The 55,543-nt window shown below is 68.2% G+C and carries 53 protein-coding genes (1 of these 53 cut by a window edge); 30 read left to right on the top strand and 23 right to left on the bottom strand.

The genetic code is table 11. From position 1 onward, the window contains the following. The 4 genes from ACI8U3_RS09270 to ACI8U3_RS09255 all read left to right on the top strand — a co-directional run. Positions 1–286 carry the final stretch of a UdgX family uracil-DNA binding protein gene (locus ACI8U3_RS09270; RefSeq protein WP_415014590.1) on the top strand. 1,103 nt of this gene lie to the left of the window's left edge, so only the last 286 of its 1,389 coding nucleotides appear in the window; its start codon lies off the left edge, out of view; it ends in the stop codon at positions 284–286. Between the two features lie 51 nt (positions 287–337). After that, a complete protein-coding gene (locus tag ACI8U3_RS09265; protein WP_415014589.1) occupies positions 338–556 on the top strand; it encodes a DUF2945 domain-containing protein in 219 nt (72 codons plus the stop codon). Between the two features lie 72 nt (positions 557–628). Further along, positions 629–934 (top strand): SCP2 sterol-binding domain-containing protein, encoded by a 306-nt coding sequence (locus ACI8U3_RS09260; RefSeq protein WP_415014588.1) that lies wholly within the window; start codon positions 629–631, stop codon positions 932–934. A 183-nt stretch (positions 935–1,117) separates the two neighbouring features. Further along, positions 1,118–2,320 (top strand): acyl-CoA dehydrogenase family protein, encoded by a 1,203-nt coding sequence (locus tag ACI8U3_RS09255; protein WP_415014587.1) that lies wholly within the window; start codon positions 1,118–1,120, stop codon positions 2,318–2,320. A 244-nt stretch (positions 2,321–2,564) separates the two neighbouring features. On the opposite strand, the gene ACI8U3_RS09250 is transcribed toward ACI8U3_RS09255, so the two are convergent. Continuing rightward, entirely contained in the window at positions 2,565–3,137 is a 573-nt protein-coding gene (locus ACI8U3_RS09250; RefSeq protein WP_415014586.1) for a sigma-70 family RNA polymerase sigma factor, read from the bottom strand. 170 nt (positions 3,138–3,307) lie between these two features. Here ACI8U3_RS09250 and egtB point away from each other — a divergent pair, with 170 nt between their 5' ends. Then, complete coding sequence (egtB, locus tag ACI8U3_RS09245; RefSeq protein WP_415014585.1) at positions 3,308–5,455, top strand: ergothioneine biosynthesis protein EgtB; 2,148 nt, start codon at positions 3,308–3,310, stop codon at positions 5,453–5,455. Between the two features lie 21 nt (positions 5,456–5,476). Here the strand turns inward: egtB and ACI8U3_RS09240 are convergent, their stop codons facing one another. After that, positions 5,477–5,698: a general stress protein gene (locus ACI8U3_RS09240; RefSeq protein WP_415014584.1), complete on the bottom strand. Its 222-nt coding sequence runs from the start codon at positions 5,696–5,698 to the stop codon at positions 5,477–5,479. Between the two features lie 103 nt (positions 5,699–5,801). Then, positions 5,802–5,960 carry a hypothetical protein gene (locus tag ACI8U3_RS09235; protein ID WP_415014583.1) on the bottom strand — a complete coding sequence of 53 codons (159 nt, stop codon included), beginning with the start codon at positions 5,958–5,960 and terminating at the stop codon, positions 5,802–5,804. A gap of 122 nt (positions 5,961–6,082) precedes the next feature. On the opposite strand from ACI8U3_RS09235, the gene ACI8U3_RS09230 reads away from it, so the two are divergent. Then, complete coding sequence (locus ACI8U3_RS09230; protein ID WP_415014582.1) at positions 6,083–6,349, top strand: hypothetical protein; 267 nt, start codon at positions 6,083–6,085, stop codon at positions 6,347–6,349. Positions 6,350–6,394: 45 nt separating this feature from the next. Here ACI8U3_RS09230 and tgt read toward each other — a convergent pair whose 3' ends face one another. Both tgt and queA read right to left on the bottom strand, forming a co-directional pair. Beyond that, positions 6,395–7,501, bottom strand: coding sequence for a tRNA guanosine(34) transglycosylase Tgt (tgt, locus tag ACI8U3_RS09225; RefSeq protein ID WP_415014581.1), 1,107 nt, complete (start codon positions 7,499–7,501; stop codon positions 6,395–6,397). 147 nt (positions 7,502–7,648) lie between these two features. After that, positions 7,649–8,725 (bottom strand): tRNA preQ1(34) S-adenosylmethionine ribosyltransferase-isomerase QueA, encoded by a 1,077-nt coding sequence (gene queA / locus ACI8U3_RS09220; protein ID WP_415014580.1) that lies wholly within the window; start codon positions 8,723–8,725, stop codon positions 7,649–7,651. 86 nt (positions 8,726–8,811) lie between these two features. Between queA and ACI8U3_RS09215 the strand changes: the two genes are divergently transcribed. Beyond that, positions 8,812–9,861, top strand: a complete 1,050-nt coding sequence (locus ACI8U3_RS09215; protein ID WP_415014579.1) for a mechanosensitive ion channel family protein — start codon at positions 8,812–8,814, stop codon at positions 9,859–9,861. A 48-nt stretch (positions 9,862–9,909) separates the two neighbouring features. Then, positions 9,910–11,160 (top strand): Nramp family divalent metal transporter, encoded by a 1,251-nt coding sequence (locus ACI8U3_RS09210; RefSeq protein WP_415014578.1) that lies wholly within the window; start codon positions 9,910–9,912, stop codon positions 11,158–11,160. Positions 11,161–11,311: 151 nt separating this feature from the next. Here the strand turns inward: ACI8U3_RS09210 and astB are convergent, their stop codons facing one another. From astB to ACI8U3_RS09195, 3 genes are all read right to left on the bottom strand, one after another. Continuing rightward, entirely contained in the window at positions 11,312–12,649 is a 1,338-nt protein-coding gene (gene astB, locus ACI8U3_RS09205) for an N-succinylarginine dihydrolase (RefSeq protein ID WP_415014577.1), read from the bottom strand. After that, complete coding sequence (astD, locus tag ACI8U3_RS09200; protein WP_415014576.1) at positions 12,646–14,106, bottom strand: succinylglutamate-semialdehyde dehydrogenase; 1,461 nt, start codon at positions 14,104–14,106, stop codon at positions 12,646–12,648. Before astD ends, astB begins: the two co-directional genes overlap by 4 nt. A 90-nt stretch (positions 14,107–14,196) precedes the next feature. Further along, positions 14,197–14,868 carry an MBL fold metallo-hydrolase gene (locus ACI8U3_RS09195; protein ID WP_415014676.1) on the bottom strand — a complete coding sequence of 224 codons (672 nt, stop codon included), beginning with the start codon at positions 14,866–14,868 and terminating at the stop codon, positions 14,197–14,199. A 173-nt stretch (positions 14,869–15,041) separates the two neighbouring features. On the opposite strand from ACI8U3_RS09195, the gene tig reads away from it, so the two are divergent. The 3 genes from tig (at position 15,042) to ACI8U3_RS09180 (ending at position 19,919) form a co-directional block, all read left to right on the top strand. Then, entirely contained in the window at positions 15,042–16,385 is a 1,344-nt protein-coding gene (gene tig, locus ACI8U3_RS09190) for a trigger factor (RefSeq protein WP_415014575.1), read from the top strand. 83 nt (positions 16,386–16,468) lie between these two features. Further along, entirely contained in the window at positions 16,469–19,159 is a 2,691-nt protein-coding gene (locus tag ACI8U3_RS09185; RefSeq protein ID WP_415014574.1) for a tetratricopeptide repeat protein, read from the top strand. Between the two features lie 118 nt (positions 19,160–19,277). Then, on the top strand, positions 19,278–19,919 hold the full coding sequence (locus tag ACI8U3_RS09180; RefSeq protein ID WP_415014573.1) for an ATP-dependent Clp protease proteolytic subunit: 642 nt from the start codon (positions 19,278–19,280) through the stop codon (positions 19,917–19,919). On the opposite strand, the gene ACI8U3_RS09175 is transcribed toward ACI8U3_RS09180, so the two are convergent. Both ACI8U3_RS09175 and ACI8U3_RS09170 read right to left on the bottom strand, forming a co-directional pair. Beyond that, complete coding sequence (locus tag ACI8U3_RS09175; protein WP_415014572.1) at positions 19,916–21,151, bottom strand: tetratricopeptide repeat protein; 1,236 nt, start codon at positions 21,149–21,151, stop codon at positions 19,916–19,918. The genes ACI8U3_RS09180 and ACI8U3_RS09175 overlap by 4 nt on opposite strands. Before the next feature lie 26 nt (positions 21,152–21,177). Further along, a complete protein-coding gene (locus tag ACI8U3_RS09170) occupies positions 21,178–21,831 on the bottom strand; it encodes an HAD-IB family hydrolase (RefSeq protein WP_415014571.1) in 654 nt (217 codons plus the stop codon). A 196-nt stretch (positions 21,832–22,027) separates the two neighbouring features. Between ACI8U3_RS09170 and clpX the strand changes: the two genes are divergently transcribed. Then, a complete protein-coding gene (clpX, locus tag ACI8U3_RS09165; RefSeq protein WP_021698089.1) occupies positions 22,028–23,296 on the top strand; it encodes an ATP-dependent Clp protease ATP-binding subunit ClpX in 1,269 nt (422 codons plus the stop codon). A 78-nt stretch (positions 23,297–23,374) separates the two neighbouring features. Here clpX and ACI8U3_RS09160 read toward each other — a convergent pair whose 3' ends face one another. Then, positions 23,375–23,665: a hypothetical protein gene (locus tag ACI8U3_RS09160; RefSeq protein ID WP_415014570.1), complete on the bottom strand. Its 291-nt coding sequence runs from the start codon at positions 23,663–23,665 to the stop codon at positions 23,375–23,377. A 168-nt stretch (positions 23,666–23,833) separates the two neighbouring features. Between ACI8U3_RS09160 and ACI8U3_RS09155 the strand changes: the two genes are divergently transcribed. The 8 genes from ACI8U3_RS09155 (at position 23,834) to ACI8U3_RS09120 (ending at position 31,535) form a co-directional block, all read left to right on the top strand. Then, positions 23,834–24,148: an FtsB family cell division protein gene (locus ACI8U3_RS09155; protein WP_415014569.1), complete on the top strand. Its 315-nt coding sequence runs from the start codon at positions 23,834–23,836 to the stop codon at positions 24,146–24,148. A gap of 112 nt (positions 24,149–24,260) precedes the next feature. Continuing rightward, entirely contained in the window at positions 24,261–25,298 is a 1,038-nt protein-coding gene (gene pdhA, locus ACI8U3_RS09150) for a pyruvate dehydrogenase (acetyl-transferring) E1 component subunit alpha (RefSeq protein ID WP_415014568.1), read from the top strand. 3 nt (positions 25,299–25,301) lie between these two features. After that, positions 25,302–26,696 (top strand): pyruvate dehydrogenase complex E1 component subunit beta, encoded by a 1,395-nt coding sequence (locus ACI8U3_RS09145; RefSeq protein WP_415014567.1) that lies wholly within the window; start codon positions 25,302–25,304, stop codon positions 26,694–26,696. After that, the gene (locus tag ACI8U3_RS09140; RefSeq protein WP_415014566.1) at positions 26,693–27,007 is read left to right on the top strand and encodes a DUF5076 domain-containing protein; all 315 of its coding nucleotides are present in this window, start codon (positions 26,693–26,695) and stop codon (positions 27,005–27,007) included. The genes ACI8U3_RS09145 and ACI8U3_RS09140 overlap by 4 nt, the downstream gene beginning before the upstream one ends. After that, the gene (locus ACI8U3_RS09135) at positions 27,004–28,275 is read left to right on the top strand and encodes a pyruvate dehydrogenase complex dihydrolipoamide acetyltransferase (protein ID WP_415014565.1); all 1,272 of its coding nucleotides are present in this window, start codon (positions 27,004–27,006) and stop codon (positions 28,273–28,275) included. Before ACI8U3_RS09140 ends, ACI8U3_RS09135 begins: the two co-directional genes overlap by 4 nt. Before the next feature lie 42 nt (positions 28,276–28,317). Further along, entirely contained in the window at positions 28,318–29,274 is a 957-nt protein-coding gene (locus ACI8U3_RS09130; protein ID WP_415014564.1) for a DUF3667 domain-containing protein, read from the top strand. Positions 29,275–29,365: 91 nt separating this feature from the next. Next, positions 29,366–30,769 carry a dihydrolipoyl dehydrogenase gene (gene lpdA, locus ACI8U3_RS09125; protein WP_415014563.1) on the top strand — a complete coding sequence of 468 codons (1,404 nt, stop codon included), beginning with the start codon at positions 29,366–29,368 and terminating at the stop codon, positions 30,767–30,769. A gap of 397 nt (positions 30,770–31,166) precedes the next feature. Next, on the top strand, positions 31,167–31,535 hold the full coding sequence (locus ACI8U3_RS09120) for a hypothetical protein (protein WP_415014562.1): 369 nt from the start codon (positions 31,167–31,169) through the stop codon (positions 31,533–31,535). Positions 31,536–31,614: 79 nt separating this feature from the next. Here the strand turns inward: ACI8U3_RS09120 and ACI8U3_RS09115 are convergent, their stop codons facing one another. Genes ACI8U3_RS09115 through uxaC form a run of 6 tightly spaced genes read right to left on the bottom strand, consistent with a single transcriptional unit; the run spans position 31,615 to position 38,765 of the window. Beyond that, positions 31,615–33,111, bottom strand: coding sequence for a UxaA family hydrolase (locus ACI8U3_RS09115; protein WP_415014561.1), 1,497 nt, complete (start codon positions 33,109–33,111; stop codon positions 31,615–31,617). Further along, positions 33,108–34,595, bottom strand: coding sequence for a mannitol dehydrogenase family protein (locus tag ACI8U3_RS09110; RefSeq protein WP_415014560.1), 1,488 nt, complete (start codon positions 34,593–34,595; stop codon positions 33,108–33,110). The genes ACI8U3_RS09115 and ACI8U3_RS09110 overlap by 4 nt, the downstream gene beginning before the upstream one ends. Beyond that, entirely contained in the window at positions 34,592–35,872 is a 1,281-nt protein-coding gene (locus ACI8U3_RS09105; RefSeq protein WP_415014559.1) for a TRAP transporter large permease, read from the bottom strand. Before ACI8U3_RS09105 ends, ACI8U3_RS09110 begins: the two co-directional genes overlap by 4 nt. Next, complete coding sequence (locus ACI8U3_RS09100; protein ID WP_415014558.1) at positions 35,863–36,360, bottom strand: TRAP transporter small permease; 498 nt, start codon at positions 36,358–36,360, stop codon at positions 35,863–35,865. Before ACI8U3_RS09100 ends, ACI8U3_RS09105 begins: the two co-directional genes overlap by 10 nt. Before the next feature lie 3 nt (positions 36,361–36,363). After that, entirely contained in the window at positions 36,364–37,353 is a 990-nt protein-coding gene (locus ACI8U3_RS09095) for a TRAP transporter substrate-binding protein (protein ID WP_415014557.1), read from the bottom strand. After that, entirely contained in the window at positions 37,350–38,765 is a 1,416-nt protein-coding gene (uxaC, locus tag ACI8U3_RS09090; RefSeq protein WP_415014675.1) for a glucuronate isomerase, read from the bottom strand. Before uxaC ends, ACI8U3_RS09095 begins: the two co-directional genes overlap by 4 nt. Before the next feature lie 348 nt (positions 38,766–39,113). Here uxaC and ACI8U3_RS09085 point away from each other — a divergent pair, with 348 nt between their 5' ends. From ACI8U3_RS09085 to ACI8U3_RS09075, 3 genes are all read left to right on the top strand, one after another. Continuing rightward, positions 39,114–40,733, top strand: a complete 1,620-nt coding sequence (locus tag ACI8U3_RS09085; protein WP_415014556.1) for a pectate lyase — start codon at positions 39,114–39,116, stop codon at positions 40,731–40,733. A gap of 80 nt (positions 40,734–40,813) precedes the next feature. Further along, positions 40,814–41,206 carry a hypothetical protein gene (locus tag ACI8U3_RS09080; RefSeq protein WP_415014555.1) on the top strand — a complete coding sequence of 131 codons (393 nt, stop codon included), beginning with the start codon at positions 40,814–40,816 and terminating at the stop codon, positions 41,204–41,206. Positions 41,207–41,222: 16 nt separating this feature from the next. After that, positions 41,223–41,657 carry a hypothetical protein gene (locus ACI8U3_RS09075; RefSeq protein ID WP_415014554.1) on the top strand — a complete coding sequence of 145 codons (435 nt, stop codon included), beginning with the start codon at positions 41,223–41,225 and terminating at the stop codon, positions 41,655–41,657. Here the strand turns inward: ACI8U3_RS09075 and ACI8U3_RS09070 are convergent. Both ACI8U3_RS09070 and ACI8U3_RS09065 read right to left on the bottom strand, forming a co-directional pair. Next, positions 41,614–41,928, bottom strand: coding sequence for a hypothetical protein (locus tag ACI8U3_RS09070; RefSeq protein WP_415014553.1), 315 nt, complete (start codon positions 41,926–41,928; stop codon positions 41,614–41,616). The genes ACI8U3_RS09075 and ACI8U3_RS09070 overlap by 44 nt on opposite strands. 87 nt (positions 41,929–42,015) lie before the next feature. Beyond that, positions 42,016–43,677, bottom strand: a complete 1,662-nt coding sequence (locus ACI8U3_RS09065; protein WP_415014552.1) for an amino acid permease — start codon at positions 43,675–43,677, stop codon at positions 42,016–42,018. Positions 43,678–43,908: 231 nt separating this feature from the next. Here ACI8U3_RS09065 and ACI8U3_RS09060 point away from each other — a divergent pair, with 231 nt between their 5' ends. Both ACI8U3_RS09060 and hrpB read left to right on the top strand, forming a co-directional pair. After that, positions 43,909–45,339 carry a sodium-dependent transporter gene (locus ACI8U3_RS09060; protein WP_415014551.1) on the top strand — a complete coding sequence of 477 codons (1,431 nt, stop codon included), beginning with the start codon at positions 43,909–43,911 and terminating at the stop codon, positions 45,337–45,339. 334 nt (positions 45,340–45,673) lie between these two features. Further along, positions 45,674–48,115 (top strand): ATP-dependent helicase HrpB, encoded by a 2,442-nt coding sequence (gene hrpB / locus ACI8U3_RS09055; protein WP_415014550.1) that lies wholly within the window; start codon positions 45,674–45,676, stop codon positions 48,113–48,115. Here the strand turns inward: hrpB and ACI8U3_RS09050 are convergent, their stop codons facing one another. The 4 genes from ACI8U3_RS09050 to ACI8U3_RS09035 are packed head-to-tail and all read right to left on the bottom strand — an operon-like array spanning position 48,116 to position 51,685. Further along, entirely contained in the window at positions 48,116–48,580 is a 465-nt protein-coding gene (locus ACI8U3_RS09050; protein WP_415014549.1) for an OsmC family protein, read from the bottom strand. After that, positions 48,580–49,377 carry a TrmH family RNA methyltransferase gene (locus ACI8U3_RS09045; protein ID WP_415014548.1) on the bottom strand — a complete coding sequence of 266 codons (798 nt, stop codon included), beginning with the start codon at positions 49,375–49,377 and terminating at the stop codon, positions 48,580–48,582. Before ACI8U3_RS09045 ends, ACI8U3_RS09050 begins: the two co-directional genes overlap by 1 nt. Continuing rightward, on the bottom strand, positions 49,374–50,267 hold the full coding sequence (locus tag ACI8U3_RS09040; protein WP_415014547.1) for a class I SAM-dependent methyltransferase: 894 nt from the start codon (positions 50,265–50,267) through the stop codon (positions 49,374–49,376). Before ACI8U3_RS09040 ends, ACI8U3_RS09045 begins: the two co-directional genes overlap by 4 nt. A 17-nt stretch (positions 50,268–50,284) precedes the next feature. Beyond that, positions 50,285–51,685, bottom strand: coding sequence for a glycosyltransferase family 2 protein (locus tag ACI8U3_RS09035; RefSeq protein ID WP_415014546.1), 1,401 nt, complete (start codon positions 51,683–51,685; stop codon positions 50,285–50,287). Positions 51,686–51,777: 92 nt separating this feature from the next. Here ACI8U3_RS09035 and ACI8U3_RS09030 point away from each other — a divergent pair, with 92 nt between their 5' ends. Genes ACI8U3_RS09030 through queF form a run of 5 tightly spaced genes read left to right on the top strand, consistent with a single transcriptional unit; the run spans position 51,778 to position 55,431 of the window. Continuing rightward, positions 51,778–52,410, top strand: coding sequence for a TetR/AcrR family transcriptional regulator (locus ACI8U3_RS09030; RefSeq protein ID WP_415014545.1), 633 nt, complete (start codon positions 51,778–51,780; stop codon positions 52,408–52,410). Next, entirely contained in the window at positions 52,407–53,216 is an 810-nt protein-coding gene (locus tag ACI8U3_RS09025; RefSeq protein ID WP_415014544.1) for an ABC transporter substrate-binding protein, read from the top strand. Before ACI8U3_RS09030 ends, ACI8U3_RS09025 begins: the two co-directional genes overlap by 4 nt. After that, positions 53,213–54,196 (top strand): FecCD family ABC transporter permease, encoded by a 984-nt coding sequence (locus ACI8U3_RS09020; protein ID WP_415014543.1) that lies wholly within the window; start codon positions 53,213–53,215, stop codon positions 54,194–54,196. The genes ACI8U3_RS09025 and ACI8U3_RS09020 overlap by 4 nt, the downstream gene beginning before the upstream one ends. Beyond that, entirely contained in the window at positions 54,193–54,945 is a 753-nt protein-coding gene (locus tag ACI8U3_RS09015; RefSeq protein WP_415014542.1) for an ABC transporter ATP-binding protein, read from the top strand. The genes ACI8U3_RS09020 and ACI8U3_RS09015 overlap by 4 nt, the downstream gene beginning before the upstream one ends. 24 nt (positions 54,946–54,969) lie before the next feature. Next, positions 54,970–55,431 carry a preQ(1) synthase gene (queF, locus tag ACI8U3_RS09010; protein WP_415014541.1) on the top strand — a complete coding sequence of 154 codons (462 nt, stop codon included), beginning with the start codon at positions 54,970–54,972 and terminating at the stop codon, positions 55,429–55,431. The last annotated feature ends 112 nt before the right edge of the window (positions 55,432–55,543 follow it).

Genomic DNA, 55,543 nt, shown 5'->3' with positions numbered 1-55,543 from the left:
GCCCACGGCGGGGGAGGTGAAGCACTACCGCTGGTGGCTGGACAAGGAGCTGGAGCTGGTGCGGCCGCGGGTGATCGTGGCCCTGGGCGCCACGGCGGCGCTGGCCCTGGCGGGCAAACCCATGCCGATCACGAAATGCCGGGGCGAAACGAGCTTCGAGAACCGGCGCGGGGTCATAACGTATCACCCCTCCTATCTGCTTCGCGTGCCTGACGCAGCGACGAAGGAGAGGGCCTGGGCCGAGTTCGTGGGCGATCTGCGACTTGCCCGCCGACTTGCGGCGTGAACCGTCAGGGGCCTTGCGCGTATCGCTCTGACACTATGCAGGAGACAGGCAATGGCGGAAGACATCGAGGTCGGCGATCGGGTCAGCTGGAACACCGCTCAGGGCCGCACCCACGGCAAGGTGGTGAAGCGCCTGACCAGCGACACCCACGTGCAGGACCACCCCGTGAAGGCGTCGCAGGACGAGCCGCAGTTTCTGGTGGAAAGCGAGAAGACCGGCGCCCGGGCGGCCCACAAGCCGGAGGCTCTCACGAAACTGTCGCGGTCTTGACCCTAGGTGATCTTGTGGCTCGCCGCGCCGGGGGCTACCCATCACATCAAATGTCGATCAAGGGAGACGACCATGGCCGATCTGGCTTCCGTTACCGAACACATCCGCAACGCCGTCGGCGAAAACTCCGGCCTCGGCAAGACCGTCAAGATCGACCTGGGCGACACCGGCCAGATCTACATCGACGGCGCCTCGGTTCCGAACACCGTGACCAATGAGGACAAGCCCGCCGACGCCGTGGTGACCATCAGCTGGGACGACTTCATGGCCCTGTCCGAAGGCCGCCTCGACCCCATGATGGCCTTCATGCAGGGCAAGCTGAAGGTCGCCGGCGACATGATGATCGCCCAGAAGCTGGCCCCGCTGCTGAAGCGGTAAGACAGCACGCTATATTTCTCCCTCCCCCCCCCCCCCCCAAGGGGGAGGGCCGTCAGCGCGTAGCGATGACGGGGTGGGGGCGCCTTGAGCGAGACAGCGAGGCTGCCTTGCCGAGCCCTCCCCACCCGGTCGCTTCGCGACCAGCCTCCCCGGGACGGGGAGGGAGAGACCGGAGCTCGACCCATGGATTTCCAGCATTCCGACCGCGCGCTTGAATGGCAGGATCGCCTGAAGCGCTTCATGGACACGCGCGTCCTGCCCTCCGCGGCTGATTACTGGGCTGAGGTGCGGGCCGATGCGAAGACCCAGCCGCCCACCATGGAGCGGCTCAAGGCCGAGGCGCGCGAGGCGGGGCTGTGGAACCTGTTTCTGCCCGGCGAGGACGGGGCGGGCCTGACCAATATGGAATATGCGCCCCTGGCCGAGATCATGGGCCGGGCGCTGTGGTCGGCGGAGGTGTTCAACTGCAACGCCCCCGACACCGGCAACATGGAAGTGCTGCACATGTTCGGGGACGCAGCCCAGCAGGATCGCTGGCTCAAGCCTCTGATGGCGGGCGAGATCCGCTCGGCCTTCCTGATGACGGAGCCGGAGGTGGCCTCGTCGGACGCCACCAACATCCAGACCCGCATCGAGCGGGACGGCGACCACTATGTGATCAACGGGCGCAAGTGGTGGTCCACCAACATGGCGCACCCGAATCTGGCCGTGACCATCGTCATGGGCAAGACGGACCCGGACGCCTCCACCCACGCCCAGCAGTCCATGGTCATCGTGCCGGCGGACACGCCCGGCTTCCGCGTGGACCGGATGCTGACCGTGTTCGGCTATGACGAGCGGCCCATTGGCCACGCCGAGGTGGTGCTTGAGAACGTTCGTGTTCCGGCCGAGAATCTGATCGCGGGCGAGGGCCGGGGCTTCGAGATCGCCCAGGGTCGCCTGGGGCCGGGCCGCATCCACCACTGCATGCGCACCATCGGTTGTGCGGAGGCGGCGCTGGAGCTGATGGTCAGCCGCCTGCTGACGCGCACCGCTTTCCGCAAAACCATCGCCGAGCACTCGGTGTGGGAGCAACGGGTGGCCGAGGCGCGCACCAACATCGAGATGTGCCGCCTGCTGGTGCTCAAGGCCGCATGGATGATGGACGAGGTGGGGGTCAAGAACGCTCGCTCCGAGATCGCCCAGATCAAGGTGGCCGCGCCGCGCATGGCGTTGAAGGTCATCGACGACGCCATCCAGGCGTTCGGCGGGGCGGGCGTATCGGGCGACACCGATCTGGCCGCCATGTACGCCATGGTCCGCACCCTGCGCATCGCGGACGGCCCGGACGAGGTCCACAACCGCACCATCGCGCGGCTGGAATACGCGAAGCACGCGGTGAAATAAGCCCTCCGCCTGTCGCTCATCTTGTCCGCGACAGAGCACGCGGATCGTGGCAAGCTTGACCATTGCAACGCGTCGAGGGCGGCTTGGCCAGAGATTCTGAAAAGCGCGGGAAAGCCGCGTCCATGCGCGCGGACGACGTGCTGAAGGCCGCTGTCCGAAAGATCGAGTCCGAAGGGGTGCCTGCGCCATTGGACGATCACGCCCGGCGGATCAGCGGTGCGCCGCCCAAGGGCGACAAGCGTAACTAGGCCGCGTCGTTGATGGGCGCTTCGTCGTCCATGCCCATGATCTGGGCCAGCCGGTTGCGGGCGCGGTTCACGCGGCTCTTGATGGTGCCCAGGGCGCAGCCGGAAATCTCGGCGGCCTCCTCGTAGGACAGGCCCGCGGCGCCCACCATGACCAGAGCCTCGCGATGTTCGGGGGGCAGGCGGTTCAGGGCGGCCTGTAGCTGATGCAGTTCGACGGACCAGTCCTGGGAGGCCGGGCTGGTGAGGGTCGCGGCCATCTTGCCGTCCTCGTCCGGCGTCTCACGGCGATGCTTTGAGACGGCGGTGTACCAGCTGTTGCGCAAGATGGTGAAAAGCCAGGCGCGCAGGTTGGTGCCCGGCTGGAACTTGTCGCGATGGGTCCAGGCCTTGGTCAGGGTTTCCTGAACCAGATCGTCGGCGTCGGACGGGTCGCGCGAGAGTGACCAGGCGAAGGCGCGCAGGGACGGGATCAGGGCGATGACCTGTTCGCGCCAGGCGGCGGGCTCGACGATGCCGGCGTCAGACCGGACGGCGTCACGCGAATCGGCGACTTGCTCGCGAGCGGGCATGGATGAACCTTGCGAACGGGATGACGATCGCCCAACGGCGACCCATGGTGAGAACGCGAGCGGAAACAGAGTGTTCCGATCAATTGGCCTGGGGCCGGAACGGGTGGGGCGCGCGCGTGTTAGGCTTTGTGGAAGGGCGTATCGACGTTCAGACATGGGGGCGTCTCGCCATGAACATCGCCAGCAGGATCGACGGCGCCGCGCGTCAGGACATCGATCGCTACCGGGCCGTTCGGGCGCGGATGACCGACCTGGCCGCCGGGCTGTCCGCCGAGGATCTCGGCGCCCAGTCCATGGCCGACGCCAGTCCGGGCAAATGGCACCTGGCGCACACCAGCTGGTTCTTCGAGGTCATGCTGCTGGCGCGCCGGCCCGGCTATGAGCCGGTGGACGAGAGACTGGGGCGTCTCTTCAATTCCTATTATGAAGCGTTGGGCGCGCGGGTGGCGCGGCCGAGCCGGGGTCTGATGACCCGCCCGTCGCTGGACGAGGTGCTGGCCTATCGCCGCGAGATCGACCGCCGCATGATCGCCTTTCTGGGCGAGGGGCTGGACGATCCGCACGAGCGCTACCTGTTCGATCTGGGCCTGAACCACGATCAGCAGCATCAGGAACTGTTCCTGACCGACCTGCTGCACCTGATGTCCTGTTCGCCGCTGGAGCCGGCGGCCTATGAGGCCGAACCGGACGGGCCGGACGCGGCCTCGGCGGATCGGGGATGGACCGATTTCGACGGCGGGCTCGTCAGCGTCGGTCATGACGGCGCGGGTTTCGCCTTTGACAACGAGGGTCCGGCGCATCCGGTGATGCTGGCGCCGTTCCGCATCGCGCGCTCGCTGGTGACCAATGGCGACTGGCTGGCCTTCATGGACGACGGTGGTTATCGGCGGCCCGAGTTGTGGCTGTCCGACGGCTGGGCGGCTGTTCAGGAGCACGGCTGGTGCGCGCCTGACTACTGGCGCGGGGAGGGGAGCGACTGGCGCGTCTTCACCCTGGCTGGCCCGCAACCGATCGATCCCCACGCGCCGGTGCGCCACGTCAGCTTCTACGAGGCCGACGCCTTTGCGCGCTGGTCCGGCAAGCGCCTGCCCACCGAGTTCGAGTGGGAGCATGCTGCAGGGCAGGGCGCTCTGGACGACGCCTTCGGTCAGGTCTGGCAATGGACCGGCAGCGCCTACCTGCCCTATCCGGGCTTTCGCGCCACCACGGGCACGGCGGCCGAGTACAACGGCAAGTTCATGGCCAACCAGATGGTGGCCCGGGGCGCCTCCTGGGCCACGGGGCCGGGGCATTCGCGCCTGACCTATCGCAACTTTTTCTATCCGCATCAGAGGTGGCAATTCATGGGACTGAGACTGGCCGAGGACGCGCCCGCGCGGCGTTCGCAAGGGACCGACGATCTGGAGCCGTTCGCCGAGGCGCTGATTGAGGGGCTGTCCGCCAGTCCGAAAGCCATGTCGCCCAAATGGTTCTATGATGCGGCGGGCTCGCGCCTGTTCGAGGACATCACGCGCCTGCCGGAATACTATCCGACCCGGCAGGAGGCGGCGCTGCTGGCCGAGGTTTCGCCCCGTCTGGCCGAGGCCATGGGCGAGGACGCGGTGCTGGTGGAGTTCGGCAGCGGCGCCAGCGAGAAGACCGAGGTGCTGCTGGATGCGTCGCCCGGCGTCGCCGCCTATGTGCCCATCGACATCAGCGAGACGGCGCTGGAGGAAGCGGCCGAACGCATCCGTGGGCGCTATCCCAGGCTCGACGTGCGGCCGATGGCGGGGGACTTCCTGCACCCGGCCGCCCTGCCTGAGGGTCTGCCAGGCGGACGCCGCGTCGGGTTCTTCCCGGGCTCCACCATCGGCAATCTGGCCCCGGAGGAGGCGCGGGCTTTCCTGAAGGACGCGCGGGCCATGCTTGGCGAGGGCGCCCTGTTCATCCTGGGGGTGGATCTGGTCAAGAACCCCGCCGTGCTGATCGCCGCCTACGACGACTCAGCCGGGGTCACGGCGGCCTTCAACCTCAATCTGCTGGAGCGCGCGAACGCCGAGGCGGACGCGGACTTCGACCTGTCAGCGTTCGAACATCAGGCGCTGTGGAACGAAGACGAGGCGCGCATCGAGATGCACCTGCGGGCACGTCGGGATCAGATTGTGGATGTATCGGGGCGGCGGTTCCGGTTCCGCGAAGGCGAGACCATTCACACCGAGAATTCGCGCAAGTTCACGCCGGAGCGGGTGAAGGCCCTGGCCGAATCGGCGGGCTGGCGGGTGCGCGACCTGCACGTCGGCCCCGAGCCCAGCGTGGCGCTGGTGCTGCTCGGGGCCTGATCGCAAAGCCCAGCCCTGGCGTCAGCTCTCGCCGTTCTTCTCGGGCTTGCGGGCGCCGTGAGACGCTTCGCCGCCCTTGCGGCCGGCCTGGGCGGCCAGGCTGCGGTCCTGTGAGAAGCTGCGCTTCTCGCTGGGCACGCTGGCGCCGCCCTTGCGGGCGATTTCGCGCTGACGTTCCGGGTCCATGGACGCGAAACCGCGCTTGGATACGCCGGATGCGCGCGGGGTCTGTCCTTCAGCCATGTCGAGGGTCCTTTCGGTTCGCCTAATGGGTGTGCTGTGCGGTTGAAAACTGAACCCCGGGCCCCCGCCATGGTTCCGCTTGCGGATTGTAATTCGCGGGTCGTCAGTCGTGGGGACGGGAGTCTCCGTCGTCACCGCCGCCGGGCTCGAGAGGCGGCATCTCCGTGGGCGTGTCCCCCGGATCGATTTCGGGGCCGGGGGTATTGCCAGGTTCGATCTCGGGCGACGGGCCGCCGGGAGGGGTGGGTTCGATATAGGTCATGGTTGATCTCCTGTTCACAGAGGCAACGCGCCGCGACCGCGCATGTTCACAGCCAAGCTGGAACCGGGATGGCAGGGCAGGGTTGATGGGGCGTCCCACCCCGACAATCAGGAGATACCGCCATGACCGACACGCTCAGCCAGACCGACACAACCAACACCGCCTATGACCCCGTCCTGTCGCCGCGCCCCGATCTGGCGGCCCAGCCGGCCACGGCCGATGACCGCGCGCCCATGACCGCCCGTGTCGAACGTCGCCTGCGCGAAGGCCGCACCTGGGCCGAGGACCGCACCCAGCGCGCCGGCGAAGTCATCCGCGCCCATCCGCTGCGCAGCAGCCTCGGCGCCGTCGGCGTCGGCGTGGTGCTGGGTATGCTTCTGCGTCGTTAATCTGAAAGGTCGTCGACAGGGTCCTTCGGCAGGCGCCGAAGGACCCTAACGGCCTTGCTTCGCGTGGAAATCCCGGCGGAACGCGTCGAAACGGTTTTCGGCGATGGCGGCGCGCATGGCGGCGGTCAGGGCCTGGAAGAAGGCGATGTTGTGCCAGCTGAGCAGCACCTGGCCCAGAATCTCGTCCGATCTGACAAGATGATGCAAGTAAGCCTTTGAATAGGCGTTGCTGGCCGGGCAATCCACGTCGGGGGACAGAGGGTCCTGTTCCTCGGCGAAGCGGGCGTTCTTCAGGTTGACGGGGCCCTCCCAGGTCCACGCTTGGCCGTGGCGGCCCGATCGGGTGGGCAGGACGCAGTCGAACATGTCGACGCCGCGCGCCACCGCCTCCACCAGATCGATGGGCTTGCCCACGCCCATCAGATAGCGGGGCCGGTCCGCAGGCAGATGAGCGACGCAGTGGTCCAGGGTCTCGCACATGGCTTGATGGCCTTCGCCCACGGCGAGGCCGCCGATGGCGTAGCCGTCGAAGCCGGTCTCGATCAGGCGCTCGGAGGATTCCCGGCGCAGGTGCTCATAGGTTGAGCCCTGCTGGATGCCGAATAGGGCCTGGGCGTCGCGGTCGCCGAAGGCCGCCTTGGACCGGGCGCCCCAGCGGGCGGACAGCTCCATGGCCTTGCGGGCGCGGTCCTCCTCGGCGGGCCAGGAGACGCATTCGTCCAGCTGCATGACGATGTCCGAGCCGATGCGGTCGGCCTGGATCTCGATGGAGCGTTCCGGCGACAGGACGTGCTTCGAGCCGTCGATGTGGCTGGCGAAGGTGACGGCGTCCTCGGTGACCTTGGAGATGCCGGACAGGCTCATGACCTGGAAGCCGCCGGAGTCGGTGAGGATGGGTTTGTCCCAGCGCATGAAGCGGTGCAGGCCGCCCAGCCGCTGCATCCGCTCGGCGCCCGGGCGCAGCATCAGGTGATAGGTGTTGCCCAGGATGATGTCGGCGCCGGTGGCGGCCACCTGGTCGACGCTGAGCGCCTTGACCGTGGCGGCGGTGCCCACGGGCATGAAGGCGGGCGTGCGGATGTCCCCGCGCGGGGTCTTCAGCACCCCGGTGCGGGCGGCGCCTTCGGTGGCGTTGATATGGAAGGGGAACATTCTAGACCCGCTCATCCCGGCGAAGGCCGGGATCCAGATGCAAAATCACAAACAGAGTCCCACGGCCAGGATCGGCGATGCAAACCTTGCGACACCGCGCCATACGATCTGGATCCCGGCCTTCGCCGGGATGAGCGGGGTTCTGGGTCATACCCCCTCCCGGAACAGCAGGCTGCCGTCGCCGTAGGAATAGAAGCGGTAGCCGGTGTCCACCGCGTGGGCGTAGGCGGCCTTCATGGTTTCGGTTCCGGCGAAGGCGCTGACCAGCATGAACAGGGTCGAGCGGGGCAGGTGGAAATTGGTCATCAGCACGTCGGCGGCGCGGAAGCGGTAGCCGGGGGTGATGAAGATGGCGGTGGCGGCGCTGAAGGGGCGGATGACGCCGTGCTCGTCCGACGCGCTCTCCAGCAGGCGCAGGGAGGTGGTGCCGACGCAGACGATGCGGCCGCCCGCGGCGCGCACGGCGTTGAGGGCGGCGGCTGTTTCGGGCGAGACCTCGCCGGTCTCGGCGTGCATGCGATGGTCGGCGACGTTGTCCACCTTGACCGGCAGGAAGGTGCCCGCGCCCACGTGCAGGGTGACGGCGTGGGTGGAGACGCCGCGCGCCGCCAGCGCCGCCATCAGCTGGGGCGTGAAGTGCAGGCCCGCCGTGGGGGCGGCGACCGAGCCGTCGTGGCGGGCGAACAGGGTCTGGTAGTCGAGGCGGTCGCGGTCGTCCTCGGGGCGCTTGGCGGCGATGTAGGGGGGCAGGGGCATGACGCCCGCCTCGCGGATGGCGTCGTCCAGCGCTGGACCGGCCAGGTCGAAGGCCAGGGTGATGAGGCCATCCTCGCCCTTGTCCACCACGCGGGCGTCCAGCCGCCCGGCGAGACAGGCGCCGTCGGCGGTCTTGCCGAACATGACCCGGTCGTCGGGCTTGAGCCGCTTGCCGGGCTTCATGAAGGCGGTCCAGCGGTCCGGCGCCGTGCGCTGGTGCAGGGTGGCCTCCACGGCCACGGTCAGGCCGTCGCGATCGCGCACGCCGTCGAGGCGCGCCGGGATCACGCGGGTGTCGTTGAAGACAAGGGCGTCGCCGGGCTCCAGCAGGTCGGCCAGGTCCCGCACGATGCGGTCCTCGATCCGGCCGTCCTTCACCACCATCAGCCGGGCGGAATCGCGCGGGCTGACGGGCCGCAGGGCGATGCGGTCCTCGGGCAGGTGGAAATCGAAGTCGGCGGTCAGCATGGGCGGCGCAATGGCCATGTGGTGGCGACGGGGTCAAGGGCGTGTAAACTGGCGGAACCTTGGCCGTATTCGCGCGCTGGAGCCGCATGACCGAACTTGGAAGCCTCCAGGCGCTGGAGAAGATCGAGAATGCGCCGGTGCTGCGCCTGGCGGGCACATCCATCACGGCGGGGGGGCTGATTTCCGCGGCTATCATCCTGACGGTGGCGTTGGTGCTGGCGTGGCTGGCCACGCGGGGCATCAAGCGGTTGCGCGCACGGTCCAGCCGCAGCGGCGGCGCGCTGTACCTGCTGGAGAAGCTGGTGGGCTACGGCCTGATCGTGGCGGGGGGCATGCTGGCCCTGTCGGCCACGGGCCTGAACCTGTCCTCGCTGGCGGTGTTCGCCGGGGCGCTGGGCATCGGCGTGGGACTGGGCCTGCAGGGGGTGGTGAAGGAGTTCGTCTCCGGCATTTTCCTGATCTTCGACCGGATGGTCAGCGTGGGCGACTATGTGGAGATCGAGGGCGGGGCGCGCGGCGCGATCATGGAGATCGGGCCCCGGGCCACCCGCATCCGCACCAATGACAACATCAACATTCTGGTGCCGAACTCGCAGCTGATCGAGCAGCCCCTGACCAACTGGACCCTGAAGGGCGACACCCGGCGCATCCATATTCCATTTTCCGTGGCTTACGGTGCGGATCGCGGTCTGGTGCGCGACGTGGTGCTGGCGGCGGCGCGATCCTCGCCGTTCACCCTGCCGGAGACGGAGACCCGAAAATGCCAAGTCTGGCTGGTCAATTTCGGCGAGAGCGGGCTGGATTTCGAGCTGCTGGTGTGGCCGACGCAGGAGGCGGTGAAGCGGCCCGCGTCCATGCATGCGGCCTATACCTGGGCCATCGCCGAGGCGCTGGATCAGGCAGGCATCGAGATTCCGTTCCCGCAGACCGACCTGCGTATCCGCAGCCTGTTCGGACGCGAGGGCGACGACGCGCTGGAAGTGATGACCACCGGCAAGGCGCCGCGCCCGAAAACGCCGCCCCGCAAACCGAGGAAGAAGGCGGCGAGCGCGGCCAGCGAGAACGATGCGGCCGAGGATCTGATGCAGCCGTCCGCCGCCGAGACGCCGGAGGCGGAGGACAACACCGGCGCCTGATTGCGCACGGCCGCCGAAGCGGGGCAGGGTGGGGCGAGGAGACCGCCCATGACCGATGTGACGCCCAAGAACCGCTGGAAGCTGCTGGGGCCCGGCATCGTGGTGGCGGCCACGGGGGTGGGGGCCGGCGATCTGGTGGCGACCCTGATCGCGGGGTCGCGGTTCGGCTACGCCCTGTTGTGGGCGGCGGTGATCGGCACGGTGCTGAAGATCGCCCTTGCCGAGGGGGTCGGGCGCTGGAGCCTGTCGACGGGCCGCACCATCTTTGACGGCTGGGCCAGCCTGGGCCCGCGCGGCTTCAACTGGGCCAGCATCTATTTCGGAATTTACGTGGTGATCTGGGGCTTCGTGTACGGGGCCACGGCGATGACGGCCACGGCCCTGCCGCTGGCGGCGCTGTTTCCCGTTCTGGACCTGAAGGTCTGGGCGATCATGGCCGGTCTGGTCGGGCTGGGGATGGTCTGGTTCAACTCATACCCGGTGTTCGAGAAGATCATGACGGCGCTGGTGGCGGTGATGTTCGTCACCGTGGTGGGGCTGGCGGTGATCGTGACGCCGGACATTCCGGCCATGCTGCGCGGACTGATCCCCATGCTGCCGGAGGGGGCGGCCTATTACACCCTGGGCCTGATCGGCGGGGTGGGGGGCACAATCACCATGGCGGCCTACGGCTACTGGATCATGGCCAAGGGCTGGAAGGGCCCGGGGTGGATGCGGGTCATGCGGCTGGACAACCGGGTCGGCTACATCGTCACCGGCGTGTTCGTCATCGCCATGATGATCGTGGGCGCCGAGCTGATGTATGCGGCGGGCATCGCGCTGGCGGGCGGCGACCGGGGCCTGCTGGATCTGGATGAGGTTCTGCGCGAGCGGTTCGGCGATGTGGTGGGGACGCTGTTCCTTGTGGGGTTCTTCGCCACCACGTTTTCGTCCCTGATCGGGGTCTGGCACGGAGTCAGCCTGATGTTCGCGGACTTCTTCGCCCATGTGACCAAGCGGGCGGGGGACGAGGCGGTGCGCGGGGAGAAGAGCCCGGCGTTCCGGGGCTATCTGTTCTGGCTGACCTTCCCGCCCATGGCGCTGCTGTTCATGGATCGACCGTTCGGGCTGATCGTGGCCTACGGGGTGCTGGGGGCGCTGTTCATGCCGTTCCTGGCCCTGACGCTGATCTGGCTGCTGAACAGCGAGCGAACGCCGAAGGAATGGCGCAGCGGCTGGCTGTCGAACAGCATGCTGGCGGCGGCGGCGGTGCTGTTCTGCGTGCTGGCGGGCCGGGAGTTGTGGGGGTTGGTGATGTGATCAGGTCTTTCCCTCCCCCTAGGGGGAGGGCCGTCAGCGCGGAGCGATGACGGGGCGGGGGCGCTCAGGCAAGGCAGCGCGCATGAGTTGCTGAGCCCTCCCCACCCGGTCGCTGCGCGACCACCCTCCCCGGGACGGGGAGGGAGAAGGGTCAGCTCTGCTGGAATGGATAGAAATCGCCGCCCAGGTCGAGGATCTCGGTGAGTTCGTCCAGGGCGCCGCGGGACTCGTCCAGCAGGGCCGGGTCGGCCAGGTCGGCGGGGGTCAGCGTGTCGCGGTACCAGGTGGCGGCCCAGATGGAGAGGCGGGCGTAGAGCTCGTCGTTCAGACGCTGGGCCGGGTTGGCGGCGTCCAGCTCCTCCTCGGTCAGGACCACGCGCAGACGCAGGCAGGCGGGGCCGCCGCCGTTTCGCATGGACTGGCGCACGTCCACATACTCCACCGCGCCGATGGGGCCGTTGCCGGACACAAGCGTCTCGGCCACGGCGCGCGAGCGGTCATTGTCGCGGGTTTCGGTGGGGCAGATCAGGGTCAGGCGGTCCCGGCCCGGCAGGGTCACCAGCATGGAGTTGAACAGATAGCTGGAGATGGCGTCGGCCAGGGGCAGATCGCGGTCGCTGATCTCGATGAACACCGGCTCGAACAGGCCGTCGGCCATGCGGCGGATGGCGTCCTTCGTGCCCGCCGTGTCCTCGAAGGCCAGCTGGTGGAACAGCAGGGCCTCGCGCGTGCCGACGCAGACCACGTCATTGTGGAACGTTCCGCCGGCGATGGCGGCGCGGCTCTGGCGGGCCATGACGGGGCGGCCGGCGGTGTGGCGGCGGACGATGGCTTCGCTGGCCTCGCGGGTCTGGCGGGCGGGGAAGGCGCCGTCCCAGGCCTCCCAGGCCTCGCGGCCCCAGACCAGCAGGTTGACGCCCGGCTCGCCGTGGTCGGCGCACAGGCGCACGTGATTGGCCGCGCCCTCGTCGGACAGGTGCGGGGCGGCGGGCAGGGCGTCGTGGACCTTGAAGATGTCCCGGTCGGGAAACAGGGCGCGCAGGGCGCGTGTGGTCTGCTCGGCCTCAAGACCCCGGTGCAGGTTGGTGACCAGATTGGCCGGGGTGAAGTGGACGCGGCGGTCCTCGGTGTCGGCGCTGGGCGTCACCGTGGCGGCGTTGGCGGCCCACATGGAACTGGCCGAACAGGCGGCGGCGGCGAAGGACGGCGCGGCGCGCCAAGCCTGCTCCAGCACCGCCTTGTCCGAACCGGAGAAGCCGAGGCCGCGCAGGAACGGGATGTGGGGGCGCTCATGGGGCGGCAGGACGAACTGGGGCACGCCCAGATCGGCCAGCAGTTTCATCTTCTGCAGGCCCTGCAGCACGGCGGCGCGGGGGTTGGACGCCTCGCCCTTGTTGAGCGCGCTGGCCAGATTGCCGGGCGACAGGCCGGCATAGCTGTGGGTGGGGCCGATCAGGCCGTCGGCGTTGGCTTCGACCGCTGAGGTCATGCCTTCAGTCCCTTGATTTCAGACGTGATGTCCGAGACGGCGTCGGCCTCGAAGCTGGCCATGGGATAGGCGCAGTAATCGGCGGCGTAGTAGGCGCTGGGGCGGTGGTTGCCGCTGGCGCCGAGGCCGCCGAAGGGCATGTCGCCCGCAGCGCCCGTGGTGGGCCGGTTGAAATTGACCACGCCCGCGCGGATGCGGCGCTGGAAGCGCTCCCAGTTGGCGGGATCGTCGCTGACCAGACCGGCGGACAGGCCGTAGCGGGTGTCGTTGGCGCGGGCCATGGCGGCGCCGAAATCGGCGGCGCGGTAGACTTGCAGGACGGGCGCGAAGATCTCCTCGTCGGGGATGTCGCGGGCCTCGGCCATGTCGAGGATGCCGGGGGTGACGAAGGCGTCGGACAGGCCCTCGATGCGGCCGAAGGGGCGGATGACGCGGGCGCCGTTTGCGATCAGGGCGTCCACGGCCTTCAGCGCGCCGTCGGCGGCGCGGGCCGAGATCAGGGGGCCGCCGTAGACTTCGCCCTCGCTGTCCCAGGGGGCGAAGGTGAGGCGGTCGGCGAGGGCGCGAACGGCCTCGATCACCGCATCGCCAGCGGCGCCCTCGGGCACGATCAGGCGTCGGGCGCAGGAGCAGCGCTGGCCGGTGGTGATGAAGGCGGACTGGATGACGATGCCCGCCACGGCTTCGGCGTCATTGGCGTCCCACACCACCAGCGGATTGTTGCCGCCCAGCTCCAGCGCCAGGATCACGTGGGGATTGTCGGCGAACTTCTTGCGGAAGTGAGCGCCGGCCGCGCCCGAGCCGGTGAACATCAGGGCGTCGATCTTCTGGTCCAGCAGGGCGGCGCCGGTGTCGCGGCCGCCCTGGATCAGGTTGAACACGCCCGCAGGCAGGTCTGCGGCCTGCAGCGCCTCGGCCATCAGCTGGCCGGTGTGGGGCGTCTCTTCGGACGGCTTGAACACCACCGTGTCGCCCGCCAACAGGGCCGGGACGATGTGGCCGTTGGGCAGGTGGCCGGGGAAGTTGTACGGGCCCAGCACCGCCGCCACGCCGTGGGGACGATGACGCAGCACGGCGCGGCCGAAGCCGGTCTCGGCCTCGCGCTCGCCGGTGCGCTCCTCATAGGCGCGGATGGAGATGTCCACCTTGCCGGCCATGGAGCCCAGCTCGGCCTTGGTCTCCCACAGAGCCTTGCCCGTCTCGCGGCTGATGGCCTCGGCCATGTCGCTGGCGCGGTCCTTCAGCACGGCCTGATAGCGCTTCACCGCATCGATGCGGTCCTGACGGGGGCGGTCGGCCCAGTCGGGGAAGGCGGCGCGGGCGGCGTCCACGGCCGCGGCAGCCTGGGCGGGAGAGGCCTCGGCCCCGGTCCAGACGATCTCGCCCGTGGCCGGGTCGGTGGAGGTGAAGGCGGCGCCTTCGCCGGCGGTCCATTGGTCAGCGATGAAGTGAGTCATGGCCTCTACCTAGTGCTTCGGCGACGGCGGGTGAAGGCGGTCGGAGGTCTTCATATCGGCCACGCTGCGACTTTGGCCGAAACGAGAGGGTCAGGCCCGCTTCAGCGCCGTATCCGAGACGAAGGGATTGGTCCGGCGTTCTTCGCCCAGCGTCGAGACCGGCCCGTGGCCGGGGGCGAAGGTGACGTCGTCCCCCAGCGGCCAGAGCTTGGTCACCACCGAATTCAGCAGGGCCTGATGATCGCCGCGCGGAAAGTCCGTACGGCCGATGGAGCCCTTGAACAGGACATCGCCGACCTGCGCGAACTTCGCCGCCCGGTTGAAGAAGATCACATGGCCCGGCGTGTGGCCGGGACAGTGCCGCACCTCCCATGTGGTTTCGCCCAGCGTCATCACGTCGCCTTCGTCCAGCCAGCGGTCCGTCTCGAAGGATCGCGCCTCGGGCATACCGTACATCTGGCCCTGGGCGGCCAGACCGGCGATGAGGAATTGGTCCTCGGGATGGGGCCCCTCGATGCGGACGCCGGACTTCTCCTTCATCTCGGCGGCCCCGCCGGCGTGGTCGATGTGGCCGTGGGTGATCCAGATCTGGTCCAGGGTCAGGCCGCGCCGCTTCACCTCGGCAAGGATCATGTCCACGCCGCCGCCGGGATCGATCACCGCGGCCTTGCTGGTGGCCGTGCACCAGACGACGGTGCAGTTCTGCTGCAGCGGGGTGACGGGGGCGATGAAGACGCCGATGGGGGAAGCGTGCTGGGTCATGCCGTCCAGATAGCCACGGGCGGCGCCAAACGAAACCCGGTCGTTGACCTGAACCGCCCTTGCCGACATAAGGGCGGGCTTCGAGGAGCCGCTCCCGCACGGGGCGGCCCTTTTCGCATTTTCCACCCGCGAGCGCTGCCCCATAGCGCCGCCACAGAGCGTCAGACACGTCCATGCAAGTCGTCGAAAAGTCCGCCGAAGGTCTCAGCCGCGTGATCGCGGTGACCATCCCCGCCTCCGAGCTGAACGCCAAGCTGGACGCGAAGGCGGCCGAAGTCGCCCCGCAGATGAAGCTGAAGGGCTTCCGCCCCGGCAAGGTGCCGGTGTCGCACGTGCGCAAGACCTATGGCCGCGACCTGATGGGCGAGATCGTTAATGACGCCCTGAACCAGTCCAGCCAGAAGGCCCTGGACGACGCCAAGCTGCGCCCGGCCGCCCCGGCCGAGATGAAGCTGGTGTCCGACATGGACAAGGTGGTCGCGGGCCAGGAAGACCTGACCTACGAGATGGCGCTGGAAGTCATGCCCGACTTCAAGCCGGTGGACCCCAAGTCCCTGAAGCTGACCCGCCCGGTCTATGAGGCGTCCGACGCCGATCTGGACGAGGCGCTGAAGGAACTGGCCGGTCAGGCCAAGACCTATGAGGACAAGGGCGGCAAGGCCCCTAAGGCCGCGGACGGCGACCAGCTGACCATCGACTTCCTTGGCAAGATCGACGGCGAGCCCTTCGAGGGCGGCGCGGCCGAGGACGCGGACCTGATCATCGGTTCGAACCGTTTCATCCCTGGCTTCGAGGAGCAGCTGAAGGGCGCCAAGGTCGGCGACGAGAAGACCATCGAGGTGACCTTCCCCGAGCAGTATCAGGCCGCCCATCTGGCCGGTAAGGCCGCCACCTTCGACGTGAAGGTCAAGGCCCTGAAAGCCCCCAAGGATAGCGAGATCGACGACGAATTCGCCAAGCGTCTGGGCCTGGAATCGCTGGACAAGCTCAAGGAGCTTCTGCGCGACAACCTGAACCAGCAATACAAGGGCGCCTCGCGCTTCAAGCTGAAGCGCGCCCTGCTGGACCAGCTGGACGAGAAGCATTCCTTCGACCTGCCGCCCAAGATGGTCGAGGCCGAGTTCGACGGCATCTGGCAACAGGTGGAGGCCGACAAGGAAGCCGGTCGTCTGCCCGAGGCCGACGCCAAGAAGTCGGACAAGAAGCTCAAGGAAGAGTACCGCAAGATCGCCGAGCGCCGCGTGCGTCTGGGTCTGGTGCTGGCCGAGATCGGCCGCGAGAACAACGTCACCGTGACGGACCAGGAACTGAACAACGCCATCATCGCCGAGGCCCGCAACTATCCGGGCCAGGAACAGGCGGTGCTGAATTTCTATCGCCAGAACCCCAACGCCGCGGCGGGCATGCGCGCCCCGATCTATGAGGAGAAGGTCTGCGACCTGATCTTCGATCAGGCCGAGGTGAAGGAAGAGCCGATCAGCAAGGAAGACCTGCTGAAGGACGACGACGAGGAATAGTCGTCGTCAGGCTCAATCAGTCGCCTTTGGGCGAACCCTGATTCTAGAGTGCCCCCGGCGAACCCATCGCCGGGGGTTTTCTTTTGCGCGCACGACATCTTCTGATTGCGATTCTGGCGGCCTCGCTGGGCGGCGCGCCCACGCAGGCCCGTCAGGATGACCTGCATCCCGCGCTCGCGGCGGCGTCCGAAACGGATCGCACGGAGCTGATGCGCCTGGAGACGGAGGCGCTTGCGCTGGTCGATGCGGGCGATGCGGCGGGCGCTGACGCCTTGCTGGACCAGCTGCTGACGCTGGAGTTGCGGGTCTATGGCCCCGACCATCCGCTGGTGGCCAACACCCATGCCTTCCGCGCCGATCTGGCTGAGCGGGGCGGAGATCTGGCGCGGGCCGAGGCGCTGCGGCGGCTGGAGTTGCCGATCCGCGAACGGGCGGGTGATGCGCTGGCGCTGGCCGAGACGCAGCGGGCGCTGGGGGCCTTGCTGGTGGCGGGCGAGCGCCACGCCGAGGCGCTGGCGGTGCTGGAGCCCGCGCACGCCGTCATGGCCGCACAGCTGGAGCCGGCCGAGGATCGATACATCAGCGCCGCCTATAATCTGGGCCGCAGCTATTATCGGCTGGAGCGGCCGGAGGCGGCGCTCACGGTTCTGGCGTCCGCCGCGCGGACCCTGTCCGACCCGCTTCACCGAGGCTCGATCTGGGCGCCGCTGGTGGCGCACGAATACGGATTCATCCTTGCGGAGCAGACGCGCCATGAGGACGCGGTTCCGTTTCTGGGTCTCGCCTGCGAACAGTGGAGCCTTCCCAGCGAGACGCAGATGGGCTGGCCGGGCGAGGCCTGTCTGGATACTGCGGAGGCGCTGATCGCTCTGGAGCGGTCGGCGGAGGCGGAGCCGTGGCTTGAACGGGCGTTGGCCGACCCGAACCTGTCCGCCGGCCGGCGCAGCAACGGCGCGGAGCACCTGATCCGGCTGCGGACAGCGGATGGCGGACCGGGCGCCGACGAGGCGCTCCTCCGTACCGCTCTGGATGCGTCCACAGAGGCCTGGGGCGCCGACCATGCCGCGACGGCCTATGCCGCCAATCGACTGGGTCTGTGGCTGCGGGATGGGGAACAGCGCAACGCGGAGGCCTTGCCGCTGTTCGAGCAGGCGCAAGCCGCCTATGCGGCGTCGCAGGGTCCCGGCGGACAGGGCGTCATGGCCGTCACGACGAACCTCGCCTACACCCTGACAGCTCTGAATCGCGCCGACGAAGCGGTGTCACGGGCCGAGGCCGTGCAGCGGGCTGTCAGTCCCCAAAGCGTTCAGGATCCGGCGGCGATCAGTTCCTGGTGGTCGCTGGCGCTGGCGAAGACCGAGGCCCTGCTGGACGCTGGACGAACTGACGAGGCGCGAAGCGAACTGACCGCACTGGCTGACTGGCTGGCAGGTCCGGGCGGCGGGGACGCGAGACTGCTGGCGGACACCCACATGCGCATCGCCCAGGCCGCCGCGCGACAGAGGGACTGGCCTGTCATGGTCGAGCAGCGCCGGCTTTCCCTCGAGTATCAGAGACAGGTTGATGATCCGGCCTCGCTGGTCATGGCGATGGCCTATTACGGCCACGTCCTGGGCGAGGTGGGCGAGACGGAGGCGGGATACCAGCACCTCGGCGAAGCCCTGACCCTGCTGGGCCAGGTGGATGACATTACGGAGGACGAGCGCCTCTACGTCATGCTTCACTTCGGCGTGGCGGCGCGGCGCATGGGCAGGCTGGAGGAGGCGGCGCCGCTACTGGAAGCTGTCGTGGCGCGGCGCCGGGCGGCTGGCGAGGCGGGCCCCCTGTCCTTCGCCCTGAGCCACCTCGCCGATCTGCGCACGGATCAGAACCGGTTCCCGGAGTCGGAAGCCCTGTATCTGGAGGCTCGGGACCTGGTGGAGGAGGACGCCGAGGCGGCGTCTTTCATCAACACCGACCTGGGCGAGCTCTGGCGGTTCATGGGACGGGTTGAGGAAGCCGAGGCGGCCCTTCGTGAGGTGGTGGATTACACGACGGCGCGTTACGGCTCGGACAGTCTGGACACGGCGGTTGCCCTACGCAATCTGGCCAACCATCTGGACGTCACCGGTCGCAAGGCCCGGGCCCTGGACATGCTGTTGCAGGTGCAGGCGATCGAGGCGGCCCACCTGTCGCCGGACGACAGTCAGCGGATGACCACGGCGTTGCGCATCGCCGGGGTCCTGACCGATCTGGGGCGATACGAGGAGGCCGAAGCGGCTCTGGTTCCGGCGCTGGAGCTCGCGGTGCAGCAGGAAGGCGGCGATGCCCGGCTGGCGCAGGAGCTATCGGCCCAACTGGGGTTCGTCGTCGCGCGCCAGGGCCGGTACGGCGACGCCATCGACCTGCTCCGGGGGGCCGTCCGCCTGGCGGAACGCCGCTCTGGTCCAGACGGGCGGGACTTGATCAATGCGCTGCAGTTGCTGTCCTACGCCCTCTACATGGACGGTCGATATCAGGAGACGCTGGAGATCCTGACCCGAACCGAACGCATCGCCGACGCCCAGGGGGCTCGCTGGCCCTCGACCGTGGTGGACGTGAAGGGAAACCTGGGCCGAACCTATGTGGAGGCGGGGCGCCCGCGGGAAGCTCTCCCGCCGTTGCGTGAGGCGGTCGTCTTGGCCGCGCGCCTGACACGGGAGCAAGCGACGGCCTCGGGCGTCCGGGCCGAGATCGACCGGGCGCCATTCCGTACGCTGGTGGACGCGGCGTGGGACGCGGCCGCCCTGCACTGACCCGCGCAACCGAAACCCGTCAGCCGCGCCTTGCAAGGCGGCGCGGGGAACGCGATATCAGGAAGCAACGATGCGCGGCGCTCGAGTCGCGCGCTCACGCAGCTTCGAGAAGGCTTTCATGCGCGATCCCATCGACTACATCCAGAGCAACCTCGTCCCCATGGTGGTGGAGCAGTCCAGCCGGGGCGAGCGGGCCTTCGATATCTTCTCGCGCCTGCTGCGCGAGCGGATCATCTTCCTGACCGGTCCGTTCGAGGACGGCATGGCCAGCCTGATCTGCGCCCAGCTTCTCTTCCTGGAGTCCGAGAACCCCAAGAAGGAAATCTCCATGTACATCAACAGCCCCGGCGGCGTGGTCACGTCGGCGCTCGCGATCTACGACACCATGCAGTACATCAAGTCGCCGGTTTCGACCGTGTGCATGGGCATGGCCGCCTCGGCCGGCTCGCTGATCCTGACGGCGGGCACGGCGGGCCAGCGGGTGTCGCTGCCCAACGCCCGCATCATGGTGCACCAGCCCTCGGGCGGGTTCCGCGGCCAGGCCTCGGACATCGAACGCCACGCCGAGGACATCGTGAAGACCAAGCGCCGCCTGAACGAAATCTACGTCCAGCATACCGGCCGGACCTATGAGGAAGTCGAGCGCACCCTGGACCGTGACCACTTCATGAGCGCCCAGGAAGCCAAGGACTGGGGTCTGGTGGACCACGTCTATGAGCGCCGCGAGGAAGCGGCGGGCGAGGAAAAACCCAAGAGCTAGGTCGAGGCACCCGGTTCCGCAGGGGTGGCGGCTCCGATTCGGCGCTGCAAATCCGCCAGTCGGTCCCGAAGGACGGTGCGGCGCGGCTCCGCCTGAACCCCCTGCTCAAGGAGACCGACGGCGTCCTGCATGTCGCCGTCGGCCTGGGCGAGCAGCGACAGCTCGTAATAGGCACGCCCGAAATCCGGCCAGCGCCGGATGAGAATTCTCAGGTGCCGCCGGGCTTCTGCCGCCATCCCGAGCTTCCGCATGGCGTTGGCGAGGTAATAGCGGGTGAGGGGGTCACGTTCCGCCAGGGCGAGCGCCGCGCCGAGCGGGCCGATGGAGTCGGCGATCCGGCCATGCATCAGGCGGGCTCGACCGAGCATGCGCCAGCCCATATCGCCTTGGGGATACAGCGCCACGGCCTTTTCAGCCCTTTCCAGCATCTCCGGCCATTCCGCCCTGATCTCGGCCAGGTGGGCCTCAAGCAGGGTCCGAGGATAGGCGCCCGCCCCGAGTGCGCCGCCGACTCCGGCCAGAGGCCGCCATTGGCCATGCTCGAGAGGCGCGCGAGGCAGGCTTTCCAGGTCTCCCAGAGCGCGTTTGTCGAAGAAGCGCTGCAGAGCCGCCTCCAGCACGCCGGCGCGGTTCAGATGGGATGAGGCGTAGTGATCGACTCCGCGCAGACCGATGAGCTCGAGAGCGCCGATCCCGGCGAACTGCGCAGCGGCCGAGAGATCCATCGGCTCCGACTCTCCGAAGACGATGGTCGCTGCGATATCATCCTGTGTGAGCACGGTGCGCAGATCGGCGGTTCCGGGGACGATGTCGCCGCAATAGCTCTTCCTGCTGCGACTTCGGGGGAGCCCCAGGCGACACTCAGGACTGAAGGCCAACGCCGCGCAACCGGGAATTCTTGTGGCGAGCAGCGCGCCGAATGCGCCCATGCTGGAGCCGACGGCTCTGATCTGTGTTGCGCCGAGCCGTTCGGCCATGCCCTGGATCGAGGCGCATGTTTCGTCCAGCGAGGCGCCGAGACCCGCGACGCCATGCTGGTACCAACGCTGTGTCAGGTCGTTCACGAACAGAGCGTGCGTGGGCAGAGCCCGGCCAAGGTTCATGAAGTTGAATTTGCGCTTCTCCACATTTAGCGCTGAGAAATAGACCACCAGCGTATCCGAACCAGGATGCATGTGCAGAAAATGGTCGTCGTGGTCGACCGAGACATCTGGGTTGCCCGCTGTGGTCATGGCGTGAGATTCCAGTCCGGTGCGGCTCAGCCCGGACGTCCCGTGAACACCTGAAATCCGGGCCGGTCCGCGATGGCCAGCATCTCGGTGTCGCCCGAGGTGTCGCCATAGGCGGCGGTGAGGCGGACGTCATCGCCGTAGGCGGCTTTCAGCCGCGTGACCTTCTCACATCCCCGGCAGTTTTCGCCCGCGAAGGCGCCGGTGATGCGGTCGTCGTGGTCGAACACCAGCCGGGTGCCCAGGAGGGCCTCTGCGCCCAGCCGTCGGGCGAAGGGGGCAACGGTGATCTCGGGCGAGGCGGTGACGATGACCCGGTGCGCGCCCTTCGCGCCCCAGTCGTTCCAGCAGGCCAGGGCGTCCGGGCGCATCAGCCGGCTCCACGCCTGTTCGGCGTAGGTTTCGGCAAGACCCTTCAACGTCTTGCGGTCCACGCCGTCGAGGAATTCCGCCACCGCCGCAGCCTTTATGGCGCCCCGATCCTTCGTGCGCAGGTAGGAGAGGGCGGCCGGCGTCAGGCGCGCCATGCCGAACAGATAGCCCACGGCGCCCACACGCCAACGCAGGAAGTCGGTGAAACTGTCCCTGACGGTCAAAGTCCCGTCGAAATCGAAGGCGACAAGAGGCTGGCCCGGTGCGGGGCCCAGAACCTGGGGCTGGCGGAGTGGCGCGAGATTTCCCATCTGGGATGACCGTAACGACCTTTCCCCCGCCTCGTCCATCCCGCGAAAACCCGGCGAGAGTTCGCCTCGTCGGGGTTGTGATGGACCTTCGGATGGGTGATTGTCATTTTTTGAAGACCTTCCGGCGCAGAGTTTGCGAATCGTGACGGAAGGAAGCGCCCCCGGATCGTTCCGGGACGCGAGAGTGAGAAGGCCGATGACCAAAGCCGCCAGTGGCGACGCCAAGAGCACCCTGTACTGCTCCTTCTGCGGGAAGAGCCAGCATGAGGTGCGCAAACTCATCGCCGGACCGACCGTGTTCATCTGTGATGAATGCGTCGAGCTCTGCATGGATATCATCCGCGAAGAGCACAAGATCGCCTTCGTGAAGTCCAAGGACGGCGTGCCCACGCCCAAGGAAATCCGCGAAGTCCTTGACGATTATGTGATCGGCCAGAGCCACGCCAAGAAGGTGCTGAGCGTCGCCGTCCACAACCACTACAAGCGCCTGAACCACGCCACCAAGAACAACGACGTGGAACTGGCCAAGTCCAACATCATGCTGATCGGGCCCACCGGCTCGGGCAAGACGCTGCTGGCCCAGACGCTCGCGCGCATCATCGACGTGCCCTTCACCATGGCCGACGCCACCACCCTGACCGAAGCCGGTTATGTGGGCGAGGACGTGGAGAACATCATCCTCAAGCTGCTGCAGGCGTCCGACTACAATGTCGAGCGGGCCCAGCGCGGCATCGTCTACATCGATGAAATCGACAAGATCAGCCGCAAGTCCGACAACCCCTCCATCACCCGCGACGTGAGCGGGGAGGGCGTGCAGCAGGCTCTGCTGAAGATCATGGAAGGCACCGTGGCCTCCGTGCCGCCCCAGGGCGGCCGCAAGCACCCGCAGCAGGAATTCCTGCAGGTCGACACGGCCAACATCCTGTTCATCGTCGGCGGCGCTTTCGCCGGTCTGGAAAAGGTGATCTCGGCGCGCGGCGTGGGGGCCTCCATCGGCTTCGGCGCCAAGGTCAAGGAAATCGACGAGCGCCGCATGGGCGACATCCTCAAGGAGGTCGAGCCCGACGATCTGATGCGCTTCGGCCTGATCCCCGAGTTCATCGGCCGTCTGCCGGTTCTGGCGACGCTGGAGGACCTGGACGAGGCGGCCCTGATCACCATCCTGACCGAGCCCAAGAACGCCCTGGTCAAGCAGTACGGTCGTCTGTTCGAGATGGAGAACGTGGGCCTGACCTTCACCGACGACGCCCTTTCGGCCATCGCCAAGAAGGCGATCACGCGCAAGACCGGCGCCCGTGGCCTGCGCTCGATCATGGAGGGCATCCTGCTCGAAACCATGTTCGAACTGCCCACCTACGAGGGCGTCGAGGAAGTGGTGGTCAACGCCGAGGTGGTCGAGGGCCGCGCCCAGCCGCTGCTGATCTACGCCGAAAAGCCCAAGAAGCAGCAGGACGGCGCCGCCTGATTGCGGACTGACCCCTGAGAATCAAAAGGGCGGGCCTCATGCGAGACCCGCCCTTTTTCTTTGATGGAACGCTCGCGCCTATTCGGTGCGCGGGCGCAGGTTGGTGGATTCCGCCTCGGTCTGGGCGTCCGCCCGGACGTCATCGGTGACGGGGCCGGGGCCGCTGTTCATGTCCGTGGCCGGAACGGCGCTCTCCTGCATGGCTGAATCCACGACCGGGGCGCCTTCGGGGGCCGGCTCGGTGGCTGCGGTGTCGACGGCCACGTCCTCGGCCGCGACGGTTTCGTCCATGGCCGGGGCTTCTTCTTCCTGATTGCAGGCCGCGAGGCCCAGAACCGCGGCGCTCGCGGCGACGATCATCATACGCATTGTGGTCTCCCTCTTGTTCTTTCGAAACAACGGCCAAGCTGGAATTCGGTTGCCCAATGGGCCTGATCTTGGGGATCTCCCGCCTGAGGCGCGAGGAAGCTACCAAAAATTAAGCCTTTTCCGTCAGGGGTGATTCCGTAGTTCCGCGCTCAGAAAGGGCGTTCGTCGGTGTTTGATCGCATGCGTCCCTATGCGCCCACAGGCGTCATCTTCCTGCTGATCCTGTACTTCGGCGTACAGGCGCTGACGGGCGAGCGCGGGCTGCTGAGCCATGGCGAGCGGGCCGAAATGCTGGAGCGCCGTCAGGTGGAGCTGGCCCGGCTGGAAGAGCAGCGTCAGGACCTTGAGATCCGCGTCCGCTACATGCGCACCGACAACCTGTCGCGCGACATGCTGGAAGAGCGCGCGCGCGTGGTGCTGGGCTTCGCCCGGCCCGAGGATTATCTGATCCCCGCGCCCCGGCCAGCCGCCACCGCGTCCTGAACTTTCGTTACAGGCGAGCCACGGCTTTGCCTTTCGGGAACGAAGGCTGCTAAAGCCCCCTTTCCGTAACGATAAGAACCCGTTCGTTCAGAGTTCAGCTGGAGGGCGCCGGATGGCGAAAGCCGCCGCTCAAAAATCGACCACCGCCAAGGGCACGTCCCCGGCGAAGATTCCAAACACGCCGCAGGCGACCAAGGACGAACTGCTCGACTACTATCGGCAGATGGTCCTGATCCGCCGCTTCGAGGAGCGCGCGGGCCAGCTATACGGCATGGGCCTGATCGGCGGCTTCTGCCACCTGTACATCGGCCAGGAGGCCGTGGCGGTGGGCGTGCAGGCCAGCGTCAAGCAGGGCCACGACAAGATCATCACCGGCTACCGCGACCACGGCCACATGCTGGCCGCGGGCATGGACCCCAATGAGGTCATGGCCGAGCTGACCGGTCGCATCGGCGGCTCGTCCAAGGGCAAGGGCGGCTCGATGCACATGTTCGACGTGCCCACCGGCTTCTATGGCGGTCACGGCATCGTCGGCGCCCAAGTGGCGCTGGGCACCGGTCTGGCCTTCGCGGGCAAGTACCGGGGCGATGACTCGGTCAGCTTCGTCTATTTCGGCGACGGCGCGGCCAACCAGGGGCAGGTGTACGAGAGCTTCAACATGGCCCAGCTGTGGAAGCTGCCGGCCATCTACATCATCGAGAACAACCAGTACGCCATGGGCACGAGCATCGAGCGCTCGTCGTCCACCACCGACCTGAGCCAGCGGGGCGCCAGCTTCGGCATCCCCGGCGAGCAGGTTGACGGCATGGACGTGCTGGCCGTGCGCGACGCGGTGAAGCGCGCCGTGGAACGCGCCCGGTCCGGCGAAGGCCCCTACATTCTGGAAGTGAAGACCTACCGCTATCGCGGCCACTCCATGTCCGACCCGGCCAAGTACCGGGCCAAGGAAGAGGTGGACGAGGTCAAGAAGACCCGCGACCCCATCGAGCACATCAAGAAGCTGCTGGCCGACGCCAAGGCCACCGAGGATGAGATCAAGGCCATCGACGCCGAGATCAAGGCCATCGTCGCCGAGGCGGTGCAGTTCGCTCAAGAGAGCCCCGAGCCGGACCCCTCCGAGCTCTATACCGACGTCTACGTGGAGGCCTGATCCGTGACCGACATTCTGATGCCGGCGCTGTCCCCCACGATGGAAGAGGGCACGCTGTCCAAGTGGCACATCAAGGCGGGGGACACCGTCTCCGCCGGTGACGTGATCGCCGAGATTGAGACCGACAAGGCGACCATGGAGGTCGAGGCCGTCGACGAGGGCGAAGTGCTCGAAATCCTGGTTGCCGAGGGCTCCGAGGGTGTGAAGGTCAATACGCCCATCGCGCGCCTGTCCGGCGACGACGCCGCGCCTGCGCCGAAGAAGGCCGATGGCGACAAGGACGAGCCCAAGGCTGAAAAGGCCGGCGACCCCGAGAAGAAAGCCCTCGAAGCGGCCGAGCCTCAGTCCGAAGGCGAGGGCGCCGCGCCCGTGACGCCGAAGGTGGAGCTGAAGGACCCGGAAATCCCGGAAGGGGCCAAGCTGGTCAAGACCACCATCCGCGACGCCCTGCGTGACGCCATGGCCGAAGAGATGCGCCGGGACGACAAGGTGTTCCTGATCGGCGAGGAAGTGGCCCAGTACCAGGGCGCCTACAAGGTCAGCCGCGAGCTGCTGCAGGAGTTCGGCGACCAGCGCGTGGTGGACACGCCCATCACCGAGCACGGCTTCGCCGGGCTGGGTGTCGGCGCCGCCATGGCGGGGCTGAAGCCCATCGTCGAGTTCATGACGTTCAACTTCGCCATGCAGGCCATCGACCACATCATCAATTCGGCGGCCAAGACGCTTTATATGTCGGGCGGCCAGATCAAGGCCCCCATCGTGTTCCGCGGCCCCAACGGCGCCGCCAGCCGCGTGGCGGCCCAGCACAGCCAGGACTATTCCGCCTGGTACGCCCAGGTGCCGGGCCTGAAGGTCATCGCGCCCTATGACGCGGCGGACGCCAAGGGCCTGCTGAAGGCCGCGATCCGCGACCCCAACCCCGTCGTCTTCCTCGAGCACGAGATGATGTACGGGCTGGAGTTCGATGTGCCGGAGGTGGACGACTATGTCCTGCCCATCGGCAAGGCCAAGGTGCGCCGCGAAGGCTCGGACGTGACCATCACGGCCCACAGCCGCATGGTGGGCTTTGCGCTCGCCGCAGCCGAGAAGCTGGCGGAAGAGGGCATCGAGGCCGAGGTCATCGACCTGCGGACCCTGCGCCCGCTGGACCACGAGACCATCGTGGAAAGCGTGAAGAAGACCAACCGCCTGGTCTCGGCCGAGGAAGGCTGGGGCCCCATGGGGGTCGGCGCCGAGGTGGTGGCCCGGGTGATCGAGCACGCCTTCGACTATCTGGACGCCCCGCCGCTGCGGGTGCACCAGGAAGACGTGCCGCTGCCCTACGCCGCGAACCTGGAAGCCCTGTCGCTGCCGGGCGTGGAAAAGATCATCAAGGCCGTGAAGGCGGTGACGGCATGAGCCAGCCTGAGGACTTCAAGCTGAACACGCCGGACAGCGTCGCCGCGGATCCGGAAGCGGTGGAATTCACGCGCATGTGGTGGTCGAAAGGCGAGCCGGTCATGTCCATCAAGCCGGCCTTCAAGGACCCGGCGGAGTATGGCCGCATGCTGGCCATCGCCGCGCGGCACATGGCCCACGGATACGCGGTCCGCCACGGTCAGGACGAGCGTGAGGCCTATCACCGCATCCTCAAGGGCATGAGTGACATCATCAAGGCTGACAACGCCCAGACCGTGGTCGAAGACACCAAACCCGGAAGCGTCCAATGACCGACATCCTGATGCCCGCCCTGTCGCCCACCATGGAAGAGGGCGTTCTGGCCAAGTGGCACATCAAGGTCGGCGACACCGTGTCGGCCGGCGATGTGATCGCCGAGATCGAGACCGACAAGGCGACCATGGAGGTCGAGGCGGTGGACGAGGGCGAGGTGCTGGAAATCCTCGTCGAGGAAGGCGCCGAAGGGGTGAAGGTCAATACGCCCATCGCCCGTCTGGCCGGCGACGACGCCGCGCCTGCGCCCAAGAAGGACGCGCCGAAGGCGGACGCCAAGGCGGAAGAGAAATCCGAGCCGAAGTCTGAAGCCAAGGCGGAAAAGGCGGAGGCTCCCAAGGCCGCGCCGGCGCCCGCCAAGGATGGTGAGCGCATCTTCGCCTCGCCGCTGGCCCGCCGTCTGGCGAAGGACGCCGGGCTGGACCTGAAGAGCATCAAGGGCACAGGCCCGCACGGCCGCATCGTCAAGGCGGACGTGGAAGCCGCCGGTAAGGGCGGCGCCGCCAAGGGCGCCGCAGCCGCCGCATCTGGCGAGCCGCGCAAGGTGCTGTCGCTGGAACAGCAGGGCATCGCGCCGGGCAGCTATGACCTCATTCCGCTGGACGGCATGCGCAAGGCCATCGCGCGCCGCCTGACCGACAGCTTCCGCGACGTGCCGCACTTCCCGCTGGTCATCGACTGCGAGATCGACGGACTGCTGGCCGCCCGGGCGCAGGTCAATGCGATGCTGGAGCCGCAGGGGATCAAGGTCTCGGTCAATGACTTCGTCATGAAGGCCGTGGCCATGGCCCTGAAGGCCGTGCCGGAGGCCAACGCCAGCTACACGCCCGAAGGCATCGCCATGCACCACCACGCCGACGTGGCCATGGCGGTCGCCATCGACGGCGGTTTGATCACCCCGATCATCCGCAAGGCGGAAACCAAGTCCCTGGCCGAGATCGCCACGGAGGCCAAGGATCTGGCCAAGCGCGCCCGCGACCGCAAGCTGAAGCCCGACGAGTTCCAGGGCGGCACGTTCAGCGTCTCGAACCTGGGCATGTTCGGCATCAAGTCCTTCGCCTCGATCATCAACGAGCCGCAAGGCGCGATCCTGAGCGTGGGCGCCGGCGAGAAGCGGCCGGTGGTGCGGGGCGATCGTGTCGAGATCGCCACGGTCATGACGGTGACCCTGACCTGCGACCACCGCGTCGTGGACGGGGCCGTGGGGGCGAAGTTCCTGCAGGCCTTCAAGCCGATGATCGAGAACCCTGTGACGATGCTGGCCTGATCGTCCTGAAATCTCCTATGCTTCGGCGCGGGAGGGGCGATCATGACAGCGGCGGAACAGCCGGGCGGCGCGTGCGCCGCCTGCGGGGTGACTCTGAACGGTCGATACTGCCACGCCTGTGGTCAGGACACCGAGGCGCGGCCGCGTCCCTTGCGGGATATGGCGCTTGAGGCGTTCTCTGAAACCAGCCTGATCGATGGGCAGGGGGTGCGCACACTTGTGGCCCTGGTGACCCGGCCCAGCCGCATCCTGATCGCCTATCGCGAGGGTGCGGGCAGCCTCTACGCCAGCCCGGTCAAGATCTTCGTGGTGGTGACGGCGCTGTTCCTGGCGGTGCTGAACTTCAGCGACGTGGTCATCTATCAGTATGTGCGTCAGGTTGAGCCGGGCGCCCAGGTCACGGCGCGATCCAATCCTGACGGCGTGACGGTGCATGTCACCGGCGCCAGCGAACAGACGCGGTGGATGCAGCGTCGCGTAGACGTGCCCATCGATCCCCGCATCCATCAAGCCATGCAGGACGCAGCGGCGCGCGCCGACACAGAGGCCGATCGCCAAAATTTACTCTACGAAATCCAGTCTGACATCGAGCAGGAGATCATCACCGAACGGCTCAGCGCTTGGCTGCCCAATGCGATCTGGCTGCTCACGCCGCTGTTTGCGCTTCTGCTGGCGCCGTTGTTCGGGCGGCGGCGGTTGTTCATGGAGCATCTGGTTTTCGCCATGTGGGCGCATGTCACGGCGTTCACCCTGCTGATGCTGCTGGCGCTGGCGAACCGGTTCGGGGCGAACCTGCCCGCCTGGCCGCTGGCCATTCCGTACCTGATCTACTTCACGCGGGCGGCGTCGCGGTACTACGGCATGTCCATGGGATCCGCAGCGTGGCGGTCAGTGGCGCATGCGGCGCTGTACCTGCTGCTTGTGCTGGCGCCCGCAGGGATCGTGGTGGCGATCTCGGCGCTGGACCTGCAGGCGCTGGCCGCCTTCATCGCCGCCTGAACTTTCGTTTCCGCCCGGTCTCAGGTGTGGCCACGGGGGGCGGGGGCGGATATGACCGGGCGTCAAGATTCAAGGTGTTGGAGACTTCTGGATGGCCGACTTCGATCTCATCGTCATCGGATCGGGACCGGGCGGCTATGTGGCCGCGATCCGGGCCAGCCAGCTGGGCCAGAAGGTCGCCATCGTCGAGCGCGAGAACCTCGGCGGCATCTGCCTGAACTGGGGCTGCATCCCCACCAAGGCGCTGCTGAAGTCCGGCGAGAAGTACGAGAGCCTGAGCCACCTGAAGGACTATGGCCTGAGCGCCGACAAGGTGGGGTTCGACTTCGAGGCCATCATCGCCCGCTCGCGCGGCGTGGCCAAGCAGCTGAATCAGGGCGTCGGCTTCCTGATGAAGAAGAACAAGATCGAGGTCATCGAGGGCGACGCCAAGCTTGAGAAAGGGCAGGGCGCCCCGAAGGTCGTCATCGCCCTGAAGGACGGCAAGTCGCGCGCGGTGCAGGCCAAGGCGGTCATGCTGGCCGTCGGCGCCCGCGCCCGCGCCCTGCCGCAGATCGGTCTGGAGGCGGACGGCGAGCGCATCTGGGCTTACCGCGAGGCCATGGCGCCGAAGGCCATGCCCAAGTCCATCGTGGTGATCGGCTCGGGCGCCATCGGCATCGAGTTCGGCAGCTTCTACAGCGCTCTGGGCTGCGAGGTGACGGTGGTCGAGGCGGTGGACCGCATCATGCCGGTGGAGGACGAAGAGGTCTCCAAGGCCGCCCAGAAGGCCTTCGAGAAGCGCGGCATGAAGTTCCGCGTGGGCGCCAAGGTGACGAAGGTGACCAAGGACAAGTCCGGCGTGAAGGTGGCCATCGAGGCGGGCGGCAAGGCCGAGACGCTGGAGGCCGAGGTCTGCATCTCGGCGGTGGGGATCACCGCCAACACCGACGGCATCGGGCTGGAGGCGCTGGGCGTCGAGCTGGACCGGGGCCACATCAAGACCGACAGCCACTGCCAGACCAACGTCAAGGGCCTGTACGCCATCGGCGATTGCGCCGGCGCGCCCTGGCTGGCGCACAAGGCGTCGCACGAGGGCATCCACGCCGCCGAGCACATCGCCGGGTTCAAGACCCCCAACGTGCATTCGCCCATCGCCGGCTGCACCTACGCCCAGCCGCAGGTGGCCTCAGTGGGGATCACCGAGCAGGGCGCGCGGGAGGCCAAGCGCGAGGTCAAGATCGGCCGCTTCCCCTTCAAGGTGAACGGCAAGGCCATCGCGGCGGGCGAGACTGAGGGCTTCGTCAAGGTGATCTTCGATGCGAAGACCGGCGCCCTGATCGGGGCCCACATGATCGGCCATGAAGTGACCGAGATGATCCAGGGCTATGTCACCGCCATCACCATGGAGGCGACGGAGGAGGAGATGCAGGGCACGGTCTATCCGCACCCCACCATGTCCGAGGCCATGCACGAGGCCGCGCTGGACGCGTACGGGCGGATGATCCACCTCTGATCGATTTCGGACTCAGGCCCGCAAAAAAACAGGGTCTGAATTGTCCGAAATGTCGAAATCCCGTTCGAAACAGAGTCTGAAAACGTCTGAAATCCGCCCCCTGATTTCATACTCCGGCGCCGGAAAAAACAGGGTCTGAATCGTATCAATGGTATGAAATGGCCCTCCCGTTTTCTGATCGAGGGGGCATTATAAGGCATGCGAAACGAGCGGGATTAATTAGCGGCGCTTTTCCGCATCGGGGCCCCGAAGCCTGATCGCGGCCCAAGGCGTAGACCCATGGAATCGACGATGCGGGGTTCGCGCGCAGGTAGGACGCCAACTTCGCAAATCGACCCGCTATGGGCATATGGAGATCGGCTAAATTCAGGGCGACCAACCTAGGCGGAGCCGCAACGTGGAAAAAGAGGCAAGTGAAAGGCGACTATCCGGATGGTGGCCGATCATCGCGTTTGCAGTGGGGGTGCCCGTCGCCGTTCTCGTTGGGCAACTCGCTACAGAAGGCACGGCATTAATCGCAGGGGTCATGGCAGCGGCTTTGATATTTTGCCTAGCAGCCTTCTGGGACTTTCGGGCGAAGCCGTGGTTTTCTCCGCTGGTCGCGCTTTGGATCATAGCGCACTTGACGGTGCTGATATTCTTCGTGTTCCCAATGAAGTTAGAAGGTTCGAAGCTCTTACTGGCACTGATCTTCCCGGAGTATTTGACTTTCGCGGCTCTGGTCTGGCTCACAAGTAAAAAATGGGTTGGGAGAGTGCAAAGCTAACGTCCGCTTTCCACCCGTTGCGGCGGCTCGGGGCGTCTGCTGTTCGGCAGTATCCCTGCGTCAATCCTGATGACGTGACCTAGAGGTAGGCGCCTGCCTGCCAGGGGACGAACTCGTTGTCGCCGACGCCCAGGGCCTCGGACTTGCTGGGTTCGCCCGAGGCGACGGCGAGGATGCGGGCGAAGATGAGATCGCCCATCTCGGTCAGGGACGCGCCGGTCAGCACCGGCGAGGCGTCGATGTCCATGTCCTCATCCATCCACGAGGCCAGTTTGGCGTTGGAGGCGACCTTGATGGACGGGGCGGGCTTGGCGCCGAACACCGAGCCGCGCCCGGTGGTGAAGACGATCAGATTGGCGCCCGAGGCGATCTGGCCTGTGGCCGAGCAGGGGTCGTAGCCGGGGCTGTCCATGAAGCTGAGGCCCTTGGTCGTCAGGGGCTCGGCATAGCCGATGACGTCGTTCAGGGGCGTGGAGCCGGACTTGGCCACGGCGCCCAGAGACTTCTCCAGAATGGTGGTCAGGCCGCCCTTGAGATTGCCGGGTGAGGGGTTGTTGTTCAGCTCCATCTGGTGCCGCTCGGCGTACTCGCGCCACCAGTCCAGCCGGGCGTTCAGACGGTCGGCCACCTCCTGCGACGCCGCCCGGCGCAGCAGCAGGTGCTCGGCGCCCCATATCTCGGGCGTTTCCGACAGCATGGCCGAGCCGCCATTGGCCACCAGACGATCCACCGCCGCGCCCAGCGCCGGATTGGCGGTGACGCCGGACCAGCCGTCGGAGCCGCCGCACTGCAGGCCTACGGTCAGGTGTTCGGCGGAGACGGTCTGGCGTGTCGCCTTGGCGGCCTCGGCGATCATCTCGCGGACGATGGCCTGGCCCTGTTCGATGGCGCGGGACGTGCCGCCCGCCTCCTGAATGGTCATGGCGCGCAGGGCAGGCCCGGCCTGAAGCCCCTCGCGGGCCATGAAGTCGGGAATCTGGTTGGCCTCGCAGCCCAGCCCCACCACCAGAATGCCCGCGAAATTGGGATGGCGCGCATAGCCCGCCAGGGTGCGCTGGAGCAGGGTGACGTCCGGGCTCATGGACGCGCCGCCGCAGCCGCCCTGATGGGTGAAGGCCACCACGCCGTCGACGCCGGGATGGTCCTCCGGCCGGAAGCTGTCGGCGATGCGCCGGGCCACGGTGGCCGAGCAGTTCACGCTGGTCAGGACGCCGATGTAGTTGCGAGTGCCGACGCGGCCGTCGGCGCGCACATAGCCTTGGAACGTGGCGCCGGGCTGGACCGTGACGGGGCGGGCGTCCACGCCGATCTCGGCGTCGCGGCTGTCGTCGGCCATGACCAGATTGTGGGTGTGGACGTGCGATCCGGCCGGGATGGCGGCGCGGGCCCGGCCGATGACCTGACCGTATTTGCGCACGATGGCGCCCTCGGCGATATCGTGGCGGGCGACCTTGTGGCCCGCTGCGACGTCATCGCGCACAGGCGTGGTGAGCCCGCTCGGGTTCGAACCGGCCGCCAGATCCTCGAGCGCCACGGCCACGTCGTCGGCGGGGTTCAGGATCAGGACGCGGCTCATGACTTTGGCAGGCTTTCCACGAAGGCTTCCACGGCGCCCTGTGCGCCACGCTCGACAAGACTGAGATGGGCGTCCGTGACCGCCTTCGCAAACCGCGCGTCGCCAGCGAGGGCGGGCGGGAAGACGGCGGACAGGGTCAGCAGGGCGGCCACGCGGGCGCGGGAATCGCCGCCGCCGGCCACCAGACGCGCCGTTTGGGCGGCCAGCGGGTCGTCCACGGCGAAGGCGTTGCCGGCGTCGTCCACGCCGTCCTGCCAGCGCATCCAGCCCGCCACGGCCAAGGCCAGGGCGTCGATGGGCTGGTCCTTGTCCAGACGCGCGGCGCAGGCGGCCAGCAGGCGCTGGGGCAGCTTCTGGCTGCCGTCCATGGCGATCTGGACCGTGCGGTGCTGAAGCGCGCTGTTGGTGAAGCGGCGCATCAGCTCGCCGCGATAGGCGGCCACGTCCAGCCCCGGCGGCGGGGACAGGGTGCTTTCAGCCTCGTCCCAGAGGGCTTCGACAAAGCGGGCGTAGGCGGGGATGGCCACCACCTGATCCACGTATTGCAGGCCCGCCAGACCGCCCAGATAGGCGATGGCCGAATGGGCGCCGTTGAGAAGGCGCAGCTTGGCGTCTTCCCACGGCGCCACGTCGGCGGTGATCTGGACGCCGAGGGATTCGAAATCCGGGCGCGGGCCGGCGAAGCGGTCCTCGATCACCCACTGGGTGAAGGGCTCGGTCTTGACCATGCCCTGATCGGCGACGCCCAGCAGGGCCTCGTTGGCGGCCACGTCGGCGGGCGTGGTGGCGGGCACGATGCGGTCCACCATGGTCTGGGGGAAGGCGCCCCGGGTCTCGATCCAGTCGCGCAGGTCCGGGTCGATGCGGCCGGCCATGTCCAGCACCGCCTGACGGATGCGGGCGCCGTTGTGGGGGACGTTGTCGCACGAGACCACGGTGAAGGGCGGCAGGCCCGCGGCCTTGCGCGCGGCCAGGGCGGCGGTGACTAAGCCGGGGGCGGTGCGGGGCGCTGACAGGTCGGACAGGTCCGCCGCCACATCCGGGTCACCGGTCATCAGGGCGCCGGAGGCCGGGTCGAGGCGGTAGCCTTTCTCCGTGACGGTCAGGGTGACCATATGCACGTCCGGCTGGGCCATGGCGGCCACCAGGGCGGCGGGGTCTTCGGGCGCCACCAGCACCGACTGGATCGCGCCGATGATGCGCACGTCGCGCCGGTCGCCGTCACGGACCACGACGCTGTACAGGCCGTCCTGCGGGTTCAGCTGATCCCGCACCCCGGGCGAGCGCAGGGAGGCGCCCAGCACGCCCCAGCGCAGGTCGCCCGCCGCCAGGGCGTCATCTAACACCACCGCCTGGTGGGCCCGGTGAAAGGCCCCGACGCCCAGATGCACCACGCCGGTCTTCACCGCCGCGCGGTCGTAGGCCGGCCGCGCCACGGCCGGAGGCAGGGCGCCGAGGGACGCCTCGGACAGTCTCTGGGTCATCGCATCAGGTTGAGCAAGGTCAGGGAGAAGGCCGGCACATAGGTGATCAGCATCAGCGAGACGATCAGGGCCAGATAGAACGGCCACATGGTCTTGACCGCGTCCTCGACCCGGATCTTGCCCACGGCGCAGCCCACGAACAGGACCGACCCCACCGGCGGGGTCACCAGTCCGATGCCCAGGTTCAGCATCAGCACCATGCCGAACTGCACCGGATCCATGCCCGCCTCCATGGCCACCGGCAGGAAGATGGGCGAGGTGATGACGATCAGGGGCGCCATGTCCATGAAGGTGCCCAGCACCAGCAGGATGACGTTGATCATCAGCAGCATGATGATGGGATTATCCGACACCATGCGCATCAGGCTGGCCAACTGGTCAGGCGCCTCGTTCAGGGCCAGGAGCCAGCCGAAGGCGGCCGCCGAGCCGATGATCAGCATGACCATGGCCGTGGTCTTCACCGCGTTCATGGCGGCGGTGACGAAGCCGCGCAGGGTCAGGGTGCGATAGACGAGGAAGCCCACCACCATGGTGTAGATCACCGCGACGGCCGAGCTCTCGGTCGGAGTGAAGACCCCGCCCAGAATGCCGCCGAAGATGATCACAGCGGTCAGCAGACCCGGAATGGCGCCGGCGAAGGCGCGGGCGAAGGCGCCCCAGCCAGGGAACTCGCCGCGCGGATAGCCGCGCTTGAGCGCCACCAGCCAGGCCACGACCATCAGGATCAGGCCGGTGACCAGACCGGGCACCACGCCCGCCATGAACAGGTCGGCCACCGAGATGGAGACGCCCGCAGCCGCCGCATAGATGATCATGTTGTGCGACGGCGGGATCAGCAGGCCGGTGACGGCCGCCGTGGTGGTGACATTGACCGAGTAGTCGGCGTCATAGCCGCGCTTCTTCATCATGGGGATGAGCGTAGAGCCCAGGGCCGAGGCGCTGGCGATGGCCGAGCCGGACACGCCGCCGAACATCATGGAGGCGCCCACGTTCACCGGCCCCAGACCGCCGCGGATGCGCCCGACGGCGGCGTTGGCCACCCGGACCAATCGCTCGGCGATGCCCGCCTGTTGCATCAGGTCGCCGGCGAAGATGAAGAAGGGAATGGCCATCAGGGCGAAGACGTTCACCCCCGACGCGATGCGCTGGAACGCCACCAGCGGCGCGATGTCCATGTAGATGAAGGTCACCAGCGAGGCGATGCCCAGAGCGAACGCCACCGGCACGCCCAGGACCAGCAGGACCAGCAGGGTGAGGAGAAGAAGCGTCAGCTCCATAGGGGTTCGACCTTTCCGCCTCGGGCCTCGGCGATCAGATGTTCAACGGAAAAGAAGACGATGAGCCAGCCGGCGATGGGCAAGGGCAGGTAGCTGAAGCCCCGCGAAATCCCCAGGGTGGCGATCTCGATCTCCCAGGTGCGGATCACCAGCTCGCCGCCCCACACGCCCATGGCCGCGCCGAAAGCGCCCACCATGAACAGGGAGAAGGCGCGCGACAGCCTGGCGAGGGCGGGCGGCATGGCGTTGGTGGCGGCGGTCATGCCGATGTGGAACTGCTCGCGCACCCCCACGGCGGCGGCCAGCAGGATGAACCAGACCATCAGGGCAAGGGAGGCGGCTTCGGCCCATGCGGGCGAGTCGCCCAGCACATAGCGGGCGAACACCTGCCAGCCGATGACGGCGGTCATGACCACCAGTCCGGTAGCCGCGAACACCAGCGTCACGCGGCTGATCCATCGGGAAACGGCGGCGAGAAGAGACAGCATCGGCTACTCCATGGCCTGGATGTCGCGGACCAGCCGCTGTTGCAGCGGCGTGGTGATGAAGCGCTCCCAGACCGGCTCCATCAGGGCGCGGAAGGGCTCCACGTCCACGTCCTCGATCAGCTCGCATCCGGCGGCGATGACGTTTTCGCGGGACGACGCCTCGCGCGCATCCCACAGCTCGCGCATGTAGGGCACGCTCTCGTCGGCGCATTCCATGACCAGATCGCGGTCGGCGGGGGTCAGGCGGTCCCAGGTGCGCTGGGACATGACCAGCGCTTCCGGCGCCATGACGTGGCCGGTGGCGGTGTAGTAGCGCGCCACCTCGTGGTGACGGGTGTCGTCGTAGGACGGCATGTTGTTCTCGGCCCCGTCCACCACGCCCTGCACCAGCGCCTGATAGACCTCGCCGAAGGGAATGGGCGTGGGGTTGGCGCCCAGGGCGCGGACCATGGCCACATAGAGGTCCGACGGCTGCACCCGGATCTTCATGCCGGCCAAATCCTGCGGCGTCCGCACCGGGCGCAGGCGGTTGTAGAAGGAGCGCTGGCCGGAGTCGTAGAAGCACAGGCCGATCAGGCCGTGGGGACGCAGGCTGTTCAGGATCGCGCGGCCGGGCTCGCCGTCCAGCGAGCGGCGCATGTGGTCCGTCGAACTGAACAGGAAGGGCAGGGCGGGCACGAAGGTGGTGGGCTCGATCACGTTCAGCGGCGCCAGATTGACCCGATTGACGTCCAGCCCCCCGAACATGGTGATCTCAAGGGTGTCGCCCTCGCCGCCCAGCTGGCCGCCGGGATAGTTGCGCAGGCGCAGGCGGCCGTCGGTGCGTTCGGACAGCCGCTCGCCGAAATGGTCGACGGCCTGGACGGTGGGATAGCCGGCGGCGTGGGTGTCGGCGCCGCGCAGGGGACGCTCGCCGATCTCCTGGCTGCAGGCCGCGGCCCCCAGCAGAAGGGGCGCGGCGAGGGCGGCGCGTCGGGTGGGGTTTAAGGTCAAAGCTTGTACGCCTGTTTCACGAGGTCATAGGTCAGGGCGCGGGCCACGCCGTGGGCCTCGTCCTCCTCCAGCCGGTGCTCGACCACCAGCCGGGCCAGGAAGGCGCAGTCCATGCGCCGGGCCACGTCGTGGCGGGCCGGGATGGACAGGAAGGCGCGGGTGTCGTCGTTGAAGCCGACGGTGTTGTAGAAGCCCGCCGTCTCGGTGGTCTGCTCGCGGAAGCGGCGCATGCCCTCGGGGCTGTCGTGGAACCACCATGACGGACCCAGCTTCAGCGCCGGATAGTGACCGGCCAGCGGGGCCAGCTCGCGGGCGTAGACGCTCTCGTCCAGGGTGAAGACGATCATGGAGAATTTCGGGTCGGAGCCGAAGCGGTCCAGCAGCGGCTTGAGCGCGCGCACATAGTCGGTGCGGGTGGGGATGTCGGCGCCCTTGTCGCGGCCGAAACGCTCGAAGGCCCAGCCGTTGTGATTGCGGAACGAGCCGGGATGCAACTGCATCACCAGACCGTCCTCGGTGCTCATGCGGGCCATCTCGGTGAGCATCTGGCCGCGGAACAGTTCGGCGTCGGCGGGCTCGAAATGGCCCGACACGATCTTCTCGAACAGGGCCTTCGCGTCGGCGGCGGGCAGGTCGGCGGTGAAGGCGGTGGGGTGGCCGTGGTCGGTGGAGGTGGCGCCCATGGCGGCGAAGAATTCGCGCCGGTTCTTGAGGGCCGCCAGATAGCCCTCCCAGGTCAGGGCATCCTCGCCGGTGATCGCGCCCAGCTGGACCAGATTATCGCGGAAATCCTCGTAGTCGGGGTCCAGCACCGGGTCCGGGCGATAGGCGGTCAGGACGCGGCCCTTCCAGCCGGACTCGCGGATGGTCTTGTGGTGCTCAAGCCCGTCCAGCGGGCTTTCGGTGGTGGTGATGACCTCGATGTTGAACCGCTCGAACAGGGCGCGGGGGCGGAAGTCGTCCTGCCCCAGCTTGTCGGCCATGACGTCGTAGTAGTGGTCGGCGGTTTCGGGCGTCAGCCGCTCGGTCAGGCCGAACACTTCGGAATAGACCCAGTCATGCCAGATGCGCGACGGCGTGCCCCGGAACAGATGATAGTGCGCGGCGAAACGGCGCCAGATGGCGCGGGGATCGGTCTCGACCGGGCCGCCGTCGGCGCGCGGCACGCCCAGGCTCTCCATGGACACGCCTTGGCTGAACAGCATGCGGAAGACGTAGTGGTCCGGCGTGATCAGCAGCTCGGCCGGGTTGGAGAAGGACTCATTGCCGGCGAACCACGAGGGATCGGTGTGCCCGTGCGGGCTGATGATCGGCAAATCCTTCACCTCCGCATACAGGCGCCGCGCCACCGTGCGGGTGTCGGCGTCGGCGGGGAACAGGCGGTCGGGGTGCAGGCTGAGCTTGTGGGTCATCGGTTCATACGCGGCGGGATAGGGGAGCATGGAAGCGATCGAGCATGCGGACGGACGGCAAGCCATGAGCCTGACCGCCACGATGCGTCGTCGCTGAACCTGTGATCATCATTCGAGGCGACCCGGTTTCATCCCATGATGCGGAGAGCCGTTTGAAGCGTCGGCGCTCTCGTGAATTGTCGCCATAGTTTCCGCAATCGCGCCGCTTGTCCACCGGTGGCGGCGAAAGTTTGCCACCGGTGTCATATGTTGACACTATGGGGTTGTCCAAAGCTCCCCTGGCGGAGCAGCATTGCACGAAGGGGCCGCAGAGCCTCGTTCCAGAACCGACCCCGGAGGAGTTCCACCATGTCCATTTCCCGCCGCGCCTTGATGTCGGCCTTCGCCGCAACCACTGTCGTCGCCGGCATGGGACGCGCCGCCTGGGCCCAGGGCGGGCCGAACGCGGCCATTCTGGACGCGATGAAGCGGGCGACCCGGTTCATGGTGGAGGAGGCTGCCGTCGGTGGGGGCTATGTCTGGTCGTATCTGCCGGACTTCTCGCGGCGCTGGGGCGAGCTGGAGGCGTCGCCGACCATGATCTGGATCCAGCCGCCGGGCACCGGAACCATGGGGCACCTGTACCTGGACGCCTATCACGCCACCGGCGACGAGTTCTATTACCGGGCCGCCGAGGCCGTGGCGCGGGCGCTGGTGGGGGCGCAGCTGCCGTCGGGCGGGTGGAACTACGTGCACGACACGGCCGGTCCCGAGGCCGAGCAAGAGTGGTACGCCACCTATGGCGCCAACGCCTGGCGCATGGAGGAATTCCAGCACTATATCGGCAACGGCACCTTTGATGACGCGGGCACGTCCGAGGTCTCGCAGTTCCTGCTGCGGCTGTATCTGGAGAAGCGGGACGAGACCTGGCGCGCGCCGCTGGACAAGGCGATCCAGTTCGTTCTGGACGCCCAGTATCCCAACGGCGGCTGGCCCCAGCGTTATCCGTTCGTGGAGGACGCCCTGGACGGGCTGGACGACTACACCCGGCACATCACCTTCAATGACGCGGTGGCGGGCGAGAACCTGGAGTTCCTGATCTTCTGCTACCAGACCCTGGACCGGCCGGACCTGCTGGATCCGATCCGCCGGGGCATGGACATCTATCTGGAGACGCAGCAGCCCATGCCGCAGCCGGCGTGGGGCCTGCAGCACTATGCGCACGATCTGACCCCGGCGCCGGCCCGCAGCATCGAGCCGCGCGCCTTCGCCACCCACACCACCGCGGCGAACATCGAGTCCCTGATCGGCTTCTATCGCCTGACCGGGGACCGCAAATATCTGGCGCGGATTCCCGAGGCCATCGACTGGCTGGAGTCGGTCGCGGCGCCGGCCGACATCCGTCCCGCAGGGCGGACCCACCCCACCTTCATCCAGATGGGCAACGGGCGGCCGCTGTACATTCACCGCCGGGGCTCGAACATCGTCAACGGCTGCTACTACGCCGACGAGAATCCCAATGACACGGTGATCCACTACGGCTCGTTCCGGGCGGTGGACACAGACGCCCTGCGCGCGGCCTATGAGGAAGCCGCCGCCCTGTCGCCGGAACAGGCCTCGGATGGATCGCCCCTGCTGGCGCCGGCGGGCAGCGCCAGCCTGCCGCGCTATTTCACCCTGTCGGACATCGAGGTCTCGGACATGAACAGCGCGGGCTACGACGTGGACGCCGCGACGCCGGAACAGGTGGCCGCCGTGGTCGAGGGTCTGAACGAGGCCGGATGGTGGCCCACGCCGCTGACGGCCACCAGCAATCCCTACATCGGGCCGGGCCCGGAAGAGGTTCAGCCGGGCGAGTTCCGCCTGACCCGGGTGGGGGACAAGTGGGACACCTCGCCCTGGGTCACCGACTTCCCCGAGGAGGGCATCTCCACCGGCGTCTACATCCGCAACATGGGCGTGCTGATCCGGGCGCTGGGCGCGGAATAGGGTCTGTCAGGTTCCGTGGTTGGTCTTTCGGGCGCTCCTGCCGTAACGTCGGTCTGTCAAGGATTGCGGGAGGACGGACCATGGGACCGCTTCACTGGATCGGACTGGGCGCGGGCGGGCTGATGCTGGCCCTGGCGGGCGCATCGCCTGCGGCGGCCCAGTCCTTGTCGGACGGGGATTACGACCGCTGCGCCGTCTATCGCGGCGGCGATTTCCGTGGCTATGACAGCGTGTGTCTGGAGCGGCGCCGGGCCGCCCTGCGCCACTACCGCAACGACGATGGTTACGGCCATGGGCGTCGGCGGGAAGGATTCGATACCGATCGCTACTCCGGGGTCTATTTCTGTCCGCCGCAGGCCAACTACGGGCGTGGCTATGTTCGCCTGAACGGATACGGGACCGTCGACTCGCCCATCAACGGCCGGTCGTGCACTCCACGGGACATGAGTTATCGCGGTACGGGGTATTACTGAGTTGCGGGCGGCCCTCATGGCGCTGGGTTTGCTGACGCTCGCAGCCTGCGAGCGCGAGCCGGAGGTGCGGCGGCTTGATCCGCCGGTCCCGGCAGACGTGGACGCGCAGGTGGCTTTGAACGAGCCCGGGCACAACCTGACAGTGGCGGCTGGGGAGCGTTTCGCCGTGGTGACCGAATCGAACTTTTCCTGGCGCGAGGCGGAACGGTCGGCGGGTCTCGTGCCGGTCACGGAAACTGCCGGGGCGACGGACACCAACCAGACCGAACGCGGCTGGACAGGCGGGCCCTATTGGCGGGTGTTCGTCTATGAGGCGCGGGACACCGGTGAGCAGGGGCTGACCTTCGAGGAAGTCAGGGAGTGGGAGCCGGACGGCGTTCTGGACACCCGGCGGGTCGCCGTCATGGTCACGACGGAAAACGCCAGCCCAGGACGTGCTGAAGGTCGCTGACGGCGTCTTCGGCCTTGCCCCTGACCACAGGCGATGGATCGGTCAGGGCCGCCTTGACGATAGGGGTCACGACAGCCTCGTCCAGTTCGCCGGTCGTGCGCGCCAGATGGCCGAATCCGAGAATGGCGTTGCCGCGCACCCATTCGTCCGGATGGGTCGAAAGACGACAGCAAACGTCAGCCGCCCAGGCGGCGTCCGGCGGGTCCATGGAGACGACGACGGGCGCATAGGCGAGGTCGGCAGGGTCATCGGCGGCGATGACCCGTTCCACGTCCGCCTTCGTCCATCCGTCCCTGAACGGTCCCATACACCCCTCGAAAGCCGTTCGCCCGGAGCACGAGGCCCCGGGCGAAGAAGATCAGTCTTCCTTGATGTTGTCGACGCCCTCGCCGAAGGCTCCGGCCGGGGAGCTGATGGTGGTCTCCTCGGTGATATCGATGCCCTTGGCCAGCTTGGAGTGCCAAAAGCCGTAGGCGGCGTAGATCACCGCGCCGATGGCCGCATAGCCGCCCAGCAGCATCAGTGGCAGGGGATTGTCCTCGGCTGCGTGCTGGAACATGGGGATCAGGTTCTGGCTGGCCAGGAACAGGCAGGCGCAGATGCCGAGGAACGCCGTCACCACGCCGCCGGGGACCTTGAACGGACGCTCCATCTCCGGGTGTCGGATGCGCAGCATGATGACGCTGAAGCAAACGATGGCGAAGGCGGTCGCGGTGCCCAGCGAAACCAGATCGCCGAGGATCGAGATGGGCAGGAACGCTGCAGCGATGGAGATCAACACGCCCAGCACTATGGTGCCGATCCAGGGCGTGCGGAACTTGGGGTGGATCAGGGCGAATGCGCGGGGAAGCAAGCCGTCGCGCGCCATGGTGTAGAACACCCGCGTCTGGCCGTAGCACAGCACCAGCATGACCGAGCTAAGGCCCGTGATCGCGCCGATCTTGATCAGGAAGCTGATCAGGTTCAGCTCTCCGCCCGGCGCGCTCGCAAGCGGGATGTCGGCCCAGGTCAGCGCCATACGGTCGATGGCCACGGCGATGGGGGCGGGCGAGGCCAGCTCCAGATAGGGCACCACGCCGGTCATGACGGCGGCCACGGCCATGTAGATCAGGGTGCAGACGAACAGGGCGCCGAGAATGCCGACGGGGACGTCCCGGGACGGGTTCTTGGCCTCCGCCGCGGCGGTCGACACCGCCTCGAAGCCCACATAGGCGAAGAAGATGATCGCCGCGCCCCGGAAGATGCCGCCGACGCCGAACTGGCCGGCGACGCCGGTCGGCTCGGGGATGAAGGGGATCCAGTTGTCCGGGTTCACATAGCTGATGCCCACGCCGATGAAGGTCAGCAGCACGATGATCTTGATGACCACGATGGCGTTGTTGATGTTGGCGGACTCGCTGACGCCCAGCACCAGCAGGCCGCACACCGCCGCGATGCCGATGGCGGCGACCAGATTGAAGGTGCCCGTCATGGGGAAGCTGTAGGCGCCCACGTCCTGAACCATCTGGACCAGCGGGGTGGCCCACTGGGGCCCCTCGCCGCCGGGATAGGCGATGGTCGGGAATAGCTGCTGACTGATCCCGAAGTCGCTCAGGATCGAGACCACATAGCCGGACCAGCCGACCGCCACAGTGGAGGCGGCTACGCCGTATTCCAGCACCAGCAACCAGCCCATTATCCAGGCGAACACCTCGCCCAGGGTGCCGTAGGCGTAGGTGTAGGCGGAGCCGGACACCGGCATGGTGGAGGCCAGTTCGGCGTAGCACAGGCCCGCCAGGGCGCAGGCGATGCCGGCGATGACGAAGGACAGCATGATGGCCGGCCCGGCGTTGGCCGAGGCCACCTGTCCGGTCAGCACGAAGATGCCGGCCCCGATGATGGCGCCGATGCCCAGGCTCATCAGATTGATGGGACCCAGAGTCCGTTTCAGCTCGCTCTTTGCGGCTTCTTTCTGGATCTGGGCGATGGATTTCTTCAGGAACAGGCGATTGCCGGTCCTGGGCGACGGGGCTGCGCTCATGCAGGGTGATGCTCCACGCGGGCGGTCCCGATTGACGCCGTTCGCGCTGGACGGGGACGCTAGTGCGGGTCCCGTGTTCACGCAATCGTCATTTACGAACGCCGTTCCTTTTCTCTCCGGAGGCGATCGATGCTTCGGAAAGCCTTGATTCACGGGGGGCGCTCCGTAAGGTCCGCCCAAACAGGGCGCCCTCGTGGGGAAGCGGCGCCGATAGGGAATGGGAACACATTCATGGTCGCAACTTCGGCTCCGGGTCAGGCCCGGTGGTCATCGCGCGCCGCCTTCGTGCTGGCCGCCACCGGGTCCGCCGTCGGTCTGGGCAATCTGTGGCGCTTTCCGACGGAAGCGGGGCTGAACGGGGGCGGGGCCTTCGTCTTCTTCTACATCCTGTGCGTGGCGCTGATCGCGGCGCCGCTTCTGCTGGCGGAGACCCTGATCGGTCGCCATGGCCAGCGCTCGACCATCGGCAGCGCCGCCTATCTGGCGCGCCAGTCCGGCGCCAGCCCGGCGTGGAGCGCCCTGGCGATCGTCGGTCTGGTGGCCAACACCCTGATCCTGACCTTCTACGGCGTGGTCGCGGGCTGGGTGATCTATTTCGTCGGCAGCACGGGCATGGACCTGTTCGGCACGATGGCGGCGGGCCAGCCCCTCGCGGGCCTGTACGCCGACAGCACGGTTGAGGAGATCAGCGTGCTGATGCCCAACCTGTTCGCCAATCCGGGTCTGCTGGTGGCTATGCAGGCGGTGTTCGTGGTGCTGACCGTGTGGATCGTGGCGCGCGGCGTGAAGGGCGGCATCGAGGCGGCGGCGGTGTGGCTGATGCCCGCCTTCTTCTTCCTGCTGATCGGCATCACCATCTATGCGGCCATCACCGGCGACTTCGGCGCGGCCCTGACCTTCCTGTTCACCCCGGACTTCGAGCGGGCCTTGCAGCCGGGGGTGCTGAGTTCCGCGCTGGGGCAGGCGTTCTTCTCGCTCAGCCTGGGCGGCGGGGCCATGATCGCCTACGGCGCCTATGCGTCGCGCGATACCAACATGGGCTCCACCAGCGGCATCATCGCCCTGGCCGACACTGGTGTGGCTATCATCGCCGGTCTGGCCATCTTCCCCATCGTGTTCAGCGTGGGCCTGCAGCCCGACGCTGGGCCGACCCTGATGTTTCAGACGCTGCCCGCCGCGTTCCACGCCATGCCGGCGGGCGCCGTCGTGGGCTTCCTGTTCTTTGTGCTGGTGCTGTTCGCCGCCCTGACGTCGTCTGTGTCGTTGCTGGAGATCTCCGTGTCCTGGGTGATCGAGAAGTTCCGCATGTCGCGGGTCAAGGCGTCGGTGATCCTCGGGATCATCGTCTTCCTGGTGGGTCTGCTGTCCGCCTTCTCGTTCAACCTGCTGGCCGAGCAACGGCCGATCCCGTTCATTCCCGGGTTCGAGAACGCGGGCTGGTTTGACGCCATCGACGGGATCACCAGCAAGCTGCTGCTGCCGCTGTCGGGCCTGATCACCGCCCTGTTCATCGGCTGGGTGGCGGACCGCAAGCTGGTCAACGCCGAGACGGGGCTGACCGGCGGGGTGCTGGGCGCATGGCGGTTCCTGATCGCCTGGCTGTGCCCGCTGGCGGTGACGGCCATCCTGATCGTGGGGATGTTCCCCCAACTGCTTGGTTGAGGGGATAGACTCCGCACGTGAAAAAGAGTGCAGCTGGAGCCTGGGGTCTCGCTGTTGTCATCCCGCCGAACCCCGGACTTGTTCCGGGGGGAGAGCGGGGACCGACGGGTGTGATGATTCCCCCGCTCGGACAGCCGTTAGGCTGAGCCGGGCGACGGGCGGCGGGTTGCACCCTTGGCCCGGATCGTCGCGTTGCGCCGTCCGGGCCCGGTGACGAAAGCGCCGGTCCGTCCCGGATAGCGCCTGCGGCGCTTCCGGGATGACAAGGCGTCAGGTGGGTGAACCACCTTCGGACTCCGATGCGAAAAGGAGTCCAACTGTGTAGAGACGGCCCATGCTGCCCATCCATGAGGTTCTCGAGCCGCTGAAGGCGGCGCTGGCCGCGCGCAGTGCGGTGGTCCTGTCGGCGCCGCCGGGCGCGGGCAAGACCACGGTGGTGCCGCTGGCGCTGCTGGATCAGCCGTGGCTGGAGGGGCGCAAGGTGCTGGTGCTGGAGCCCCGGCGGCTGGCGGCACGGGCGGCCGCCGAGCGCATGGCCCAGACGCTGGGCGAGCCGGCGGGCCGGACCGTGGGCTATCGCACAAGGGCCCAGACGAAGGTCAGCGCCGCCACCCGCATCGAGGTCATCACCGAGGGCGTGTTCACGCGCATGATCCTGTCCGACCCCGGGCTGGAGGGGGTCGGGGCGGTGCTGTTCGACGAGTTCCACGAGCGCAGTCTGGACGCCGATCTGGGGCTGGCTCTGGCGCGGGAGGCGCAGGGGCTGCTGCGCGACGATCTGCGGTTGCTGGTGATGTCGGCGACCCTGGATCAGGTGGGGATCGCGGCCCTGCTGGACGACGCGCCCGTGATTGAATCCCAGGGGCGGATGTTTCCGGTGGAGACCCGCTATGCGGGCCGCAATCCGGCCGAGCGGATCGAGGATGCGGTCGCGCGCGCGGTGCGGCTGGCCCTCAGCGAAGAGACGGGATCCATGCTGGTGTTCCTGCCGGGGCAGGGCGAGATCCGGCGCGTGCATGAGCGGCTGGCGCCGCTGGAGAACGACCGGCTCATTCTGGCGTCGCTGTACGGGGCGCTAGACCGGCGGGATCAGGATCGGGCCATCGAGCCGGCGCCGGAGGGCGTGCGCAAGATCGTGCTGGCCACCGCCATCGCCGAGACCAGCCTGACCATTCAGGGGGTGCGGGTGGTGATCGACGCCGGGCTGTCGCGGGTTCCGCGGTTTGATCCGGCCAGCGGTTTGACCCGACTGGCCACCGTGCCGGTGAGCCGGTCCTCGGCGGACCAGAGGCGGGGTCGGGCGGGCCGGACCGAGCCGGGGGTCTGCTACCGCCTGTGGGACGCCGAACAGACCCGGGGCCTGATGCCCCAGCAGCGGCCGGAGATTCTGGAGGCGGACCTGACCGGGTTCGCGCTGGATCTTGCGCGGTGGGGGGCGCGGTCGGTGGACGATCTGGCGCTGCTGGACCCGCCGCCGGCGGGGGCGTTCGCGGAGGCGCGGGCGGTGCTGACGCGGCTGGGGGCGCTGGACGAGGCGGGCGGCCTGACGCCGCACGGGGAGCGGATCGCGGCCATCCCCCTGTCGCCGCGACTGGCGCACATGACAGCCTTCGGGGCCGATGAAGGCGACGCCCTGACCGCCGTGCGCGTGGCGGCCTTGCTCAGCGAACCGGGGCTGGGCGGGGACGACGCGGATCTGGGCGAACGGCTGCGGCGGCTGGAGCGGGACGGGTCCTCGCGGGCGAAGGATGCGCGGGCGCTGGCCGATCGCTGGGCGAAGGCGGCCGGGGGCGGTCGAAGCGGCGGGGAGGTTTCGCCGGGACGCCTGCTGGCCGAGGCGTTTCCGGACCGCATCGCCAAGGCGCGGGGCAAGCCGGGGGAGTATCAGCTGGTGTCCGGGCGCGGGGCGTTCGTGGAGCCCACCGATGCGCTGGCGCGGCATGCGTGGCTGGCGGTGGGCGAGCTGGGCGGGGGACGCGATGCGCGCGACCGCATCCGGCTGGCCGCGCCGCTGGACGGGGAAACCATCGCGGAGGATTTCGCGCGGCTGCTGAGCGTGGAGGATCGGCTGATCGCCGCCCCGTCGGGCCGCCGGGAGGTGCGCCGGGTGACGCGGCTGGGCGCCCTGACGGTGGCCGAGTCTAATCTGGGCGCGCCGGATCGGGCGACCCTGACCGCCGCCCTGATGGGCGAGGTGGAGCGGGCCGGGCTGGATGCCCTGCCGTGGGGCGAGGCGGCGCGGGGGCTGCGGTCGCGGCTGGCGTTCCTGCGGGCGCGGGACGACAGCTGGCCGGACGTGTCCGATGACGCCTTGTGGGTGGCGCGGGAGGCGTGGCTGGCGCCGTTGCTGGATCAGGTCTCGTCGTTGAAGGGGGTGCAGCCGGGGGCGCTGCATGACGCCCTGCGCGGGCTGATCCCGTGGGACCTGCACCGGCGCATCGAGGCCGAGGCGCCGGAACGGTTCACCACCCCGCTGGGGACCGGGGCGGCCATCGACTACGCCGCCGAGGGCGGGCCCCGGGTCGAGGTGCGGGTGCAGGAGCTGTTCGGCATGAAGACCCACCCCGTGGTGGGGGGCGACCGCACGCCGTTGACCCTGGCGTTGCTGTCGCCGGCGCGGCGGCCGATCCAGGTGACGAAGGACCTGCCGGGGTTCTGGAAAGGGTCGTGGGCCGATGTGCGGGCCGACATGCGCGGGCGCTATCCGAAGCATCCCTGGCCCGAGGACCCGGCCAATGCGGACCCCACGAACCGGGTGAAGCCGCGCGGGACGTGATTACGCCGGGCGCGGTTCGCAGCGCACGTCAGTCTTCACCGAGTGGGCGATGAAGCAGTGCTCGTGAGCGTCGTGGTGCAGGGCGTCCAATTGCTCGGTGGTGGGGGCGTCGCCCTCGAACGTCGCCGCCGGGCGCAGGGTGACGACGGTGACCGACAGCTTGCCCTGATCGTTTTTTCCGACCTGGCCTTCGGGCTGGTCCTCGTAGCGCAGGACCTTGAACCCGGCCTTGGCGGCGAGGGCAAGGAACCACAGCATGTGGCAGCTAGAGAGGGAGGCGATGAAGGCCTCCTCGGGGTCCACGGCCGCTTCCAGCGACAGGGGGACCGGCACCACGGAGGGGGAGGAGGAGGCGACCACCTCGACCCCGCCGTCGAACAGCCAGCGGTGGGCGCGGCTGTAGCGGTTGTCGGTGAAGGGCTCGTTCCGGTTTTCCCAGAGCACAGTCAGGGTATGGCTGGACATCAGGTTCCCTCGGTGGCGGCGTAGACCATGATCCCCGTGGCGATGGCCAGGTTCAGGCTGTCGGCGCGGCCGCGCATGGGAATCTTCACATTGACGTCGCAGGCGGCGGCGAGGCGGTCGGTGAGGCCCGCCTGTTCGTTGCCCATGAGGATCAGGGCCGGATGCTCGACCGGGGCGGCGCGATAGTCGTGGCCCGCGTCCAGCCGGGTGCCGATGACGCTGCCGGGCCAGGTTGCGCGCCATGCCAGGAAGGCGTCGGTCGTTGTCTTCGTCACGCTGACGGCAAAAACCGAGCCCATGGTGGCGCGCACCGCCTCCACCGAATAGGGGTCGCAGCAGTCGTCGATGAGGATGACGCCGCCGGCGCCCGCCGCGTCGCAGGTGCGAATGATGGTGCCCAGATTGCCGGGATCGCGCACCTGCTCCAGCGCCACCCAGGCGGGAGCGGCGCGGGGGTTGAGCTTATCGAGCAGGGTGAAGACCTGCTGGAAAACCCCCAGAACTGTTTGAGGATTTTCCTTGCGGGAGACCTTCTCGAGGATGGCGCGGTTGACGGTGATGATCTCGCCGCCGTTCGCCGTGGTGGCCTTGATGGCGCGGTCCAGCAGGGGGTGGGGGCGGGCGTCCTGGCCCACGAGCAAGGTGCGCGGCGCGCGGTCCAAATCCAGCGCCTCGCCGATGAACTTCAGCCCCTCGGCCAGGAACAGGCCGGACTCGTCGCGGCCCTTGCGGGCGTGCAGGGCGCGGATGGCCTTGACCGTGGGATTGGTCAGGGAGGTGATGACCCGTTCGTTCACGAGGCGCTCCACCGGGAGAAGAAGCTGAGGCCGATCTCGGCGCCGCGTTCGCTCTCTTCCGCCAGCGCCAGTTCGCCCCAGTCGATGACGCCGCCGCGCCCCGCCGTGGCCTCGGCGGTCAGGTGGGCCAGGGACAGGCCCGAGATGCGCGCGGCGTAGGCGTTCAGCAGCAGGAACGCGGCGTCGTCGGCCAGCAGGGCGGCGCAGTCGTGGACCAGCTGGGGCAGATCCTCGAACAGCCGCCAGACCTCGCCGGTGGGGCCGCGCCCGTATTTGGGCGGGTCGAGAATGACGCCGTGATATTTCGAGCCACGCCGCACCTCGCGGGCCACATATTTGCGGGCGTCCTCGACGATCCAGCGGATGGGCCGGTCCTCGAGGCCGGACAGGGCGGCGTTCTCTCGGGCCCAGTTCACCGATTTCTTGGAGGCGTCCACATGGGTGACCTCTGCGCCCGCCACCGAACAGGCGAGGGTGGCCACGCCGGTGTAGCCGAAGAGGTTGAGGATTTTGGGTTTGTCGAGTTGGCGAATCCGCCCGTCCAGCCACTCCCAGTTCGCCGCCTGCTCGGGGAAGAAGGCGAGGTGGCGGAAGGGGGTGAAGCGGCTGTTGAAGCGCACGTCGTTCCAGCCCAGCGGGAACAGGTCGACGGCCTTGCCGCGAAAGCTCCAGCGGCCGTCCTCGTCGTCCCCCTCGGGGTCGAACACGGCGTCGGCCTTGTCCCACAGCTCGGGCCGGGTGGGCTTCCAGAAGCACTGGGGCTCGGGGCGGACGACAGTGAAGCGGCCGTAGCGCTCCAGCTTCCGGCCGTCGCCGCTGTCGATCAGGGCGTAGTCGGACCAGCCCGTGGTGCGCAGGGTTTCGGGGGTCGGAGCGATAAGGGGGGCCATGGGGCGGGATTAGGCTGTCAGGCGGCCTGTCGTCCAGTCCGGTGATGCTCGGCGGGCTCATCAGGGACGTGGGTAGTCTTGTCCCAGGCGAAAGGCTGGCGGATCAGCCGCCACAGGGCGTGGACGAAGGCGAGACTGAGCATGGACCAGTAGAGCGGCGCGGTCAGCATGTCGCGCCAGTCGTAGGGAACGCCCGCCCGCCGGGCGCCGACCCAAGCGGACAGCCAGCTGGAGGCGGCTCCGGCGATCAGAACCAGCAGAGCCATTGGCGGCGCGGCGGGCCGCAGCCCGGCGCTGAGCGCGCCGAGGCTGAGGGCGAGCACCATCATGACGGCGAAGGCGTGTACGGCGGCGGAAACCAGGGCGACGCCCAGGGTCAGATTCAGGCTGAGCAAGCCGCGCCAGCCCAGGCCCAAAGGACGGCGCATGTGCACCAGCCAGGTCTGCATGAAACCCTTCAGCCAGCGCGTGCGCTGGGGAAGCCAGGCCTGGAGGTCGCCGGGCGGAGTCTCCCATGTCGGGGTGGTCATGACGCCGAGCCGCCCGCCATGGCGCCAAAGCCGGTAACCCAGATCCGCGTCCTCGGTGACGTTCCACGGGTCCCAGCCGCCGACCTGCCTCAGGACGTCGACGCGGAAATGATTGCTGGTGCCGCCCAGCGGAAACGGCAGGCCGAGCCGGGTCAGGGCGGGCAGGATGACCTCGAACAGGGTGGCGTATTCGGCGGCGAACTGGCGATCCAGAAACGGGCGGAGACGGGCGGGATCGGCGGGCGGACGGATCCGCAAGGGCGCCTGAAGACAGGCCAGATCGGCGGGGCCGGAGGCGAAGCGGGCGGCGGCCTCGCGCAGCTGATCCGGGCCGGGCGCGTCCTCGGCGTCATAGACGGTGACGAGGCCGTCAGTGAGGCGGCCAAGGGCGATGTTCAGCGCGCGGGGCTTGGTCATGGGTGCGCCGGGCGGCGCGACCAGCACCGACAGCCAACCCGGGCGGCCACAGGACCGGGCGGCGGCGATTGTGGCGTGGTCGTCCGCCTCGATGACCAGAAAGCCGCGCAGGCGGTCGGTCGGATAGTCCAGACGGGACAGGCGGCCCACGATCTGGGGGATCATGGCCGCCTCGTGCCTGAGCGCGGCGATGACGGCATAGGGCGGCAGGTCGGTGATCGGTGTGGGTGTGGCGGTCGGGCGGCTGAGGGCGATGGCGATGAGACGCCAGAGGGCGCAGGCTAGGAAAAGGATCCACAGGCTGTGGATCGTGATGGACGCGGCGGCGTCAGGGGTGAAGGCGGTGGCCGCTGCGGCGCCGCCGGCGATCAGCGCCCCGACCAGCATCTGGCCGCCCGTGAGGCCGCGCCTGCGGGCGCTGAGCGCAAGAGGCGGTCCGTGAACCGGCGGCATGTCTGATCCGTCGTGCATGAAGTCCCCCGTCGATGACAGGAAGGCCCGGTTGGCGCCCCGCGTCAAATGCCGCTATTCAGGCCCGGCTGAATCCGCGAGCGAGGCCCATCTTGGTAGAATCCACGTCCGCCGCCAGCCGGTCCGCCCGAAAGCCCAAGGGCGAAGGCCACGCGCGCCGGGCTGAAATCCTCGAGGCGGCGGAGCGCATCTTCGTTGAGCGAGGCTATGACGGCGCCACGATCCGCAAGATCGCGGACGAGGTGGGGCTGTCGTCCACCGCGCTTTACATGCACTTCCGCGACAAGAGCGAAATCTTGGCCGAAATCTGCCGTAGCGCCTTCGCGCGTCTGACGGCGGCCACGGCCGAGGTGCGCAGCGAGGACGGGGCGCCTGAAGCGCGCCTGCGCCGGATGTTGAAGGGCTACGCCGCCTTCGCCTTCGACAATCCCAACGCCTATCGCCTGATCTACATGACCCGTCCGGAAGAGGCCCGCATGGGCGCCGAGACCGCCGCGCGGGAAGTGGGGGGCGAGCTCTACCGGGACTTTCAGGCCGTGGTGAACGAGGCGCAGACCGAGGGTCTTCTTCGAGGCGACGCCCGCACGACGGCCCAGGCCCTCTGGGCCGGGACGCACGGGGTGGTGTCGCTGGTCATCACCAAACCCTATTTCGACTGGGCCGACCGCGAGCAGCTTCTGGCCACGACGTTGGACGCCCTGTTCGAGGGCCTGTTCCGGCGATGACCCGCGCGCGCGGGGCGGCGCTGGTTCTCGGCGTGGTCCTGTTGCTGGCGGGACCGGCGCGGGCCGAGCCCTTGCGAATCCTGTCGCTGGATCAGTGCGCGGATCAGTACGCCCTGGCGCTGGCGCGGCCGGATGACAGGCTGTTCCTGTCGCCCCGCGCCGACGATTCCGATTCTTACATGCGCGAGGCGGCGGCGGAGCACCCCCGGGTTCGCCCCACGCTGGAAGCGGCGCTGATCGCGCGACCAGACGTGGTGGTGCGCTACTGGGGCGGAGAACCGCGCCTGCTTGCGGCGTTGGGGCGGCGAGGCGTGAGGGTGGCGACGATCGAGGACGCTTCGGATTTTGATGGGGTGCGCCGGAATGTGCGGCAGGTCGCGGCGGAGCTGGATCGGGACGCGGAGGGGGCGGCGTTGCTTGAAGACATGGACACGCGGCTTGGGCGCGCCGCCGCCGCAGGCGCCTCGGGGTCGGCCCTGTACATGACGCCGGGCGGGTTCACGGCAGGGGATCAGACGCTGGTGGGGGCGGTGATGCGGGCGGCGGGGTTCACGTCGGCCGCCGAGAGCCCCTGGTTCGCGCCTATCAGCGTGGAGCGGCTGCTGTTCGAACCGCCGGCGCGGTTTGTGCTGGCCTTCTACGAGCGGGTGCGGGCGGACTGGCGCGGCGCCGGCCGGCATCCGGCGCTGGGTCGGCTTATGGAACGCCGGGAGACGGTGAGCTTGCCGGGAAGTCTGATGGGGTGCCCCGCCTGGTTCGCCGCCGAAGCGGCCGAGCGGCTGGCGGTGGAGGGAGCGGAACGATGACCGTACGTCTGTCCCTGTTGCTGGGCTTGGCCATGCTCGTGGCGGCCGGGTTCGCCCTGACGTTCGGCGAGGTCGCGCTGACGGCGGATCAATACCGGCTGGCGTTCTCCGACGCGGGGTCGGTAGAGGCGGAGGTCCTGTGGAACGTCAGGGCCCCGCGCATCGTGTGCGCCCTGCTGGTGGGGGCGGCGCTAGGGCTTTCGGGGGCCGTGTTGCAGGGATTGCTGCGCAATCCGCTGGCGGACCCCGGCGTGCTTGGCGTTTCGGCGGCGGCGGCGCTGGGCGCGGCCTTCGCCATCGTGGTCGGGGGCGCCGCCGTGCCGGGGGCGGTGGCTGTCGCGGCCCTGATCGGCGCCGGACTGGCCGGGGCGGCGCTGGTGATCTTCGCGGCGCGGGTGCGGGCGCCGGAGGCCCTGATCCTGTTCGGGGTGGCCCTGTCCAGTTTCGCGGGGGCGGTGACGGCCCTGATCTTCAACCTGTCGCCGTCGCCCATCGCCTCGGCCGAGGTGATGAACTGGCTGCTGGGTTCGGTGCAGAACCGCAGCTGGGCGGACGCGGCGTGGGTCGCGCCGCTGGTGCTGATATCGGGCGTGCTGGCGGCGTTTGCCTCATCGGGCCTGCGCATGCTGACGCTGGGCGATGAAACGGCGGCGGCCTCGGGCCTGTCCATGGGGCGGGTGCGCACGGCGGCCTTGATCGCGGCGGCGCTGGCGGCTGGCGCAGCCACGGCGGTGGCGGGGGTGATCGGCTTCGTGGGGCTGGCGGCGCCCCATCTGGTGCGCCGGGCGGTGCGAGGTGATCCGGGACGGGTGCTGCTGCCCGCCGCGCTGGCGGGTGGGCTTATTCTGGTGCTGGCCGATCTGGCGGCGCGGGTAACGCCGACGGATCAGGAACTGAAGCTGGGCGTGTTCACGGCGCTGGTGGGGGCCCCGCTGTTCGCCCTGATCGCCTGGCGCGCGGCGCGGGAGTGGCGGCTGTGAGCGCCCTTTCCCTGATCGGAGCCACGGCGCGGCTGGACGGGCGGGGCGTGCTGTCGGAGGTGGATCTGTCGATCCTGCCCGGGGAGGTGGTCGCCCTGACCGGGCCCAACGGCGCGGGCAAGACCAGCGTCATTCGCGCCATGACCGGCGTCCTGCCCCTGTCCGGGGGCGAGGCGCGTCTCGAAGGGCGGCCCCTGGCGGCCTTCGGTCCGCGCGAGCGCGCCGCGCGGCTGGCCTGGCTGCCGCAGGATCGGCGCATCGCCTGGAACATGCCCGCTGTGGAGGTGGCCGCCCTGGGAGCGCCTTTCCTGTCGGGCGCGGCGGCGCGGGACCGGGCGCTGGCGGCGCTGATGGAGATCGATGCGGGGCGGCTAGCCGCGCGGGGCGTAGCCGAGATGTCGGGCGGAGAGCGGGCGCGGGTTCTGTTCGCGCGGTTCCTGGCCACCGAGGCGCCGATCCTGCTGGCGGACGAGCCGGCGGCCGGTCTGGACCCCGACGCGCAACTGCTGGTCATGGATGTGCTGCGCCGCCGGGCCGAGGCGGGCGCGGCGGTTCTGGTCAGCCTGCACGACCTGTCCCTGGCCGCGCGCCATGCCGACCGGGTGGTGGTGATGGATGGGGGCCGGATCGCCGCCGACGGGGCGCCGCGCGAGGCTTTGGCCCCGGAGGTCATGCGCGCGGTGTTCGGCGTCGGCGCCCGTTGGTTGGAGACGCCGCAGGGGCCGGTGCTGAACAGCTGGCGGCTCTGACTTTCAGGCGCTAAAGCGGGATTCATGACCACGAACACTTCCGGCCTCACCCAGCTCGGCGGCGATGTGCGGGGCTTCGATAGCCCCGAGCAGGCCGTTCTGGAGCGCGTGCCCAATCCGCACGCCGACACCCTGTATCTGGCGCGCTTCACCGCCCCGGAGTTCACCAGCCTGTGCCCGGTGACGGCCCAGCCGGACTTCGCCCATCTGGTGATCGACTATGCGCCGGGGGACTGGCTGGTCGAATCCAAGAGCCTGAAGATGTACCTGACCTCGTTCCGTAATCACGGGGCGTTCCATGAGGACTGCACTGTGGCCATCGGCAGGCGGCTGGCCGACCTGCTGGGCCCTAAGTGGCTGAGGATCGGCGGGTACTGGTATCCGCGCGGCGGCATTCCCATCGACGTGTTCTGGCAGACCGGCCCGGCGCCGGAAGGCCTGTGGCTGCCCGACCAGGGCGTGCCGACGTATCGCGGCCGGGGCTGACGCCTGTGAGCGAGGCCCGCCGTCTTCCGCTCGAGGCCTGGGGGCGGGCGCATCTGCTGCGGCTGCAGGACTGGGCCGACCGGCGGCGCGCGACGCGCTGGGGCTTCGAGTT

The organism is Brevundimonas sp., from assembly GCF_047617075.1.
GTDB lineage: Bacteria > Pseudomonadota > Alphaproteobacteria > Caulobacterales > Caulobacteraceae > Brevundimonas.
The sequence above is the reverse complement of the archived record's forward strand: the minus strand, read 5'-3'. Positions and strand labels throughout refer to the sequence as shown.

Bases quoted from the DNA above. Each gene is read 5' to 3' on its own strand.
- ACI8U3_RS09265 (WP_415014589.1), top strand. From the start codon at position 338: ATGGCGGAAGACATCGAGGTCGGCGATCGGGTCAGCTGGAACACCGCT.
- ACI8U3_RS09260 (WP_415014588.1), top strand. From the start codon at position 629: ATGGCCGATCTGGCTTCCGTTACCGAACACATCCGCAACGCCGTCGGC.
- ACI8U3_RS09255 (WP_415014587.1), top strand. From the start codon at position 1,118: ATGGATTTCCAGCATTCCGACCGCGCGCTTGAATGGCAGGATCGCCTG.
- ACI8U3_RS09250 (WP_415014586.1), bottom strand. From the start codon at position 3,137: ATGCCCGCTCGCGAGCAAGTCGCCGATTCGCGTGACGCCGTCCGGTCT.
- egtB (WP_415014585.1), top strand. From the start codon at position 3,308: ATGAACATCGCCAGCAGGATCGACGGCGCCGCGCGTCAGGACATCGAT.
- ACI8U3_RS09240 (WP_415014584.1), bottom strand. From the start codon at position 5,698: ATGGCTGAAGGACAGACCCCGCGCGCATCCGGCGTATCCAAGCGCGGT.
- ACI8U3_RS09235 (WP_415014583.1), bottom strand. From the start codon at position 5,960: ATGACCTATATCGAACCCACCCCTCCCGGCGGCCCGTCGCCCGAGATC.
- ACI8U3_RS09230 (WP_415014582.1), top strand. From the start codon at position 6,083: ATGACCGACACGCTCAGCCAGACCGACACAACCAACACCGCCTATGAC.
- tgt (WP_415014581.1), bottom strand. From the start codon at position 7,501: ATGTTCCCCTTCCATATCAACGCCACCGAAGGCGCCGCCCGCACCGGG.
- queA (WP_415014580.1), bottom strand. From the start codon at position 8,725: ATGCTGACCGCCGACTTCGATTTCCACCTGCCCGAGGACCGCATCGCC.
- ACI8U3_RS09215 (WP_415014579.1), top strand. From the start codon at position 8,812: ATGACCGAACTTGGAAGCCTCCAGGCGCTGGAGAAGATCGAGAATGCG.
- ACI8U3_RS09210 (WP_415014578.1), top strand. From the start codon at position 9,910: ATGACCGATGTGACGCCCAAGAACCGCTGGAAGCTGCTGGGGCCCGGC.
- astB (WP_415014577.1), bottom strand. From the start codon at position 12,649: ATGACCTCAGCGGTCGAAGCCAACGCCGACGGCCTGATCGGCCCCACC.
- astD (WP_415014576.1), bottom strand. From the start codon at position 14,106: ATGACTCACTTCATCGCTGACCAATGGACCGCCGGCGAAGGCGCCGCC.
- ACI8U3_RS09195 (WP_415014676.1), bottom strand. From the start codon at position 14,868: ATGACCCAGCACGCTTCCCCCATCGGCGTCTTCATCGCCCCCGTCACC.
- tig (WP_415014575.1), top strand. From the start codon at position 15,042: ATGCAAGTCGTCGAAAAGTCCGCCGAAGGTCTCAGCCGCGTGATCGCG.
- ACI8U3_RS09180 (WP_415014573.1), top strand. From the start codon at position 19,278: ATGCGCGATCCCATCGACTACATCCAGAGCAACCTCGTCCCCATGGTG.
- ACI8U3_RS09175 (WP_415014572.1), bottom strand. From the start codon at position 21,151: ATGACCACAGCGGGCAACCCAGATGTCTCGGTCGACCACGACGACCAT.
- ACI8U3_RS09170 (WP_415014571.1), bottom strand. From the start codon at position 21,831: ATGGGAAATCTCGCGCCACTCCGCCAGCCCCAGGTTCTGGGCCCCGCA.
- clpX (WP_021698089.1), top strand. From the start codon at position 22,028: ATGACCAAAGCCGCCAGTGGCGACGCCAAGAGCACCCTGTACTGCTCC.
- ACI8U3_RS09160 (WP_415014570.1), bottom strand. From the start codon at position 23,665: ATGCGTATGATGATCGTCGCCGCGAGCGCCGCGGTTCTGGGCCTCGCG.
- pdhA (WP_415014568.1), top strand. From the start codon at position 24,261: ATGGCGAAAGCCGCCGCTCAAAAATCGACCACCGCCAAGGGCACGTCC.
- ACI8U3_RS09140 (WP_415014566.1), top strand. From the start codon at position 26,693: ATGAGCCAGCCTGAGGACTTCAAGCTGAACACGCCGGACAGCGTCGCC.
- ACI8U3_RS09135 (WP_415014565.1), top strand. From the start codon at position 27,004: ATGACCGACATCCTGATGCCCGCCCTGTCGCCCACCATGGAAGAGGGC.
- ACI8U3_RS09130 (WP_415014564.1), top strand. From the start codon at position 28,318: ATGACAGCGGCGGAACAGCCGGGCGGCGCGTGCGCCGCCTGCGGGGTG.
- lpdA (WP_415014563.1), top strand. From the start codon at position 29,366: ATGGCCGACTTCGATCTCATCGTCATCGGATCGGGACCGGGCGGCTAT.
- ACI8U3_RS09115 (WP_415014561.1), bottom strand. From the start codon at position 33,111: ATGAGCCGCGTCCTGATCCTGAACCCCGCCGACGACGTGGCCGTGGCG.
- ACI8U3_RS09110 (WP_415014560.1), bottom strand. From the start codon at position 34,595: ATGACCCAGAGACTGTCCGAGGCGTCCCTCGGCGCCCTGCCTCCGGCC.
- ACI8U3_RS09105 (WP_415014559.1), bottom strand. From the start codon at position 35,872: ATGGAGCTGACGCTTCTTCTCCTCACCCTGCTGGTCCTGCTGGTCCTG.
- ACI8U3_RS09100 (WP_415014558.1), bottom strand. From the start codon at position 36,360: ATGCTGTCTCTTCTCGCCGCCGTTTCCCGATGGATCAGCCGCGTGACG.
- uxaC (WP_415014675.1), bottom strand. From the start codon at position 38,765: ATGACCCACAAGCTCAGCCTGCACCCCGACCGCCTGTTCCCCGCCGAC.
- ACI8U3_RS09085 (WP_415014556.1), top strand. From the start codon at position 39,114: ATGTCCATTTCCCGCCGCGCCTTGATGTCGGCCTTCGCCGCAACCACT.
- ACI8U3_RS09080 (WP_415014555.1), top strand. From the start codon at position 40,814: ATGGGACCGCTTCACTGGATCGGACTGGGCGCGGGCGGGCTGATGCTG.
- ACI8U3_RS09075 (WP_415014554.1), top strand. From the start codon at position 41,223: ATGGCGCTGGGTTTGCTGACGCTCGCAGCCTGCGAGCGCGAGCCGGAG.
- ACI8U3_RS09065 (WP_415014552.1), bottom strand. From the start codon at position 43,677: ATGAGCGCAGCCCCGTCGCCCAGGACCGGCAATCGCCTGTTCCTGAAG.
- ACI8U3_RS09060 (WP_415014551.1), top strand. From the start codon at position 43,909: ATGGTCGCAACTTCGGCTCCGGGTCAGGCCCGGTGGTCATCGCGCGCC.
- hrpB (WP_415014550.1), top strand. From the start codon at position 45,674: ATGCTGCCCATCCATGAGGTTCTCGAGCCGCTGAAGGCGGCGCTGGCC.
- ACI8U3_RS09050 (WP_415014549.1), bottom strand. From the start codon at position 48,580: ATGTCCAGCCATACCCTGACTGTGCTCTGGGAAAACCGGAACGAGCCC.
- ACI8U3_RS09040 (WP_415014547.1), bottom strand. From the start codon at position 50,267: ATGGCCCCCCTTATCGCTCCGACCCCCGAAACCCTGCGCACCACGGGC.
- ACI8U3_RS09035 (WP_415014546.1), bottom strand. From the start codon at position 51,685: ATGCACGACGGATCAGACATGCCGCCGGTTCACGGACCGCCTCTTGCG.
- ACI8U3_RS09025 (WP_415014544.1), top strand. From the start codon at position 52,407: ATGACCCGCGCGCGCGGGGCGGCGCTGGTTCTCGGCGTGGTCCTGTTG.
- ACI8U3_RS09020 (WP_415014543.1), top strand. From the start codon at position 53,213: ATGACCGTACGTCTGTCCCTGTTGCTGGGCTTGGCCATGCTCGTGGCG.
- queF (WP_415014541.1), top strand. From the start codon at position 54,970: ATGACCACGAACACTTCCGGCCTCACCCAGCTCGGCGGCGATGTGCGG.